The organism is Pseudomonas saponiphila, assembly GCF_900105185.1.
Lineage (GTDB): Bacteria > Pseudomonadota > Gammaproteobacteria > Pseudomonadales > Pseudomonadaceae > Aquipseudomonas > Aquipseudomonas saponiphila.
In genome coordinates this window covers 4,586,153-4,642,900 of sequence record NZ_FNTJ01000001.1, presented here as the reverse complement: position 1 = coordinate 4,642,900, position 56,748 = coordinate 4,586,153, and the positions used below count along the sequence as shown (strand labels likewise).

The window sequence follows — 56,748 nt, the reverse complement described above, 5'->3', positions numbered from 1 at the left end:
GAACAAGCAAAGTGCGACCCAGGCCACGGATCTGGCCCAGGCCGTATTCAGCAAATCGCGAGTCTGGGTGGTGGGATGATCGTGGTCGCGGCCCTGGTGACCATTGGCCTGGCCTTGTTGTTGACCCGCAGCATCGTCCTGCCCCTGGCAGTCCTTGCGCGTGGCCGAGGTGGTGGCCGGCGGCGACCTGACCGGGGACATCACGGTGATCGGCAAGGACGAGCCGGCGCGCCTGTTGCTGGCGCTCAAGGCCATGCAGCACAGCTTGCGCGAGACGATCCGGCGCATTTCCGACTCCTCCAGCCAACTTGCCTCGGCTTCCGAGGAACTCAGTTGCGTCACCGAGGATGCGACCCGGGGCCTGCACCAGCAGAGCCAGGAGATCGAGCAGGCAGCCACGGCAGTGAATCAGATGACCGCCGCGGTGGAGGAGGTGGCGAGCAACGCGGTGGCCACTTCCGAAGCGTCCGCGAATCAGATCGAATCGCCCAGCACGGGCGTGAACAGGTGCATCAGACTGTGCTGTCCATCGAGTCGCTGGCCGAGGATGTGACAGCCAATGCCAGTCAGGTGGAACAGCTGGCGCAGAAGGTCTACGGCATCAGCAAGGTGCTGGAGGTGATTCGCGCCATCGCCGAGCAGACCAACCTGTTGGCCCTGAACGCGGCCATCGAGGCGGCGCGGGCCGGGGATGCCGGGCGCGGCTTTGCGGTGGTGGCCGATGAAGTGCGGGCCCTGGCCCATCGGACTCAGCAATCGACCCAGGAAATCGAGCAGATGATCGGCGGTATCCAGCAGGGCACCGATCAGGCGGTCAGCTCCATGCAGCACAGCAACAGCCGCGCCCGCTCGACCCTGGAAGTGGCCAAGGTGCGGATTTCGGAGCACCGTGACCGGCCGTTTCGGTTGATCGTGACCGGTCATTTCGCTAACGCGTGACCGCTCATTTCGGTAGCAACGTGACCGATTTTCCGCCTGTTCCGAAACAGGTGGTCACGGCTTACCGAAATCGCGGTCACGACTTAGCGAAAGCCTTCCCCTTCGTTGCGCATGACCTGATGCGCCGCCATCCTCGACCGATTTCGGGAGAGGAAGATGGCGGCGCCGCGAGTAGCCATGCGAAACATCAAAGAATGTCTGCGCCTCAAGTTTGAGGCCGGCTTGTCCCACGAGAAGATTGCCCGTGCCTTGCAGCTGTCCAAGGGCGTGGTTAGCAAGTACATCGCGGCGGCGCGGGTGGCCGGCTGGACTGGCCGGCGCTGGTGGCCATGGACGAGGCCGCGCTGGCGGCCGCCTTGTTTGCACCGACGTCGACGAACAAGCCGCGCGGTTGAGCGAGTGCTGCCCGATGTGCTGAGCATCCACCGCGAGTTGCGACGCAAGGGCGTGACCTTGCAGCTGCTGTGGGAGGAATATCTCGCCGCGCATGCGGGCCAGCCGACCTACCGCTACACCCAGTTCGTCGAGCACTACCGGCGCTACGCCCAGACGCTCAAACGTTCGATGCGTCAGCTGCACCGTGCGGGCGAGAAGCTATTCATCGACTATGCCGGGCCGACGCTGCCGGTGGTCGACCCGGCCACCGGCGAAGTGCGCCGGGCGCACATCTTCGTCGCCGCCCTGGGCGCCTCGAATTACACCTATGCCTGCGCGACGCCAGGCGAAACCCAGGTGGACTGGCTGACCTCGCTGGGCCAGGCTCTGACCTACTTTGGCGGCGTGCCGGAAATGGTTGTGCCGGACAATCCGCGCGCCCTGGTCGCCCAGCCGGATCGCTACGAGCCGGGCCTGAACCGGGCCACGCTGGAGTGCGCGCGTCATTACCAGACGGTGATCCTGCCGCACGGCCACGCAAGGCCTCAGGACAAGGCCAAGGCCGAGGTGGCGGTGCAGGTGGTCGAGCGCTGGATCATGGCGCGGCTGCGCCATCGGCAGTTCTTCAGCCTGCATGCGCTTAACCAGGCCATCGCCGAGCTGCTGGAGGATCTGAATCGGCGCCCGTTCAAGCGGCTCGATGGCTGCCGGCGCGACTGGTTCGAGCGCCTGGATCGCCCGGCCTTGCGAGCGCTGCCGGTGCATCCCTACGAGGTCGCCACCTTCAAGCGCTGCAAGGTCAGCATCGACTACCACATCGAGGTCAATGGCAGCTTCTACAGCGTGCCCTCCGCCCTGGCCCGGCAGAACGTGGACGTGCGACTGACGGCACACACCCTGGAAGTGCTGCATGGCAACCGGCGGGTGGCCAGCCACCTGCTGCTGGGGCGACGCGGCGCTTACAGTACCCAGCGCGAGCACATGCCCGCGGCGCACCAGGCGCATCGCGAATGGACGCCACAACGCCTGCTCGACTGGGGCGCGCGGATCGGCCCCTACACGCGCCAACTGATCGATCACCAACTGACCCACAAGCCGCACCCGGAGATGGGCTACCGCGCCTGCCTCGGCCTGCTCTCGCTGGCCCGGCGCTATGGCAATGCACGCCTGGAAGCCGCTGCCGAACGTGCCGTACACCTGCGCGCCTTCACCGGGCGCAGCGTGCGCAACCTGCTCCAGCAAGGCCTGGATCAACAGCCGCTGCCCCAGCGTGCCGCCGAAACGACCTTACCCGGCGACCACGAGAACGTCCGTGGCGCCGACTACTACCAACCCCCGCAACAGGAGCTGTTCGATGATGCCGCAACACACCCTGAATCAACTGCACCAGCTACGCCTGGACGGCATGGCCCGCGCCCTGGAAGAGCAATGGACGCTGCCGGCCAGCCACAGCCTGAGCTTCGATGAACGCCTCGGCCTACTGCTCGACCGCGAACTGGCCTGGCGTGACAACCAGCGCCTGGTACGGCTGCGCAAGAAGGCCAAGCTCAAGTACGCCAACGCCTGCCTGGAAGATCTCGACCGCCGCACCGGACGCGCCCTGGACGAGCGTCTGATCGCCACCCTGGCCAGTGGCGACTGGATCCGCCAGCAGCACAACCTGCTGCTGACCGGCCCGACCGGTGCCGGCAAAACCTGGCTGGCCTGCGCCCTGGGCAACCAGGCCTGCCGCCAGGGCTATAGCACCCTGTACCTGCGCACCCCGCGCCTGCTGGAACAACTGCGCATCGCTCATGGCGACGGCAGCTTCGGCCGTACCCTGCAACAGCTGGCAAAGGTCGACGTCCTGGTGCTGGACGACTGGGCGCTAGCCCCGCTGGAGGAAGGAGCCCGGCATGACCTGCTGGAGGTGATCGACGACCGCGCTGGCAGCCGCTCCACCATCCTGACGAGCCAACTGCCCATCGAGCACTGGCACGGCTGGATCAACGACCCGACCCTGGCCGATGCCATCCTCGACCGCCTGGTGCACAACGCCTACCGACTGACGATGAAAGGCGAGTCGCTGCGCCGAAAAAAAGCCGAGGAACAAGCCGCATCGTGACCGATGCGATTACAATCCAGAACCCGCGCAACCGGGGTGGAAGCACCGGTCACGTATTAGCGAAACGCTCGGTCACGTTCACCGAAATCCGCACATCCGCCAGGCGTCCGCTGATGGGGGCGGCGATGGCACCGATGGCGCCCACCAGGGCGAAGATCGCGATCTGGCTCTGCGACAGGCCGTGCTGCCGTGCCAGCTCCAGGGGAGCCGCGGTCCAGAACAGGCTGAAGCTGGCGAACATGCAGCCCTGGTAGAAGGCCCGCTGGCGCAAGACCGGTTGCCGGCGCAGCAGGCCCCCCAGTGAGCGCAGCAGTTGGCCGTAGGTGGCGCTATGGGCCGGTTGGCGCTGGGGCATGGTCAGCATCAGGACCAGGCTGATGGCCGCCATCAGCACGGCGGCGGCAATGAACATCGCGCGCCAGCCAAACAGATCGGCCACCACGCTGGACACCGGACGGGCCAGGAGAATCCCCAGCAGCAGGCCGCCCATGATCCCGCCCACCACACGGCCGCGGGACTCTTCCGGGGCCAGGTGCGCAGCCAGGGGAATGAGGATCTGCACCGACACCGAGCTGAAGCCGATCAGCAGCGACACCAGGAGAAAGACGTTGGGCTGCTGGGTCCAGGCCGCTCCCAGCAGGCTGGCGATGGCTACCAGGGTGGTGATCACCATCAGACGGCGGTTTTCCAGCAAGTCTCCCAGGGGCACCAGGAAGAACAGGCCCAGGGCATAGCCGATCTGGGTCAGGGACACGATCAGGCTGGCCAGGGAGCTGGACAGGCCGAGGTCCGGGGCGATCAGCTCGATGATGGGTTGTGCGTAGTAGATGTTGGCGACGATGGCGCCGCAGCAGAAGGCGAACAGCAGCACCATGCCTCGGGTCATTGTCACGCTGCGCAGGGGCAGCGCCTGGGTCGTTGAGCTCATCGCAATTCTCTTGGCGGCGAAAAGATGGGGCAAGGTTAAGAGGCGGCGCGGTAACGCAGTAGAGAGGGTGGGGCAATAGCATTCATTCCTGAGGGGAATAAATGACCGATTCAGGGCGTTGCGCTGCCAGCCGGGACGGATGCCGCTGACGAGGGTTGATGATACATTTACTTACATCTTGTTCGATAGCATGCTCATGTTCGCCATTTGCCCCGCAGTGGCCCGAGCCCCCTTTTCAATCGAGGAAATCCATCCCATGAATCGGTCTTTGCGTGGTTGGTTGTGCGCCGCTCAGGGCGTTGTTCTGGCGTTCACCCTGGTGGGCGTTGAGGCCCGCGCCCAGGAGGCTCCGGGCATGCGCATGGGGGTGCGCGGCGAGATCACCGGGATCAGCGGCGACCTGGTGCGGGTGCATGTCAACAGCGGTGAAAGCGTCAGCGTCGAGCTGACGCCACAGACCCAGGTGCGCGGGGTGACCCTGGCCAACATCGAGGACATCAAGCCCGGCAGCTACATCGGGTCTGCGGCGATGCCCATGGCCGACGGTACGCTCAAGGCCCTGGAGGTGCATGTCTTTCCCGCGCAGATGGCCGGCACCGGGGATGGTCATCGGCCCTTCGACCTGGCCAAGGGCAGCAGCATGACCAACGGCAGCGTCGGGGATCTGGTGGTGAGCAACGGCCGCACCCTGACCGTCAATTACAAGGGCGGGCAGCAGAGGATCCTGGTGCCGGACGATGTTCCCATCGTCAATCTCACCCCCGGAGATCGCAGCCTGCTCAAGGCTGGGGTCAAGGTGGTGATGTTCGTCACCCAGAGCGCCGACGGCAAACTCACCGCGCAGTCGATTTCCGCCGGCAAGGATGGGGTGGCTCCGCCCATGTAAGGCCGTTGTCTGCGGCGTGGAAGATTCCGCTCCGGCGCTGCGCTGCCCAGGCTTGCATTGCCAAATGTTGCAGCACGCGGGTTGCAGTGGAAGTCGCCAAAGCCTTGGTTTACGGTTTCTGGTCGTTCAATGCGCCGGGAGCACCTTATGGAAAAGTCGACGTTCAACCCAGCCAGTGTGTTCAATTCGCTGCAATACGGTTTCAGCCAGGCGGTGGAAGTGCGGGGCGGCCGACGCCTGCTGCTGTCCGGTCAGGTGGGGGTGGATGAGCAGGAGCGGACGGTCGGTCCCGGCCTGCGGGAGCAGACCGAGCAGGCCTTCGACAATATCGCAAGCGTCCTGGCCGCGGCGGGCGGCCAGATGGCGGATGTGGTGATGCTGCGGATCTACATCGCCGAAGCCGCCCGTGACCAGCAGGAACATATCAGCGCGGTGCTGCTGGAGCGCTTTGCCAGCCAGCCGCCGGCGTCTTCGTGGATAATCGTCAGCGGCTTGTCCTTGCCCGAGTGGCTGATCGAAGTCGAGGCCGAGGCGGTGCTGGAGGAGCAGCATCAAGTGGCCACGGCGGCGTTGTTCAACTCGGCCCGCGCGCTTTGAACGGACTGGAAGGGCATAAAAAAAGCGACCGCCAGGGTCGCTTTTTTCATTCACCCGCGAGGGGTCATTTGGCGTTGGTGTAGATCTGGTCGAAGATCCCGCCGTCGTTGAAGTGGGTCTTCTGCACGCTGCGCCAGTCGCCGAAGGTCTTCTCCACCGAGAGGAAGTCGACTTTCGGGAAGCGGTCGGTGTACTTGGCCAGCACCTTCGGGTCCCGTGGGCGCAGGTAGTTGTTGGCGGCGATTTCCTGGCCTTCCGGCGACCACAGGTACTTCAGGTATTCCTCGGCTGCGGCGCGGCTGCCTTTCTTTTCCACCACCTTGTCCACCACCGATACCGGCGGCTCGGCTTCGGCGGACACGCTTGGGTAGATCACCTCGAACTGATCGCGGCCGAATTCGCGGGCAATCATTTCCGCTTCGTTCTCGAAAGTCACCAGCACGTCGCCGATCTGGTTGGTCATGAAGGTGGTGGTGGCGGCGCGGCCACCGGTGTCGAGCACTGGCGCCTGCTTGAACAGCTTGCCGACGAAGTCCTTGGCCTTGTTCTCGTCGCCGCCGTTCTTCAGCACATAACCCCAGGCCGAGAGGTAGGTGTAGCGGCCGTTACCCGAGGTCTTGGGGTTGGGCACTATCACTTGCACGCCATCCTTGAGCAGGTCCGGCCAGTCTTTCAGGGCCTTGGGGTTGCCCTTGCGTACGATGAACACGGTGGCCGAGGTGAAGGGCGCGCTGTTGTTCGGCAGGCGGGTCACCCAGTTGTCCGGCACCAGCTGGCCGTTGTCCGCCAGGGCGTTGATGTCGGTGGCCATGTTCATGGTGATGACATCCGCCGGCAGGCCGTCGATCACCGAGCGCGCCTGTTTGCTGGAGCCGCCGAAGGACATCTGCAGGGTGATGTTTTCGTTGTGCTCGGCTTTCCAGTGTTTCTGGAAGGCGGCGTTGTAGTCCTTGTAGAAGTCGCGCATCACGTCGTAGGACACGTTGAGCAGGGTGGGTGCGGCCTGGGCGGCGCTGCCCAGGGCCAGGCCGGCCGCCAGAAGCGAAGCGCTGAAGAATTTTTTCACTGCACATTCCTTTTGTTCGAGAGTGAAGGCAATTTGCCGCCGACTATAGCCGGGGCGCTATATCTCTTTAAAGATTAAAAAGAACTTTGCTTATTCCAGTTTCCTGAACAGCGCGTTACCGCAGCGCGAGCAGAAGGCCGCCGACGGTTCATGGCTGTTCTTGCGGCACACCGGGCAGTCATGCTTGAGCTGTTCGCCACGCATGGCGCTGGCCAGTTCCGCGGTGAAGATCCCGGTGGGCACGGCGATGATCGAGTAACCGGTGATCATCACCATCGACGAGATCATCTGGCCGATCACGGTCTTGGGCACGATATCGCCATAACCCACGGTGGTCAGGGTGACGATGGCCCAGTAGATGCCCTTGGGGATACTGGTGAAGCCATGCTCCGGGCCTTCGACCACGTACATCAGGGTGCCGAATACCGTGACCAGGGTGCAGACGCTGAGCAGGAACACCAGGATCTTCTGTTTGCTGCCGCGCAGGGCGTCCAGCAGGTAGTGGGCCTGTTTCAGGTAGGGCGCCAGCTTGAGCACGCGGAAGATCCGCAGCATGCGGATGATACGGATGATCAGCAGGTACTGGGCGTCGCTGTAGTACAGGGCGAGGATGCCGGGGACGATCGCCAGCAGGTCCACCAGGCCATAGAAGCTGAAGGCGTAGCGCAGCGGCTTGGGCGAGCAGTACAGGCGCAGCCCGTACTCGATGGCGAAGATCAGGGTGAAGCCCCATTCGATGTAGGCCAGGACGTTGGCGTAGTTGCTGTGGACCTCGTCGATGCTGTCGAGGATCACGATCACCAGGCTGGCGAGGATGATCAGCAGCAGGGTGGTGTCGAAGCGTCTTCCGGCCACCGTATCGGTCTGGAAGATCATCACGTAGAGGCGCTGGCGCCAGTTGTCGCGGTTACCCATGGAAGTCGCCTGAATCGAAGATCAGCGCAGCCTAGGGGGAGAGGCCGGGGGAGCGCAAGGTGTGTTGTCCCGGGGCGTGCGATCCAGAATCCGGGTTGCGGCATGCACCAGCCAGCAGGCGATGACGAAGGGCGCGGTGAGTGGCGCAAGGCCCAGGCTGACGATCCCGGGGGTGATCAGCAGGGCCAGGAAGATCCCCGCCAGGGGGCGCCACGGAGCACGGGCCTGCTGACCCAGGGCCAGGGCCGCCAGGGCACTGTTGTAGCCGCCCAGGCCCAACAGCGCCTGCCCCTGTTGCTGTTGCCACAGTGCCAGGGCCAGGCCGCAGGCCGAGCCGATCAGGGCCCAGGTCGCCGCTCGGCGGTTGGCCAGCAGCAGTCCGAGGAAAATCAGCAGCCCGGCCAGCGGCTGGCCGAGAAACATGATCTGGCCCAGGCCCTGGAGCAGGCCGCCCAGCAGGCTCGGCAGCGACAGCTCGGGCGCCGCCGGGAGCAGGGGCACCTGGGGTTGCATCAGGCTCAGCAACAGCCAGCCAAGGCCGACGAAGGGCGCGGTGTAGGCCGGCAGGCTGTGCGGCTGGCGAGCGCGCTTGAGCCATTGCTGGGTGAGGATCGCGCTGAGGCCGGCGGCAGCGATGATCAGCGGCGGTAGCAGCGCCGACCAGGGCAGGTACAGGCTCAGCAGCAAGCCCAGGAGCACACCGTTGTAGCTGAAGAGCCCGGCTTGCCGGTCGGCCTTGGCGTAGCCCCGGCGTTGTGCCGTGAGCAGTCCGGCCAGGGCGCCAAGCAGGGCACCCCCGAGTTGGGCCGGGGCGCCGATCAGGATCGCCAGCAGGCACAACAGGCCGCACAGCGGATGGCGCTGCAGGAAAATCTGACTGAAGCCGTTAAGCAGGGCAGTGGCCCAGTCGGGGCAGAAAGCGTTGAAGGACTGTGCAGGCATGGTGGAAATCGATGGATGCGGCAACTGCCGCGTGCAGCGTTCGCTCCGCTTGGCCACCTCTGCGGGCGGCTTCTTGCAGGTCGCGTGCGCTGCGGCGGCAGTGGCGGCGGGTCAGAGAAGGGTTTCGACACGCAGGGAGTTGGTGGTTCCCGGCTGGCCGAACGGCACGCCGGTGGTGATCACGACCGTATCGCCGCGCTTGGCCAGGCCCTGAGCCTGGGCGATTTCCAGGGCCGTGGCGCACACCTCGTCCACTTGGCGCAGGCGGTCATTGACCACCGAGTGCACGCCCCAGGTCAGGGTCAGGCGGCGCGCGGTGGCCAGGTTCGGCGTCAGGTTGAGGATCGGCACCGATGGCCGTTCCCGGGCGGCACGCAGGGTCGAGCTGCCCGATTCGCTGTAGTTCACCAGCACCGCCACCGGCAGGATGCTGCACACCCGGCGGATCGCGCAGCTGATGGCGTCGGACACCGTCGCCTCGGCCTGGGGCCGGCTGACATCCAGTTGGGTCTGGTAGTCGGGACCGCTCTCCACCTGGCGAATGATCTTGCTCATCATCTGCACTGCTTCCAGCGGGTACTCGCCGGAGGCGGTTTCCGCCGACAGCATCACCGCATCGGCGCCCTCGGCCACGGCGTTGGCCACGTCGGTGACCTCGGCCCGGGTCGGCGCGGGCGAAAAGCGCATCGATTCCAGCATCTGGGTGGCCACCACCACGGGTTTGCCCAGCTGGCGGCAGGTGCCGATGATGGTTTTCTGGATTTGCGGCACGCTTTCCGCCGGCACCTCCACCCCCAGGTCGCCCCTGGCCACCATGATCGCGTCGCTCAGCTCGGCGATTTCCCGTAGTTGGGTCACCGCTGAAGGTTTTTCGATCTTGGCCATCAGGTAGGCCTTGTCGCCGATCAGCGTGCGCGCTTCGCGGATGTCTTCCGGGCGTTGCACGAAGGACAGCGCCACCCAGTCCACCCCCAGCTCCAGGCCGAAGCTCAGGTCGCTGCGATCCTTGGCGGTCAGCGGGCTGAGGTCGAGTACGGCCTGGGGCACGTTGACGCCCTTGCGGTCCGACAGCTCGCCGCCATTGAGCACGGTGGTCTCGATGGCGTCGGCGTGCTTGGCGATGACCCGCAGGCGCAGCTTGCCGTCGTCCAGCAGCAGGTCCATGCCCGGCTCCAGCGCGGTGATGATTTCCGGGTGCGGCAGGTTCACCCGTTCGGCGTTGCCCGGGGTCGGGTCGAGGTCCAGGCGCAGCGCCTGCCCCCGCACCAGTTGTACCTTGCCTGCGGCGAAGGTGCCGACCCGCAGTTTCGGTCCCTGCAGGTCCATGAGGATGCCCAGGGGATAGTTCAGTTCGCTTTCGATCTGGCGGATCCACTCATAGCGTTGAGCATGGTCGGCGTGGCTGCCGTGGCTGAAGTTGAGCCGGAAGATGTTGACTCCGGCCTGCACCAGCTCACGGATGTCCTCGATGCCGTCGATGGCCGGACCCAGGGTGGCGAGGATTTTGACCTTCTTGTCAGGCGTCATGTTTGGGGCTCTCGAGAATCAGGATGGCGCGGAAGTCGTTGACGTTGGTGCGGGTCGGCTCGGTGACGATCAGGTCGCCCAGCGCGGCGAAGTAGCCGTAGCCATTGTTGTTGTCCAGCTCGTCGCTGGCGCTCAGGCCCAGGGCTGCGGCGCGGGCGTAGCTGTCCGGGGTCATGATGGCCCCGGCGTTGTCTTCGGAACCGTCGATGCCGTCGGTATCGCCGGCCAGGGCGTAGATGCCCGGGTAGCCCTTGAGGCTGTCGGTGAGGCTCAGGAGGAACTCGGCGTTGCGTCCGCCACGGCCATTGCCGCGCACGGTGACCGTGGTTTCGCCGCCGGACAGGATCACGCAGGGCGCCGCCAGCGGCTGGCCGTGCAAGGCCACCTGGCGGGCGATGCCGGCGTGAACCTTGGCCACTTCGCGGGATTCGCCTTCCAGATCGCCGAGGATCAGCGGGCTGTAGCCGGCCTGCCGGGCTTTCACCGCGGCGGCTTCCAGGGATTGCTGGGGCCGGGCGATCAGTTGGAAATGACTGCGCTCCAGGCACGGGTCGCCGGGCTTGACGGTTTCCGACTCTGGGCTCTGCAACCAGCTGCGCACGGCCGTCGGGACGTCGATGGCGTAGCGCTTGAGAATCGCCAGGGCCTCGGCCGAGGTGCTTGGGTCGGCCACGGTGGGGCCGGAGGCGATGACGGTCGCCAGATCGCCGGGTACGTCGGATATCGCGTAGGTGTAGACCGTGGCCGGCCAGCAGGCCTTGGCCAGGCGGCCGCCCTTGATCGCCGAGAGGTGTTTGCGCACGCAGTTCATCTCGCCGATGCTGGCGCCGGATTTGAGCAGGGCCTTGTTGATGGCTTGCTTGTCGGCCAGGGTGATGCCGACGGCGGGCAGGGCCAGCAAGGCCGAGCCGCCGCCGGACAGCAGGAAAATCACCCGGTCCTGTTCCGACAGGTTGCTGACCAGCTCCAGCACTCGCTTGGCCACGGCCAGGCCGGCGGCGTCGGGCACCGGGTGGGCGGCCTCGACCACCTCGATCCTGGTGCAGGGGGCGCCGTGGCCGTAGCGGGTGACCACCAGCCCGCTGACTTCGCCCTGCCAGTTGCGTTCCACCACCTGGGCCATGGCCGCCGCGGCCTTGCCGGCACCGATGACGATCACTCGACCGCTGCGGTCGCTGGGGAGATGGGCTTGCAGTACCTGTTGCGGATGGGCGGCGTCGATGGCTGTGGCGAACAGCTCACGGAGGAATTGTTGCGGATCGACCGACATGGCGGACTCCCGGATTTCTTGTTATGGGGGGCTTGAAGCGGGTGTAGCCGCCACCTCAGGCGGCGACAAGGTCGGCAGGGCCGGTCCCTGGCCCGCCGTGAGGCGTTTCCTGCGAACCTTGGTACAGCCTGAGGCAGCGGCTACATAGGGGGGTTATTGGTTCTCGCGGATCGAGAAGTTGGCCATGTGTTCCAGGCCCTTGATCAGCGCCGAGTGGTCCCAGTTGGCGCCACCGATGGCGCTGCAGGTGCTGAACACTTGCTGGGTGCTGGCGGTGTTGGGCAGGTTGATGCCCAGCTCGCGGGCGCCGCTGAGGGCCAGGTTCAGGTCCTTCTGGTGCAGGTTGATGCGGAAGCCCGGATCGAAGGTGCCCTTGATCATCCGCTCGCCGTGCACTTCGAGGATCTTCGAGGAGGCGAAGCCGCCCATCAGCGCTTCACGCACCTTGGCCGGGTCGGCCCCGTTCTTCGCGGCGAACAGCAGGGCTTCGGCCACGGCCTGGATGTTCAGGGCGACGATGATCTGGTTGGCCACCTTGGCGGTCTGGCCGTCACCGTTGCCGCCCACCAGGGTGATGTTCTTGCCCATGCTCTGGAACAGCGGCAGGGCGCGTTCGAAGGCCTGGCTGTCGCCGCCGACCATGATGCTCAGGGTCGCGGCCTTGGCCCCGACTTCGCCGCCGGACACCGGGGCGTCCAGGTACTGTGCGCCTTTCTCGTTGATCTTGGCGGCGAAGGCCTTGGTCGCGGTGGGGGAGATGGAGCTCATGTCGATGACGATCTTGCCCTTGCCGATCCCGGCGGCAACGCCGTCGGCGCGCAGCAGCACGTCTTCGACCTGGGGGGTGTCGGGCACCATGATGATGACGAATTCGGCTTCCTGGGCCACCTCTTTGGGCGAGGCCAGGGCCACGGCGCCGGCGGCGATCAGGTCGGCCGGGGCCTTGCCGTGGTGTTCCGAGAGCAGCAGCGAGTGACCGGCTTTCTGCAGGTTGGCGGCCATGGGGTGGCCCATGATGCCGGTGCCGATAAATCCGATTTTAGCCATGATGAAAATCCTCTATTCAACGGGGCCTTGCAGGAGCTGGCTGGCCAGCGAAGGCGCTTTTCAGGGGCGTGCAGTGCTTGCCGACGCGTTCGCCGGCAAGCCAGCTCCTACAGGCGTGCGGGTTCAGATTGCGTTGTGGGTTTTCAGCCAGCCAAGGCCAGCCTCGGTGGTGGTCAGCGGCTTGTACTCGCAGCCGACCCAGCCCTGGTAGCCGATGCGGTCCAGGTGCTCGAAAAGGAAGCGGTAGTTGATCTCGCCGGTGCCCGGCTCATTGCGCCCGGGGTTGTCCGCCAGCTGAATGTGGTTGATCTGGCCCAGGTGGTTGGCCATGGTCCGGGCCAGATCTCCCTCCATGATTTGCATGTGGTAGATGTCGTACTGCAGGTACAGGTTGGCGCTGCCCACCTGCTCGCGGATCGACAGCGCCTGGGCGGTGTTGTTGAGGTAGAAGCCGGGAATGTCGCGGGTGTTGATGGCCTCCATCACCAGCTTGATGCCCACCGCCTGCAGCTTGTCGGCGGCGTACTTGAGGTTGGCGACCAGGGTCTTTTCCAGCAGGGCTTCATCGGTGCCTTGTGGGCGGATGCCCGCCAGGCAGTTGACCTGGGTGTTGCCCAGGACCTGGGCGTAGGCGATGGCCAGATCGACGCCGGCACGGAACTCCTCGACCCGATCGGGCAGGCAGGCGATACCGCGCTCACCCTTGGCCCAGTCCCCGGCCGGCAGGTTGAACAGCACCTGGGTCAGGCCGTGGGCATCGAGTTGCGCCTTGATCTCGGCGGAGCTGAATTCGTAGGGAAACAGGTATTCGACGCCACTGAAGCCGGCATCGGCGGCGGCCTTGAAGCGGGCGAGGAAGTCCTGTTCGGTGAACAGCATGGACAGGTTGGCGGCAAAACGCGGCATGGTGGTCTCCTGTGAAGCAGTGAAGCCTGTGGCGGGCGCCAAGGTGGCAGTCGGGCTACCCCGGCGACCTCTCTGGACAAGAGGGCGTGCGGGGCAATCCCGGCAGGGTTCGGTGAACCCGATGACAGCCTGTGGCAGCGGCTCCAGGGGTTAGTCGAGCAGGGAAATCGCGGTCGGGGCGTCGTTGCCCACCAGCGCCAGGTCTTCGAACTCGTTGACCGCGTTGATCTCGGTGCCCATGGAAATGTTGGTTACCCGCTCCAGGATGATCTCCACCACCACCGGCACCTTGTAGGTCTGGAGCATTTCCTGGGCCTGGCGCAGGGCCGGCTGGATGTCCTTGGGTTCGAACACCCGCAGGGCCTTGCAACCCAGGCCTTCGGCGACCGCCACGTGGTCGACGCCGTAGCCGTTGAGTTCCGGCGCGTTGAGGTTGTCGAAGGACAGCTGCACGCAGTAGTCCATGTCGAAGCCGCGCTGGGCCTGACGGATCAGCCCCAGGTAGGAGTTGTTCACCACCACATGGATGTAGGGCAGGTTGAACTGGGCGCCCACGGCCAGCTCTTCGATCATGAACTGGAAGTCGTAGTCGCCGGACAGCGCCACCACCTGGCGCTGCGGATCGGCCTTGACCACGCCCAGGGCTGCGGGAATGGTCCAGCCCAGCGGGCCGGCCTGGCCGCAGTTGATCCAGTGGCGCGGCTTGTAGACATGGAGGAACTGCGCCCCGGCAATCTGCGACAGGCCGATGGTGCTGACGTAGCAGGTGTCCTTGCCGAACACCTGGTTCATCTCTTCGTACACGCGCTGCGGCTTGACCGGCACATTGTCGAAGTGGGTCTTGCGGTGCAGGCTGGCCTTGCGCTGCTGGCAGTCGTGCAGCCATGTGCTGCGGTCCTTGAGCTTGCCGGCGGTCTGCCATTCGCGGGCCACTTCCAGGAGCACGGTCAGGGCGCTGCCGGCGTCGGAGACGATGCCCAGGTCCGGGGTGAATACCCGGCCGATCTGGGTCGGTTCGATGTCCACGTGGATGAACTTGCGGCCTTCGGTATAGACGTCCACCGAGCCGGTGTGGCGGTTGGCCCAGCGGTTGCCAATGCCCAGTACGGCGTCGGACTTGAGCAGGGTGGCGTTGCCATAGCGATGGGAGGTCTGCAGGCCGACCATGCCCACCATCTGCGGGTGATCGTCGGGGATGCTGCCCCAGCCCATCAGGGTTGGGATCACCGGAATGCCGGTCAGCTCGGCGAACTCCACCAGCAGCTCGCTGGCATCGGCGTTGATCACGCCACCGCCGGCCACCAGCAACGGACGCTCGGCCTGGTCCAGCAGGGCCAGGGCTTTCTCGGCCTGGATCCGGGTCGCGCTGGGCTTGGCCAGGGGCAGGGGCTGGTAGGCGTCGATGTCGAACTCGATTTCCGCCATCTGCACATCGAACGGCAGGTCGATCAGTACCGGACCGGGGCGGCCGGAACGCATTTCGTAGAAGGCTTTCTGGAAGGCGTAGGGCACCTGGCCCGGCTCCAGCACGGTGGTGGCCCACTTGGTCACCGGCTTGACGATGCTGGTGATGTCCACCGCCTGGAAGTCTTCCTTGTGCAGGCGGGCCCGGGGTGCCTGGCCGGTGATGCAGAGAATCGGGATCGAGTCGGCCGAGGCGCTGTACAGGCCGGTGACCATGTCGGTGCCGGCCGGGCCCGAAGTACCGATGCACACGCCGATGTTGCCGGCCTTGGTGCGGGTATAGCCCTCGGCCATGTGCGAGGCGCCTTCAACGTGGCGGGCGAGGACGTGATCGATGCCGCCGACCTTCTGCAGCGCGGAATACAGCGGGTTGATGGCGGCACCCGGGATGCCAAAAGCGGTATCGACCCCTTCGCGGCGCATCACCAGAACGGCGGCTTCGATTGCTCTCATTTTGCTCATTGTTTTGTGCCTCTTACGTTTTGTAATTGTATACAAGTGGCTTTTCGCAAAGTGTATTCACGGCGAGCGACGCAGGTCAATGGATTTTCTTGAGCTACAGTTGCTTTTGCGCAAGCCCCGATAAACCGGCGTCCATTTGTCGCACGTAGCGATTTTTGCGATTTATTGTATACAAAATACAAATTCATTGTGTTCTATTTGTCGTATCGGACTTCTCCTACAAGAAGCTTCCCTCGGGCTTTCTCAATAACAAGATAAGGACGGCACCCATGAGCGCTTTAACCTTGAAAGTCGCAGTCAACCTGGCCAATCAGGCCATCAGTGCGGGGCGCCAGATCAGTGCGGCGCCCTTGACCATCGCCGTGCTGGACGCCGGTGGACATCTGGTGACCCTGCAACGAGAGGACGGCGCCAGCCTGCTGCGTCCGCAGATCGCCATCGGCAAGGCCTGGGGCGCAATTGCCCTGGGCAAGGGATCGCGCCTGCTGGCCCTGGACGCGCAGCAGCGCCCGGCGTTCATCGGTGCGTTGAATGGCCTGGGGCAGGGCAGCGTGGTGCCGGCGCCGGGCGGGGTGCTGATTCGGGATCAGGCGGGGGCAGTGATTGGGGCGATCGGCATCAGTGGCGATACCTCGGACATCGACGAGCAATGCGCTATCAGCGCCATCGAAGCTCAGGGCCTGGCGGCGGACGCCGGCGTCAGCGCCTAGTCCTCAATCTTGCGGGCCCGGCCCTGGCCGCTGCCGAGCCCGTGGCGCCGCGAAAAGAAAGGTTCGCGGGAACTTGTCTGGCGGCTTGCGGTGCCTGCGCCCCCGTTTGCCACCCGCAGCCAGCAGGAGGGGCGACGCAGCGCCATCAACGGTCTGCTTCGCAGCCTTTGAGCACCAGGCGGATGATGGTCTGCGCCGCGGCTTCGTAGTCCTCTTCATCCAGCTTGGTCTTGCCGGTGACCACCGAGATCTGCCAGTCGAAGTCGGCGTAGGTCTGGGTTGCGGCCCAGATGCTGAACATCAGGTGGTTGGGGTCGAGCGGGGCGATCAGGCCGCGATCGATCCAGGTCTGGATGCATTCGATGTTGTGCCTGGCCTGGGCGTTGAGCTGTTCCACCTGCTCCGGGCTCAGGTGCGGCGCGCCATGCATGATTTCGCTGGCGAACACTTTGGAGGCGAATGGCAGGTCGCGGGAGATGCGGATTTTCGAGCGGATGTAGCCGCTGAGCACTTCGCTGGGCACACCGTCGGCATTGAATGGAGTGGAAGCCTGGAGAATCGGTTCGATGATGCTTTCCAGCACCTCGCGATAGAGGTTTTCCTTGGACTTGAAGTAGTAGTAGACGTTGGGTTTGGGTAATCCGGCCTTGGCGGCGATGTCGCTGGTCTTGGTCGCAGCAAAGCCCTTGTCGGCAAACTCTTCGCTGGCGGCCCGCAGGATCAGTTCTTTATTGCGCTCGCGGATGGTGCTCATAAACCGGGGGATTCCTTGCCTGTACGGGCGGTTGCGCATGGTAGCACCGGCTTTGCGAGAGGCTCAAGAATGCCGGGCAGGGCCTGCTTTCCCTGCTTGTGCGCGCTCGCTGCGCGGTTGCTGGCACGGTATGCTGCGCGCCTTGTTTTTTCATCTAGGGAAGCCTGGTCCATGGCTGGAAGCAGTTTGCTGGTATTGATCGACGACATCGCCGTGGTACTTGATGACGTGGCCTTGATGACCAAGATGGCGGCGAAGAAAACCGCCGGGGTATTGGGCGACGATCTGGCGCTCAACGCTCAGCAGGTTTCCGGGGTGCGCGCCGAGCGGGAACTCCCTGTGGTCTGGGCGGTGGCCAAGGGCTCGTTTCGCAACAAGCTGATCCTGGTGCCGGCGGCCCTGGCCATCAGTGCCCTGGCGCCCTGGCTGGTCACGCCGTTGCTGATGGTCGGTGGTGCCTATCTGTGTTTCGAAGGCTTCGAGAAGCTGGCGCACAGATACCTGCCGCATGCCGATGATGCGGTCGAGCATGAGCGGAGCCTGCACGCCCTGGCCGATCCCCAGGTGGATCTGGTGGCCTTTGAAAAGGACAAGATCAAGGGCGCGATCCGTACCGATTTCATCCTTTCCGCAGAAATCATCGCCATCACCCTGGGCACGGTGGCGGGTGCTTCCCTGAGCCAGCAGGTGGTGGTGCTGTCGGGGATTGCGATCGTCATGACCATCGGTGTCTATGGCCTGGTGGGCGGCATCGTCAAGCTGGACGACCTGGGACTGTGGTTGGCGCAGAAGCCGGGTGCCCTGGCCAGGCGCGTCGGCGGCGCCATTTTGCGGGCAGCACCATGGATGATGAAGAGCCTGTCGGTGATCGGCACGGCGGCGATGTTCATGGTCGGCGGCGGCATCCTCACCCATGGCGTGCCTGCCGTGCATCATCTGATCGAGGGGCTGGCACAGCGCAGCGCCGGGATCATCGGAGGCGCCTCGGTGATCATGCCGACCTTGCTCAATGCCGGAGCCGGAATCATCGCTGGCGCCTTGGTACTGCTGGTGGTGAGTGCGCTCGGCAAGGGCTGGCGTGCGCTGCGTGGCTGAGGTCCGAGTCAGCCGGTTGCCGCCGTTGCGGCCGACAACCGGCGCAGGAGGTTACTCGGCGATCTGCAGTTTGCGTGACTCGGTGTACACGTAGCGCACCTTTTCGTATTCGAACGGCGAGTTCAGCTGGCCATAGCGGAAGCTGGTCTGGTAGCGCTTGTCGATCCCGCGCAGGGCCCAGATTTCCGGGTGATTGCTGCTGACTTCCGAGACGTTGAGAAAGTTGATCGCCGATTCGGCGGTGTAGTCCACCGCCAGCCCCGCGGTGTCCCGCAGGTTCGATGGGCCAAGGATCGGCAGCACCAGATAGGCTCCGGCGGGCACGCCATAGAAGCCCAGGGTCTGGCCGAAATCTTCGGTTTTTCGCGGCAGGCCCATCTTGGTCGCCGGGTCCCACAGCCCGGCAACGCCGATGGTGGTGTTGAGCAGCAGGCGCGCGGTGGTTTCCATCGAGCGCTGGCCCTTGAACTGCAACAGGCTGTTGACCAGGTTCGGCACGTCACCGAGGTTGTTGAAGAAGTTGCTCACTCCGCTGCGCAGGAAGCCCGGTGTCACGTAGCGGTAGCCGTCCACCACCGGCAGGAATACCCACTGGTCGAAGCGGTAGTTGAAGTGGTAGACCCGACGGTTCCAGGACTCCAGTGGGTCATAGATGTTCAGGGCGTTGAGGGTCGAGCGCTCGAACTCGCGCTGGTCCAGCCCGGGGTTGAACTTGAGTTTCTTCAGCGGCTCGGTGAAGCCGTCCGGATCGGGCGTGACCGGGGTGTTGGCCTTGCTGTTGTCGGCTTGGGCATAGCCTGTGCAGAGCAACGCAGCGATAAGCAGGAGATGTTTAGCCACGGAAGAACTCCAGCATGGCGTCGCTGTTGACGCGGTAGTTGAGGTTGCCGCAGTGGCCGCCATGGGGGTAGACGGTCAGGCGGTCGCCAAAGGTCTTGCGCAGGAAGCCCAGGTCGCCAGGGCCGAGGATCACGTCGTCGGCGTTGTGCATCACGGCAATCTTCGGGCTGGCCTTGAGGTAGTCCTGCAGGGCGTAGAGGCTCACCTGGTCGATCAGTTGCAGCAGGCTGCCGCCGTCGGTACGGGCGCGCCACATGGGGATCACTTGTTCGGTCAGGTAGCAGTCGAAGTCGCACTGCAGGGCGCGCTTGAGAAACGGCGTGAGGCTGGTGCCTTCGCGGATCGGGTACTTGGGCGGGGTGATCAGGCCGCGGCGGTTGATCAGGTCCGAGGTGAAGGCGATGTCCGCCGCCGAGAAGCGGAAGGAGGTGCCGATCAGCATCGCCATCTGCTCGTTGCTCAGGTGCTGCTTGGACTGCTGGAAGTCATAGAGCAGGGCGTCGTTGAGGTCGATATAGCCTTTCTGCTGGAAATAGCGGGTCAGCTTGCCCAGCACCAGTTCATAGAAGGTGGTGCTGTTGTTGATGCCCTTGACCTCGGTCTGCACCAGCTTGTCGAGGTTGGTGATCGAGGTGTAGAGGTTGACCGGCGGGTTGAGCAGCAGGACTTTCTTGAAGTTGAAGCTGCGCCGAGTCTCGTCCAGCTTGCTGACGAACGCCGCGTCCAGGGCGCCGAGGCTGTAGCCGGTGAGGTAGAACTCGCTGATCGGCAGCTTGGGGTGCTGGGCGCGCACGGCCTGCATGACCCGGTACATGTCTTCGGCATCTTCCTGGGTCACCCCGGGGTGGCGAAGCGCGAGGCAGCGCTGATGAAGTCGAAACTGGTGGGCGAGGACAACTGCACCACGTGGTAGCCGGCCTTGTAGTAGAGCTTCTTCAGGTATTCGTTGAGGCTGCTGTCATAGCGCGCCCCGGTGCCGGCGATCAGGAAGATCAGCGGGGCGGCGTGATCCTGGGTGGCGATGCGGTAGGTGAGTTTCTTCACCGCCCAGAAGTTGTCCGGGAGGATGAACTCGCGTTCCGGGCGCAGGGTCAGGCTGTGGTCCGACTGATGGATGTCGTCGCTTGCGGGCAGCTCCGGGCGCAACTCCGGCGGAGTGGTGGCGATGGTGGCTTCGAACGGGTTGGTCAGCGGGTAGCCATAGCTGGCCGGGTCGACATCGACCGCCAGCGCGGACGCACTCAGGATAAGGCCGCCAAGCAGGGCAGCGAAGCGCAAGGAACGAAGCATGACTGTATCCCTAGAAGGAAGGTACCGAATGAGGTTTGCAGGCTATGACCACCGCGCTGCTGCCGAAGTGCCATGGGGTGGCACAAATATCCCCTGCCGCAGGCGTGTCGAAGGTTGCTGGTAGGCGGACGATACACGTTGCCAGCATTTGCTGAACAGTTATCTGTGCGTCGCCCTTGTCAAGCGTTGGTGGAGGATTATGCTGGGCGCCGTTTTGATTGTTCGGAGTGTTCCATGTCTCGTCGCTTGCCCGTGATTGTGCTGCTCATCGTCCTGCCGTTGTGGCTGGCCGCCAGTTATGGCTTGCGCTACGGCTTTATGGAGGATGCGAGCTGGGTGGGTGCCTGTGTCGATGAGGCTGGGCGCTGGGAATGTTCGCTGCGTTCCAGCCTGGGCTGGATGATCCACTTCAAGGTGCTGGGCTGGAGCGCCGTGGGCACCGCGCTACTGGCCTTTGTGCTGCCAGGGCGCAGCGGCTGGTGGCTGGCGGTGCTGGCCTTGCTGGCCGGCATTCCGGCATTGGCGTTGTACAACACCACCCTGGCGGTGTTCGCGGTGGTGATTGGCGCTTTGCGTCTGGTGCGGGCTGCGCGCCCCTGAAGTAGCGGCCGCGGGCGCAATCCAGGTCGCCCGCGGCACGGTTCAAGGGTCAGGCGAGACGGGCCCTGAGGCTGCGCCACAGCGCGGCCACCATCAGCAGGCTGACCAGGGCCCAGCCCCAGGCCTGCTGGTTGGCCAAGCCTTCCTGGTACAGCTGGGGAGCGATGCCGGCACCCAGGATGAAGGTCAGCAGGGCAATCTCGCGGCGCGCTACGCGGACTGGGCGGCACAGGTAGACCAGCGCCGGCAGCACCAGGGCCGCGCTGGGGAAGCTGCGGTAGCGAGGGTCGAACACCAGTTCCAGCATCATCACCGCAGCGGCGAAGCCCGCTGCCGCCAGGAGCCAGCCGGCGCGTTGTTCCAGGGCGTTGAAGGCTCGTTGGCGCCAGCCTTGGCGAGGGCTCAGCGTCAGTGCCGCGTGGCTCAGAACCAGCAGGTTCAGGCCCAGCAGCAGGGCGGCCCACAGCCATTCACCGGTGAAGCGGCTGGTGACTCGGGCCAGCTCGGCCCAGGTGCCGATGGCGCAGGCCGCCAGCGCCCCCAGTAGCGGCAGCAGCAGGGCCGCGCGCCGGGTCCGGACCGGTCCGCCCAGCACCAGGGTGCCGAGGAAGATCACAGCGCCCACGCCCAGCCACAGCGGCCAGTAAGGCAGGTTGGAAACCGGGCCGGCGAGGATGCCCTTGTCCTGGCGATCGGCGTCGAACAGTCCCCAGTAGCCGCCCACCGCACCTTCGCTGGCGCGTTTCCAGGGTTGGTCGAAGGCTTCGATCAGGTTGTAGTGCCAGCCATTGTGTTCTGCCAGGGCGACGAAGCCGCGAATGAACTTGGCTTCGTTGACCCGGCTCGGCAATGCGGTTTCGCGCTGGCGGCCTTCGCTGGGCCATCCGGTTTCACCGATCAGCACGTCCTTGGGGGCGAAACGGTTGCCGAACACCTGGCGCACTTCGGCCACGTGGTTGAGGGCGGCGTCGATGTTCGACGGATCGTCTTCCCAATAGGGCAGCAGATGGATGGTGAGGAAGTCCACCGCCGGGGCGATTTCCGGGTGCTTGAGCCAGAACTCCCAGACATCGGCGTAGGTCACCGGCTGCTTGACCCCAGCCTTGACCTTGAGAATCAGCCGCGCCAGTTGTGCGCCGGTGACTTCCTTGCGCAGCAGGGCTTCGTTGCCGACGATCACCGCGCTGACCACATCCGGGTTGGCGTTGGCCGAGGCGATCAGCAGGTCGACTTCTTTTTCGGTGTCCACCGGGTTGCTGTTGACCCAGGCGCCGATCATCAGCTTCAGGCCGTGCTTGCGCGCCAGTTCCGGCAGGGCCTCGAGGCCGGTCATGGAGTAGGTGCGGATGCATTCGAACCGTGTGGCCAGCAGCGCCAGGTCGGCATCCATGCGCTCGGGGCGCAGTGCGAACGGCTGGTCGAAGGGCGACTGATCCTTGTCGAACGGCGTGTAGGACGCACATTGCAGTTTGTGGCTGGCGCTGGCGACGTCGGGCAGGTGGACTGGCTGGCCGAGGCCGTACCAGTAGCCACAAAGGGCCAGCAGGCCGATCAGGCAGGCAAACAGATAAGCAGGGACGGGGAGGCGGGCGGAGGCGGGCATGGTCAGGCCGTAGCAGAACAAAGCCCGGCATCTTACCCGTATTTGTCCGGGGCTTGGTGGTCGGCATGCGCTTGCCATGCAAAGTTCGGGCGGGCCCGTGGCATGGGATCGGCGGTGGGCTGGTTAATGGCTATCTGATGTCGTTGCTGGTTGCCTTGAGGTCGCAGACAGAGCAGGTCGCGGGCCAGGGCGGGTTGATGATCGAAGCATCAGTACTCCGCTGATGATCGAACGCGTTCGCGGTGAGGCGTGATGGGGGCGCTGTGCACCATAACCATACGTTGACGTGCCCGGCAGCCGCCTGGCACTGCACTATTCGGGGAAGTAACGATGAAGATGCGACGACTCTTAGGCGCAGGTGCCGCACTGGTACTTGCCATCAGCTCCACTTTCGCCAGTGCCGACAGCAAGACCCTGAGCATCGGCTATGTCGACGGCTGGTCCGACAGCGTGGCGACCACCTATGTGGCTGCGGAGGTGATCAGGCAGAAGCTCGGTTATGACGTCAAGCTGCAAGCGGTGGCGACCGGGATCATGTGGCAGGGCGTTGCCACCGGCAAGCTCGACGCCATGCTCTCGGCCTGGTTGCCGGTGACTCACGGCGAGTACTGGAGCAAGAACAAGGACAAGGTGGTGGACTATGGCCCCAACTTCAAGGACGCCAAGATCGGTCTGATCGTGCCCGAGTACGTCAAGGCCAAGACCATCGACGACCTCAAGACCGACACCAGCTTCAAGAACAAGATCGTTGGCATCGACGCCGGGTCCGGGGTGATGCTCAAGACTGATCAGGCAATCAAGGATTACGGCCTGGACTACAAGCTGCAGGCCAGTTCCGGTGCGGCGATGATCGCCGAGCTGACCCGGGCCGAGGAAAAGCAGGAGTCGATCGCCGTGACGGGCTGGGTGCCGCATTGGATGTTCGCCAAGTGGAAGCTGCGTTTCCTCGAGGACCCGAAAGGCGTTTACGGTGCTGCTGAAACCGTCAACAGCATCGGCAGCAAGGGCCTGGAGAAGAAGGCGCCGGAAGTGGCGGCGTTCCTGAAGAAATTCCAGTGGGCGTCCAAGGACGAAATCGGTGAGGTCATGTTGGCCATTCAGGACGGTGCAAAACCGGATGTAGCGGCCAAGGACTGGGTTGGCAAGCACCCGGAACGGGTTGCCGAGTGGACGGCTAAATAGTTTCCAGGCGTCTAGATCGAGGGTCCCGGGGCCGCCCGCTGTTATCAGCGGGCGGCCCTTGTTTTTTTCGCGGGGAAAGTTGGCGAGCTGGCTAATGTCGTTCTAATACTAAGGTCGTCTGGAACCTGCCTCATAGCCGCATAGAGTGGATTGGGTTCTACCTAAAATCTGTGCTGCGAGGATAAAAACAATGAACGACAGCATTTACCTCTCGATTCAAAACAGCCCGCGTTTCAAGGAGCTGGTCAGCAAGCGAGAGCGGTTCGCCTGGATTCTCTCGGCGATCATGCTTGGGCTTTACTCGGGCTTCATCCTGTTGATCGCCTACGGGCCCCAGGTCCTGGGCGCCAAACTCAGCCCAACGTCATCCATCACCTGGGGGATTCCCATTGGTGTCGGCTTGATTGTCTCGGCCTTCGTCCTGACGGCCATCTATGTGCGACGCGCCAACGGTGAGTTCGACGAGCTGAACAACGCGATCCTGAAGGAGGCTCAGCAATGATCCGACGTCTATTCGCAGCACTCGGTCTTGCCGCTTTCGCTCCCGCCCTCTGGGCTGCAGACGCTTTGACAGGCGAAGTCCACAAGCAACCCCTCAACATCTCGGCGATCGCGATGTTCGTGATCTTCGTCGGCGCCACGCTGTGCATCACTTACTGGGCCTCCAAGCGCAACAAGTCGGCTGCCGACTATTACGCCGCCGGCGGCAAGATAACCGGCTTCCAGAACGGCCTGGCGATTGCCGGTGACTACATGTCCGCGGCGTCCTTCCTGGGGATTTCCGCCCTGGTGTTCACTTCCGGCTATGACGGCCTGATCTACTCCATCGGCTTCCTGGTGGGCTGGCCGATCATTCTGTTCCTGATCGCCGAGCGCCTGCGCAACCTGGGCAAGTACACCTTTGCCGACGTGGCGTCCTATCGTCTTGGGCAGACCCAGATCCGAACCCTGTCGGCCTGCGGCTCGCTGGTGGTGGTGGCGTTCTACCTGATTGCGCAGATGGTCGGTGCCGGCAAGCTGATCCAGCTGCTGTTCGGCCTCGATTACCACGTGGCGGTGATCCTGGTGGGGATCCTGATGTGCCTGTATGTGCTGTTCGGCGGCATGCTGGCCACTACTTGGGTGCAGATCATCAAGGCCGTGCTGCTGCTGTCCGGCGCGTCCTTCATGGCGCTGATGGTGATGAAGCACGTCAACTTCGACTTCAACACTCTGTTCTCCGAGGCGGTCAAGGTTCACCCCAAAGGTGAGGCGATCATGAGCCCTGGCGGACTGGTGAAGGATCCGATCTCGGCGTTCTCCCTGGGCCTGGCGCTGATGTTCGGTACCGCCGGCCTGCCACACATCCTGATGCGCTTCTTCACCGTCAGCGATGCCAAGGAAGCGCGCAAGAGCGTGCTCTACGCCACCGGCTTCATCGGCTACTTCTACATCCTGACCTTCATCATCGGTTTTGGCGCGATCTTGCTGGTGAGCACCAATCCGGCTTTCAAGGATGCGGCTGGAGCCTTGCTCGGCGGTAACAACATGGCGGCGGTGCACCTGGCCAATGCGGTGGGTGGCAGTGTGTTCCTCGGCTTTATCTCGGCAGTGGCCTTCGCCACCATCCTGGCGGTTGTGGCAGGTCTGACCCTGGCCGGTGCCTCGGCGGTGTCCCACGACCTGTATGCCAGCGTGATCAAGAAGGGCAAGGCCAACGAGAAGGATGAGATCCGCGTTTCCAAGATCACTACCGTGGCCTTGGGCGTGCTGGCCATCGGTCTGGGTATTCTTTTTGAAAGCCAGAACATTGCGTTCATGGTGGGCCTGGCGTTCTCCATTGCTGCCAGTTGCAACTTCCCGGTGCTGCTGCTTTCCATGTACTGGAAGAAACTCACCACCCGCGGCGCCATGGTTGGCGGCTGGCTGGGCCTGGTCAGTGCGGTGGCGCTGATGGTCCTTGGGCCAACCATCTGGGTGCAGATCCTGCATCACGAGAAGGCGATCTTCCCGTATGAGTACCCGGCGCTGTTCTCGATGATCATCGCCTTCATCGGTATCTGGTTCTTCTCCATCACTGACAAATCGGCTTCGGCGGCCAATGAGCGGGCGCTGTTCTTCCCGCAGTTCGTGCGTTCGCAGACCGGTCTGGGTGCCAGTGGGGCGGTGTCGCACTAAGCCAGCGGGTTGTATCGGCTTCTATATAGAGGCTGCGTAATAGCGAAATGCCTCGATCGAGATATCGGGGCATTTTTGTGTCCGCTCGCTCTGCCCGGATCCCCCGACTGCAGGCGCAGGGACGTAGGGCCTGGCTTGCCAGCGAAAGTGCATTTGAGGCGCGGGGCTTTGCCGGCAGGTCGGCGCTTGCGGGAGGAGGAGGGCAGAAACAAATACGACCTCTGTTAGAGGCCGTATCCGGTGCAGCTAAGACGTGTGCGCAAGGCGGGTCGGTCTTATTTGCGGTCTTCCAGTTTGGTGATGTCGCGCGACTCGTAGCCGGTGTACAGCTGGCGTGGACGGCCGATTTTGTATGGGCTGGAGAGCATTTCCTTCCAGTGGGAGATCCAGCCGACGGTCCGCGCCAGGGCGAAGATCACGGTGAACATGCTGGTTGGAATGCCGATCGCCTTGAGGATGATCCCCGAGTAGAAGTCGACGTTCGGGTACAGCGAGCGTTCGATGAAGTACGGATCGGTCAGGGCGATCTCTTCCAGGCGCATGGCCAGTTCGAGCTGCGGATCGTTGTTGATGCCCAGTTCCTTGAGAACTTCGTCGCAGGTCTGCTTCATCACGGTGGCGCGCGGGTCGCGGTTTTTATACACGCGGTGACCGAAGCCCATGAGCTTGAACGGATCGTTCTTGTCCTTGGCCTTGGCGATGAACTTGTCGATGTTCGAGACATCGCCAATTTCGTCGAGCATGGTCAGCACGGCTTCGTTGGCGCCGCCGTGGGCAGGGCCCCAGAGCGCAGCGATACCGGCAGCGATACAGGCGAACGGGTTGGCGCCCGAAGAGCCCGCCAGGCGCACGGTGGAGGTCGAGGCGTTCTGTTCGTGGTCGGCGTGGAGGATGAAGATCCGGTCCATTGCCTTGGCCAGTACCGGGCTGATCGGTTTGATCTCGCACGGTGTGTTGAACATCATGTGCAGGAAGTTTTCCGCGTACGACAGGTCGTTGCGCGGGTACATCATCGGCTGGCCCATGGAGTACTTGTAAACCATCGCTGCCAGGGTCGGCATCTTGGCCACCAGGCGCACGGCGGAGATCTCGCGGTGCTGCGGGTTATTGATGTCCAGGGAGTCGTGGTAGAACGCCGACAGGGCGCCGACTACGCCGCACATCACCGCCATTGGGTGAGCGTCGCGACGGAAGCCGTTGAAGAAGCTCTTCAGCTGTTCGTGAACCATGGTGTGGTTCTTCACGGTGCTGACGAACTGTGCCTTCTGCTCGGCATTCGGCAGTTCGCCGTTGAGCAGCAGGTAGCAGGTTTCCAGGTAGTCCGACTTTTCAGCCAGTTGTTCGATCGGGTAGCCGCGATGCAGCAGGATACCCTGGTCGCCGTCGATATAGGTGATCTTCGATTCGCAGGATGCGGTCGACATGAAACCCGGGTCAAAAGTGAAGCGGCCCGTGGCTGTCAGACCCCGAACATCGATTACATCGGGACCAACGGTGCCGGTTAAAATGGGCAGCTCGACGGGGGCTGCGCCCTCGATGATCAACTGCGCTTTTTTGTCAGCCATGTGGCCTCCTATTTATGCTTGAAATCATCAGACAGACCCCCCACGCAGGGCCCGCACCACTATAGTGAGATAAATCTGAATGTCAATTTGCCTAAAGTCTTGTCCCAGAAGGCTTTGGGGCCGATTTTTTAGCGAAATTCAGCGCCATTTACGCCTTTTATATAGCTAACGCAATCAGCTATTAGGGGAAGGCGTTTGCGTTGTCATTAGTAGCCTAACTGTCTATACTCGGCCACCGACCTCCGTAGGCTTCCGGGCCCGCTTTATTGGGGGTCGCACTCCCTGGGTAGTGGTTACCTGACCAGTGCACTCCCCAACAACTTTGCCCTGATTGTTAGGGGCTCTTCAGTGTGAAAAAAGCCGTGAATAGCCAACGACCTGTAAACCTAGACCTAAGGACCATCAAACTCCCCATCACCGGCGTTACGTCGTTTCTTCACCGTGTTTCCGGCATCATCCTCTTCCTGGGCATCGGCATCATGCTTTATGCATTGAGCAAATCCCTGGGTTCCGAGGAAGGCTATGCCGAGGTGAAGGCGTGCTTGACCAGTCCGCTGGCCAAATTCGTTGCATGGGGCCTCCTGTCCGCCTTGCTGTATCACTTGGTGGCCGGTGTACGCCATCTGATCATGGACATGGGCATCGGTGAGACGCTGGAAGGCGGCAAGCTGGGCTCGAAAATCGTTATCGCCGTATCCGTGGTGGTAATCGTTCTGGCGGGAGTTTGGATATGGTAACCAGCGTTACGAACCTGTCGCGTTCGGGCCTTTATGACTGGATGGCACAGCGTGTGTCTGCGGTCGTTCTCGCGGCTTATTTCATTTTCCTGATCGGATACCTCGTAGCGAATCCGGGCATTGACTACACCCAGTGGCATGGCCTGTTCGCAAACAACTGGATGCGTATCTTCAGTCTGCTGGCCATGGTGGCCCTGGGCGCTCACGCCTGGGTCGGCATGTGGACCATCTCGACTGACTACCTGACGCCGATGGCGCTGGGCAAGTCGGCGACAGCAGTGCGTTTCCTTTTCCAGGCAGTATGCGGCGTCGCGATGTTCGCTTACTTCGTCTGGGGTGTGCAGATTCTCTGGGGTATCTGATTCATGGCTAACATTCCAACCATTTCTTTCGACGCCATCATCATTGGCGGCGGCGGCGCCGGCATGCGTGCCGCACTGCAGCTGGCCCAGGGTGGCCACAAGACTGCCGTGATCACCAAGGTGTTCCCGACCCGTTCGCACACTGTGTCTGCCCAGGGCGGCATCACCTGTGCGATCGCCTCGGCGGACCCGAACGATGACTGGCGCTGGCACATGTACGATACCGTCAAGGGTTCCGACTACATCGGTGACCAGGACGCTATCGAATACATGTGTCAGGAAGGCCCGGCTGCGGTCTTCGAACTGGACCACATGGGTCTGCCGTTCTCCCGGACCGAAACCGGTCGTATCTACCAGCGTCCTTTCGGCGGTCAGTCCAAGGACTACGGCAAGGGCGGCCAGGCGGCTCGTACCTGCGCTGCTTCCGACCGTACCGGTCACGCGCTGCTGCACACCCTTTATCAGGGCAACCTGAAAGCCGGTACCACCTTCCTCAACGAGTGGTACGCAGTCGATCTGGTGAAGAACCAGGATGGCGCCTTTGTCGGCGTGATCGCTATCTGCATCGAAACCGGCGAAACCACCTATATCCGCTCCAAGGCCACCGTCCTGGCTACCGGCGGTGCAGGTCGTATCTACGCTTCCACCACCAACGCCCTGATCAACACCGGTGACGGTGTCGGCATGGCGCTGCGTGCCGGCGTTCCGGTGCAAGACATCGAAATGTGGCAGTTCCACCCCACCGGCATTGCCGGCGCCGGTGTGCTGGTCACCGAAGGTTGCCGCGGTGAAGGTGGTTACCTGATCAACAAGCACGGCGAGCGTTTCATGGAGCGTTATGCTCCGAACGCCAAAGACCTGGCTGGCCGCGACGTTGTAGCGCGTTCCATGGTCAAGGAAATCATCGCCGGCAACGGCTGTGGCCCGAATGGCGACCACGTGATGCTCAAGCTCGATCACCTGGGCGAAGAAGTGCTGCACAGCCGTCTGCCTGGTATCTGCGAGCTGTCCAAGACCTTCGCCCACGTTGATCCGGTGGTTGCTCCGGTGCCAGTGGTTCCAACCTGCCACTACATGATGGGCGGCGTTGCCACCAACATTCATGGTCAGGCGATCACTCAGAACGCTGCTGGCGAAGACACCATCATCCCTGGCCTGTTCGCAGTGGGTGAAGTGGCTTGCGTATCGGTACACGGTGCCAACCGTCTGGGCGGCAACTCGCTGCTGGACCTGGTGGTTTTCGGTCGTGCGGCCGGCCTGCACCTGGAAAAAGCGCTGACCGACGGTATCGAATACCGCGATGCCAGCGACACCGACGTCGACGTGGCCCTGAACCGTCTGGCCAAGCTCAACGAGCGCACCACCGGTGAAGACGTTGCAACCCTGCGTCGCGAGCTGCAGAGCTGCATGCAGAACTACTTCGGTGTATTCCGTACTGGCGAATACATGCAGAAGGGTATCGCCCAGCTGGCCGATCTGCGCGAGCGTATCGCCAACGTCAAGATCAACGACAAGTCTCAGGCTTTCAACACTGCACGTATCGAAGCACTTGAGCTGCAGAACCTGCTGGAAGTGGCTGAAGCCACCGCCATCGCTGCCGAAGTGCGCAAAGAGTCCCGCGGCGCTCACGCCCGTGAAGACTTTGAAGACCGTGACGACGAAAACTGGCTGTGCCACACCCTGTACTTCCCGGGTGAGAAGCGCGTTGCCAAGCGTGCGGTCAACTTCTCGCCGAAGACTGTTCCGACTTTTGAACCAAAAGTCCGGACTTACTAAAGGGTGATCGATATGTTGCAAGTTGAAGTTTATCGTTACAACCCAGACACCGACTCGGCTCCGAAAACCCAGGTTTTCCAAGTCGACACCGGTGGCAAGGACCTGATGGTGCTGGACGTGCTGGCGCTGATCAAAGAGCAGGACGAGGGTTTCTCCTACCGTCGTTCCTGCCGTGAAGGCGTTTGCGGTTCCGATGGCATGAACATCAACGGCAAGAACGGCCTGGCGTGCATCACGCCGCTGTCTGCCGTGGTCAAGAAGAACAAGCTGGTCATTCGTCCTCTGCCAGGTTTGCCGGTTATCCGTGACCTGGTTGTCGATATGAGCATCTTCTACAAGCAATACGAGAAGGTGAAACCATTCCTGCAGAACGATACGCCGGCTCCGGCCATCGAGCGTCTGCAGTCCCCGGAAGAGCGCGAGAAGCTCGACGGTCTGTACGAGTGCATCCTGTGCGCTTGCTGCTCGACCTCTTGCCCGTCCTTCTGGTGGAACCCGGACAAGTTCCTGGGTCCAGCTGCACTGCTGCAAGCCTACCGCTTCCTGGCAGACAGCCGTGACACCAAGACGTCCGAGCGTCTGGCTTCCCTGGATGACCCGTTCAGCGTATTCCGCTGCCGGGGGATCATGAACTGCGTCAACGTATGTCCCAAAGGCCTGAACCCGACTAAGGCCATCGGTCACATTCGTAACATGCTGCTGCAGAGCGGCGTGTGATTCAGCTGTTGTACCCGTAGGACCGCTGTACCCGTAAAAGCCAAGGCGCGGGCTTCAACCCGCGTCATGGCTCTAACCTGAGCAGCAGCTCACAAAGTGGCTGCTCTTATTTTTGAAGAAATGAGACAAGCAGGGGCATCCGGGCTGGTACCCGGACTATCAGCGTGATCCTAAGTGGCTTGTTTTGGTCGCTGCATTCGGACTTCTGCAAGCTTGCTCGGTGTCTTCGCCGATGGTGTTCCCCTAACCGAGGGTGACCAAGCATGCAAGAAAGCGTGATGCAGCGCATGTGGAACAGCGCCTACCTATCCGGTAGTAACGCTGCCTATGTGGAAGAGCTCTACGAGCTCTACCTGCACGACCCTAACGCTGTGCCAGAAGAGTGGCGCACTTACTTTCAGAAGTTGCCTGCCGACGGCAGCACTGCCATCGATGTTTCGCACTCGACAATCCGCGATCATTTCGTCTTGCTGGCAAAGAACCAGCGCCGCGCCCAACCGGTATCCGCCGGCAGCGTGAGCAGTGAGCACGAGAAGAAGCAAGTTGAAGTGCTGCGATTGATCCAGGCCTATCGGATGCGTGGCCACCAGGCAGCCCAGCTCGACCCGCTGGGACTGTGGCAGCGTCCTGCACCTGCAGACCTGTCGATCAATCATTACGGCTTGACCAATGCCGATCTTGATACGACCTTCCGTGCCGGCGACCTGTTCATCGGCAAAGAGGAAGCGAGCCTACGCGAAATTCACGAAGCGTTGCAGCAGACATATTGCCGCACCATCGGCGCTGAATTCACGCACATCACCGATTCCGAGCAGCGCCAGTGGTTCCAGCAGCGTCTGGAAAGCGTGCGCGGTCGTCCGACCTATTCCGCCGACATCAAGAGCCACTTGCTCGAGCGCGTCACCGCTGGTGAAGGCCTGGAAAAATACCTGGGTACCAAATACCCGGGCACCAAGCGTTTCGGTCTGGAAGGCGGCGAGAGCCTGATTCCGATGCTCGACGAGTTGATCCAGCGTTCCGGTTCCTACGGCACCAAGGAAGTCGTGATCGGCATGGCCCACCGTGGTCGCCTCAACGTGCTGGTCAACACCTTCGGCAAGAACCCGCGCGAGCTGTTCGACGAGTTCGAAGGCAAGAAGAAGGTCGAGCTGGGTTCCGGTGACGTTAAATACCACCAGGGCTTCTCGTCCAACGTCATGACCACAGGTGGCGAAGTCCACCTGGCCATGGCGTTCAACCCGTCCCACCTGGAAATCGTTTCTCCAGTGGTCGAAGGTTCGGTGCGCGCCCGTCAGGATCGTCGCAACGACCAGACCGGTGACAAGGTTCTGCCGATTTCGATCCACGGTGACGCGGCATTCGCCGGTCAGGGCGTGGTGATGGAAACCTTCCAGATGTCCCAGACCCGCGGTTTCCGTACCGGCGGCACTGTGCACATCGTGATCAACAACCAGGTTGGTTTCACCATCAGCAACCCGCTGGACTCGCGTTCCACCGAGTACGCCACCGACGTTGCGAAGATGATCCAGGCGCCGATCCTCCATGTGAATGGTGACGATCCGGAAGCCGTGTTGTTCGTGACCCAGCTGGCCATCGACTACCGCATGCAGTACAAGCGCGACGTGGTGATCGACCTGGTCTGCTACCGCCGTCGCGGCCACAACGAGGCCGACGAGCCAAGCGGCACCCAGCCACTGATGTATCAGCAGATCACCAAGCAGCGCACCACTCGCGAGCTGTATGCCGATCGCCTGATCCAGAGCGGTGTCCTTGATGCAGAGCGTGTTCAGGCGAAGGTCGATGAGTACCGCAATGCCCTGGACAACGGTCTGCACGTAGTGAAGAGCCTGGTCAAGGAACCGAACAAAGAGCTGTTCGTGGACTGGCGCCCGTATTTGGGCCACACCTGGACCGCGCGTCACGACACCACCTTCGATCTCAAGACCCTGCAGGAACTGTCCGCCAAGCTGCTGGAATTGCCAGAAGGCTTCGTGGTTCAGCGTCAGGTCGCGAAGATCTACGAAGACCGTCAGAAGATGCAAGCCGGCGGCCTGCCGATCAACTGGGGTTACGCTGAAACCATGGCGTACGCGACCCTGGCATTCGAAGGTCACCCGATCCGCATGACCGGCCAGGACATCGGCCGCGGCACCTTCTCGCACCGCCACGCTGTTCTGCACAACCAGAAAGATGCCAGCACTTACGTGCCGCTCAAGCATCTGTTCGAAGGCCAGCCGCGCTTTGATCTGTATGACTCGTTCCTGTCGGAAGAGGCAGTACTGGCATTCGAATACGGCTACTCGACCACCACGCCGAACGCGCTGGTGATCTGGGAAGCCCAGTTCGGCGACTTCGCCAACGGTGCGCAAGTGGTGATCGACCAGTTCATCACCAGCGGTGAGCACAAGTGGGGCCGTCTCTGCGGTCTGACCATGCTGCTGCCTCACGGTTACGAAGGTCAGGGCCCTGAGCACTCCTCGGCGCGCCTGGAGCGTTACCTGCAGCTGTGCGCCGAGCACAACATTCAGGTGTGCATGCCGACCACGCCAGCACAGATCTACCACTTGCTGCGTCGCCAGGTGATCCGCCCTCTGCGCAAGCCGCTGGTGGTACTGACTCCGAAGTCGCTGCTGCGTCACAAGCTGGCCATCTCGACTCTGGAAGATCTGGCCGAAGGTTCGTTCCAGACCGTTATTCCGGAAATCGACGCACTGGACCCGAAAAAGGTCGAGCGCCTGATTCTGTGCAGCGGCAAGGTCTACTACGACCTGTTGGAAAAACGCCGTGCCGAAGGTCGTGAAGACATCGCCATCGTGCGCATCGAGCAGTTGTACCCGTTCCCTGAGGACGACCTGAACGAAGTCCTGGCTCCGTACACCAACCTCAAGCACGTGGTCTGGTGTCAGGAAGAGCCGATGAACCAGGGCGCCTGGTACTGCAGCCAGCACCACATGCGTCGCATCGTGGGCAATCACGACAAGTCGCTCGTACTCGAGTACGCCGGCCGTGACGCCTCTGCTGCGCCTGCTTGTGGCTACGCGTCGATGCACGCCGAGCAGCAGGAAAAACTGCTGCAAGATGCCTTCACTGTTTAACGCCTTCGCGCACCTGAAACCGAATTTAAGGAACCACAGATAATGGCTATCGAGATCAAAGCCCCCACTTTCCCGGAATCGGTTGCCGATGGCACCGTTGCCACCTGGCACAAGCAACCGGGCGAAGCCGTCAAGCGCGACGAGCTGATCGTCGACATCGAGACCGACAAGGTTGTGCTGGAAGTCCTGGCTACCGCTGACGGCGTGCTGGGCGCTATCGTCAAGAACGAAGGCGACACCGTTCTGTCCGACGAAGTTCTGGGCTCTATCGTTGAAGGCGGCGCCGCTGCCGCTGCTCCTGCTGCTGCCGCTGCTCCGGCCGCTGCTGCCCCGGCTGCCGCCGATGGCGAAGACGATCCAATCGCCGCTCCTGCCGCGCGCAAGCTGGCTGAAGAAAATGGCATCAACATCGCTTCCGTTGCCGGTACTGGCAAAGGTGGTCGTGTGACCAAGGAAGACGTAGTGGCTGCCATTGCTGCCAAGAAAGCCGCTCCGGCTGCCGCGCCAGCCAAGGCCCCGGCTCCGGCCGCTGCTGCTCCGGTGTTCGCTGCCGGCGACCGTGTCGAGAAGCGCGTACCTATGACCCGTCTGCGGGCCAAGGTTGCCGAGCGTCTGGTTGAAGCCCAGTCGAACATGGCCATGCTGACCACCTTCAACGAAGTCGACATGACTGAAGTCATGGCTCTGCGTTCGAAGTACAAGGACCTGTTCGAGAAGTCCCACAACGGCGTACGCCTGGGCTTCATGTCGTTCTTCGTCAAGGCTGCCACCGAAGCGCTGAAGCGTTTCCCTGCGGTCAACGCCTCGATCGACGGTTCCGACATCGTCTACCACGGCTACGCCGACATCGGTGTCGCGGTATCCAGCGACCGTGGCCTGGTGGTTCCGGTTCTGCGTAACGCCGAGCTGATGAGCCTGGCCGAAATCGAAGGCGGCATCGCCACCTTCGGCAAGAAGGCCCGCGACGGCAAGCTGTCGATGGAAGAGATGACCGGTGGTACTTTCACCATCACCAACGGTGGTACCTTCGGCTCGATGATGTCGACCCCGATCGTCAACCCACCGCAAGCCGCTATCCTGGGCATGCACAACATCCTGCAACGTCCTATGGCGATCAACGGTCAGGTAGTAATCCGTCCGATGATGTACCTGGCGCTGTCCTACGATCACCGTCTGATCGACGGTAAAGAAGCCGTGACGTTCCTGGTGACCATCAAGAACCTGCTGGAAGACCCGGCGCGTCTGCTCCTGGACATCTAAAAAGCAGCTGCGAGCTGCAAGCGAAAAGCTCCAAGCCCCCAGGGCTAGGGGCTTCAAGCTTGCAGCTTGCGGCTTCTAGCTTGCCGCTAAAAGGAACCTTTTTATGACTCAGAAATTCGACGTAGTAGTGATTGGCGCGGGCCCAGGCGGTTATGTAGCTGCGATTAAGGCTGCACAGCTGGGCTTCACCACCGCTTGCATCGAGAAGTACACCGACAAAGAGGGCAAGCTGGCCCTCGGCGGTACTTGCCTGAACGTCGGTTGCATTCCTTCCAAGGCGCTGCTGGACAGCTCCTGGAAATTCCACGAAGCCCAGGATGGTTTCGCCATCCACGGCATCAGCCACGCTGGCGTGACCATGGACGTACCGGCCATGGTCGGTCGCAAGGCCAACATCGTCAAAGGCCTGACCAGCGGTGTTGCCACCCTGTTCAAGGCCAACGGCGTCACTTCGATCCAGGGCCACGGCAAACTGCTGGCCGGCAAGAAAGTCGAAGTCACCAAGCCTGACGGTTCGGTTGAAGTGATCGAAGCCGAAAACGTGATCCTGGCTCCAGGTTCGCGTCCGATCGATATTCCACCGGCTCCGGTTGATCAGAATGTCATCGTCGACTCCACCGGCGCCCTGGAATTCCAATCCGTACCAAAACGCCTGGGCGTGATCGGCGCTGGCGTCATCGGTCTGGAGCTGGGTTCGGTCTGGTCGCGTCTGGGCGCGCAAGTGACTGTCCTCGAAGCACTGGACACCTTCTTGATGGCAGCTGACACCGCTGTTTCCAAGGAAGCGCTGAAAACCCTGACCAAGCAAGGTCTGGACATCAAGCTGGGCGCTCGCGTGACCGGCTCCAAGGTCAATGGCGAAGAAGTCGTGGTGACCTACACCGACGCCAACGGCGAGCAGACCATCACTTTCGACAAGCTGATCGTTGCCGTTGGTCGCCGTCCGGTGACCACTGATCTGTTGGCTGCCGATTGCGGCGTGACCCTCGACGAGCGCGGTTTCGTGCACGTTGACGATCACTGCGCCACCACCGTGCCGGGCGTTTACGCCATCGGCGACGTGGTCCGCGGCATGATGCTGGCTCACAAGGCTTCGGAAGAGGGCATCATGGTCGTCGAGCGCATCAAGGGCCACAAAGCCCAGATGAACTATGACCTGATCCCATCGGTTATTTATACTCACCCGGAAATTGCATGGGTTGGCAAAACCGAGCAGGCCTTGAAAGCTGAAGGCGTTGAAGTTAACGTCGGCACCTTCCCGTTTGCCGCCAGCGGCCGTGCCATGGCAGCCAACGACACCGGCGGTTTCGTCAAGGTCATCGCCGATGCCAAGACTGATCGCGTATTGGGCGTCCACGTGATTGGCCCAAGCGCTGCGGAACTGGTTCAGCAAGGTGCAATCGGCATGGAATTCGGCACCAGCGCCGAAGACCTGGGCATGATGGTCTTCTCCCATCCGACCCTGTCCGAAGCCCTGCACGAAGCAGCACTGGCAGTGAATGGCGGTGCCATTCACATCGCCAACCGCAAGAAGCGTTAAGACAATAAGAAACCACGGCGGATTGCCCGTCGTGAGCCTTGCGAGCAAGACTCACCGCGGAATCTCCGCTGGACTCGACCTCTTGAGGTAGCGCCACACGCTGGACCCGGGCCCAGGCTCGGGATTCAGGTGTGGCGCTGGTTCGAGAGTAGCGGTCACAGGTGGTGCGGCACTCAATCTTGAGCGCAGCGCCGAATGCGCAGTACCTAACGAAGACGGTAAAAAGCATGAATCTTCACGAGTATCAGGGTAAGCAGCTGTTCGCTGAATACGGCCTGCCAGTATCCAAAGGCTACGCGGTAGACACCCCGGAAGAAGCAGCAGAAGCTTGCGACAAAATCGGCGGCTCCGAGTGGGTTGTCAAAGCCCAGGTTCACGCCGGTGGTCGCGGTAAAGCGGGCGGCGTTAAGCTGGTTCGCAGCAAAGAAGACGCTAAGGCATTCGCTCAGCAGTGGTTGGGCAAGCGTCTGGTGACCTATCAGACTGACGCCAATGGCCAGCCTGTCACCAAGATCCTGGTTGAATCGTGCACTGATATCGCTAAAGAGCTGTACCTGGGCGCTGTCGTTGACCGTTCGAGCCGTCGCATCGTGTTCATGGCTTCCACCGAAGGTGGCGTGGACATCGAGAAGATCGCTCACGACACTCCAGAAAAAATTCTCAAAGCCACTATCGATCCACTGGTTGGCGCTCAGCCATTCCAGGGCCGCGAGCTGGCTTTCCAACTGGGTCTGGAAGGCAAGCAAGTTGCCCAGTTCGCCAAGATCTTCGTAGGTCTGGCCAAACTGTTCCAGGATCACGATCTGGCCCTGCTGGAAGTGAACCCGCTGGTGATCAAGGCTGACGGCGATCTGCACTGCCTGGACGCCAAGATCAACATCGACGCCAACGCCATGTACCGTCAGCCTAAGCTGAAGACTTTCCACGATCCGTCGCAGGACGATCCGCGCGAAGCGCACGCTGCCAAGTTCGAACTGAACTACGTAGCCCTGGAAGGCAACATCGGCTGCATGGTCAACGGTGCCGGCCTGGCCATGGGCACCATGGACATCGTCAACCTGCACGGCGGCAAGCCAGCCAACTTCCTCGACGTAGGTGGTGGTGCTACCAAAGAGCGCGTGACCGAAGCCTTCAAGATCATCCTGTCCGACACCAACGTCGCTGCAGTACTGGTCAACATCTTCGGCGGCATCGTTCGCTGCGACATGATTGCCGAAGGCATCATCGGCGCCGTGAAAGAAGTCGGCGTGAAAATCCCGGTTGTTGTTCGCCTTGAAGGCAACAACGCTGAACTGGGCGCTAAAGTACTGGCAGAAAGCGGCTTGAACATCATCGCTGCTACCAGCCTGACCGACGCTGCTCAACAAGTTGTCAAAGCTGCGGAGGGCAAATAATGAGCGTCCTGATCAATAAAGACACCAAAGTTATCTGCCAGGGCATTACCGGTTCGCAAGGTAGTTTCCACACCCAGCAAGCCATCGAATACGGCACCAAGATGGTTGGCGGCGTAACTCCAGGCAAAGGCGGCACCGAGCACCTGGGCCTGCCAGTGTTCAACACCGTGAAAGACGCTGTAGCTGCCACTGGCGCCACCGCCAGCGTGATCTACGTTCCAGCTCCTTTCTGCAAGGACTCGATCCTGGAAGCAGCTTTCGGCGGCATCAAGCTGATCGTCTGCATCACCGAAGGCATTCCAACCCTGGACATGCTGGACGCCAAGGTTAAGTGCGACGAGCTGGGCGTGACCCTGATCGGCCCTAACTGCCCAGGCGTGATCACTCCAGGCGAATGCAAGATCGGCATCATGCCAGGTCACATTCACTTGCCAGGCAAGGTCGGTATCGTTTCCCGTTCCGGCACCCTGACTTACGAAGCCGTTAAGCAGACCACTGACGCCGGTTTCGGCCAGTCCACCTGCGTCGGCATCGGTGGTGACCCGATCCCGGGCTCCAACTTCATCGACATCCTGAAGCTGTTCCAGGAAGACCCGAAGACCGAAGCGATCGTGATGATCGGCGAGATCGGCGGTTCGGCTGAAGAAGAAGCGGCTGCCTACATCAAGGCTCACGTGACCAAGCCGGTTGTTTCCTACATCGCTGGTGTGACTGCTCCTCCGGGCAAGCGCATGGGCCATGCTGGCGCAATCATCTCTGGCGGCAAAGGCACTGCAGACGAGAAATTCGCTGCTCTGCAAGACGCAGGCGTAAAAACCGTGCGTTCGCTGGCAGACATCGGCAAGGCCCTGGCCGAGCTGACCGGTTGGGCGGTCAAGTAAGCTTCGCGCTTAGCTTGTAGCTCTTCCAGCAAAGGCCACCTTCGGGTGGCCTTTGTGCTTTCTGGCGCAGGAGCCGGTTTGCCGGCGAGGGGGCCTGAGCCGCGTGTGGTTCTTGTCGCGGTTTTCGCTGGCGAGCCAGCTCCTACACGAGCCAGCTCCAACATGAGTCGGCGCCTGGGCGAACGAGGCTCTGTGCAGGGGGATTCATTCCGGTGGAAAAATAGTTTCAAAAAGGCGACATCCCGATGTCGCATATCAGAAAATTCTCATTGTGCCGGTGCGTTCGTCTTACAGATTCGGTAGGCTAGCCGCCTCTTTATGCGTCTGCTACCCACAAGGTATCGGCGCGCTAAACGGGTCAGTCTTATACGGACTGACAGCATTTCCCTCACCCATAAGGGAAATCCCTCTCTAAATTCCGATTCAGTAGTGTGGTATTTCCTTAATGAAAGTGTTGAAAGGCCAGGACATTCTGGCGCTCGGCTTCATGACTTTTGCCCTGTTCGTCGGGGCTGGCAACATCATTTTCCCACCCATCGTCGGCTTGCAGTCCGGACCCCATGTCTGGATGGCGGCGCTGGGCTTCCTGATCACTGCGGTGGGCCTGCCGGTGATCACCGTGGTCGCCCTGGCCAAGGTCGGTGGCGCCATGGATGCGTTGAGCAGCCCCATCGGTAAAGTCGCTGGCGGTCTGCTGGCGGCTGTCTGCTACCTGGCGGTTGGCCCGCTGTTCGCCACGCCGCGCACGGCCACTGTGTCCTTTGAAGTGGGTCTGGCGCCACTGACTGGTGAAAGCCCGCTGGCACTGTTCCTCTACAGTTCGGCGTATTTCCTGTTGGTGTTCTTCATCTCCTTGTATCCAGGCCGCCTGCTGGATACCGTTGGCCGTTTCCTGGCGCCGCTGAAGATCATCGCCCTGGCGGTGCTGGGGATCGCAGCTTGCGCCCTGCCGGCCGGTAGCGTTGGCGAGGCGACGCCCGAGTATGTCGCCGCGCCATTCTCCCAGGGGTTCATCAATGGTTACCTGACCATGGATACCTTGGGCGCCCTGGTGTTCGGCATCGTCATCGTCAATGCCATTCGCTCGCGCGGTGTCGAGTCGCCTCGACTGATCACCCGCTATGCGGTGATCGCCGGCCTGATCGCCGGGGTTGGCCTGGCGCTGGTGTACGTCAGTCTGTTCCGCCTCGGTTCGGGCAGCCATGAAGTGGCAGCCGGCGCCACCAACGGCGCAGCGGTACTGCATGCCTACGTGCAGCACACCTTCGGCTCCCTGGGCAGCGGTTTCCTCGCGGTGCTGATCTCCCTGGCTTGCCTGGTGACCGCCGTGGGCCTGACTTGCGCCTGTGCCGAGTACTTCAGCCGCGTAACCCCTTTGTCCTACAAGACTCTGGTTGTGATCCTCGCGGTTTTCTCGCTGTTGGTATCGAACCTTGGCCTGACCAAGCTCATCGCCTTCTCGATTCCGGTACTGACCGCCATCTACCCGCCTTGCATTGCCCTGGTGGCCCTGAGCTTCTGCAAGGAGTTCTGGCAGGACCAGCGCCGCATCGTCGGTCCGGTGATGCTGGTGTCCTTTGTCTTCGGCCTGATCGATGCGCTTAAAGGCGCGGGCCTGGCCGATGGCCTGCCGAGCCAGCTGTCTCATCTGCCGTTGAGTGAGCAAGGCCTGGCCTGGCTGGTGCCTTCGGTGATCATCCTGGCGGTCGCCGTGATCTTCGACCGTATCCTGGGCAAGCCGGCCGAAGCGCTGGCTTGACCTGTCGGCAAGGGCTCGGGGTCGCCACAAGCGGCTCATGAGCATCCAGAACAATGCCCCGTATCGATCGATACGGGGCATTTTTTATGGGGCTCGGGCAGTGCCTTTTTCCTCGGCGTGGCGTCGAAGCTGTGTCCTCTGCCACGCCCTACAGGAATTTGCATGTCGTTCGTCCAAGCCAACCTGATCCATTTACTGGCCGCCTTGTGGTTCGTCATCTGCTGGGGCGGCTATACCCGTTATGCCACCTGGAAGGGGCGGGACACCGCCTGCCTGGCCAGTGTCCTGCACCTGTATCGCGAAGACTGGATGCGCCGCATGCTGTTGCGTGACAACCGCATCGCCGACGCCAGCGTGATCGGCAACCTGGAACGCAACGCTTCGTTCTTCGCCTCCAGCACCCTGATCATCCTGGCGGGCATTCTTACCGTGCTCGGCGCATCGGAACGCGCGGTGTCGCTGCTGGCGGACATTCCCATGGTCCAGCAGGCGTCCCAGGGCATGTCGGAGATCAAGCTGCTGTGCCTGGCGCTGGTGTTCGTCTACGCCTTCTTCACCTTCAGCTGGTGCATGCGCCAGTACAACTTCGCCGCCATTCTGGTGGGCTCGGCGCCGATGATCGGTGAGCGCCAGGTGTCCGAGCAGGAGCGCAAGGCTTTCGCTTCCCGGGCGGCACGGGTGATTTCCATGGCTGCCAACCAGTTCAACTTCGGCCTGCGCTCCTATTACTTCGGCATGAGCATGCTGGCCTGGTTTGTCAGCCCCTGGTTGTTCATGGTGATGAGCGCGGGGGTGGTGCTGGTGCTTTATCGTCGCGAGTTCCATTCCGACGTACTGGATGTGATGGTCTATACCCCTACGGAGGCGCCATTGCCCGAGACAAACAAGGAGATAGGCTGATGAGTATTGCGTTCTGGTGCGTGTTTATCAGCGCATTGCTGATTTTCATTGCGCGCATTCCGGTGGCCAAGGCCATGAAAGAGCAGGGCGGTTACAACAACCATCTGCCGCGTCAGCAACAGGCCCAGCTGACCGGGCGGGGCGCGCGGGCCCTGGCGGCGCATCAGAACAGTTTCGAGGCCTTCATGCTGTTTGCGGTCGGGGTGCTGATGGCACATGTCACCCAGACCCAAGGCTGGTTGATCGACGTCCTGGCCATCACCTTTGTGATTGCCCGGGTCTTCTATCTGGTGTGCTATCTGGCGGACCTGACCTGGCAGCGAAGTCTGCTCTGGGCAGTGGGACTCTTGTGTTCCTTGTTGTTGATGCTTAGTCCAACTTTTCGCTGGTTGCTGATGTAGTCATTTCTTCCACAAACAATAAAGCCCGCACTTGGCGGGCTTTATTCATATCTTGCGCTAAAACCGAATTAGTTGGTTTTAGGGGCTGCTTCCTTGGCGCTTTCTTCGGCTGCGGCCTTGTTGGATTCAGCCTGGTCTTTGGCAGCTTCGGCGTTTTCCTTGGCAGCTTCGTTCACTTTATCCTGGGCTTCGTTCATTTTTTGTTGAGCTTGCTCAGCGTGTTGGTTTGCATCTTGAGCTTTGTCCTCGGATTTCTTGTCACAGGCAGCCAGACCGAGGGAAGCGGTCAGCATCAGGGCAATAGCTAAAGTCTTACGCATGGGGTGTTTCTCCTTAGTGAAGATATCTACTGGCCTTTCGATCGTGGTCTTGTGATTTAAGTTCCTTGGGGGTCCTAGATATATTAAGTATTTGTTCTACGGAACTTTTATCGTCCTGGCCAACCGCTGATTCCTGACACTAACAATAGAGATAACCCATGGCGCAGAATCCTGTTTTCGAGCGTGCGATGCGCTTTCTTTCCGCCTTGCGACACTGCCAGGTGCTGGGCATCAGCGTGCATAGCGCATCACCGGAGGGCATGACCCTGACCTTGCCCTACAGCCCGCAGATCGTCGGCGATCCCCACACTGGAATCATCCACGGTGGCGCCCTGACCACCCTCATGGATACGGCTTGTGGCATGGCCACGCTGTGCGTGCTGCCGGAGTTCGAGGTCTGTCCGACCCTGGACCTGCGTATCGACTACATGCACCCGGCGGTGCCTCATCACGACGTGCATGGTTTTGCCCAGTGCTACCGGGTCACTACCGATGTGATCTTTACCCGCGGTTTTGCCTATCAGGACGATCCGCAGCGCCCGGTGGCCCATGTGGTCGGGACTTTCATGCGCATGGGCAAGGGCCTCAAGGGCACCCCGGGGTTTGCCACGGCCCTCAAGGGAGCACGTCCATGAGCGAAGATCTCAAGCTGTTGCTGGAGCAGGCTCACCAACAGGGCGACTACGGTCCCTTGCTGCAGAAGATTCCCTACGCCGCCCTGATCGGCATCGAATGCTCGCGGCTGGGGGACGAGTTGTTGTTTCGCTTGCCGGCCAACAAGGACAACATCGGCAATCCCCTGCTGCCGGCGCTGCACGGCGGTGTGATCGCCGGTTTCATGGAATTGGCGGCGGCTGTGCATCTGTTGATCTTTACCGGCTCTCCCGGGGTGCCGAAGATCATCGATTTTTCCCTGGACTACCTGCGTGCCGGGCAGTTTCGCGACACCTTCGCCCGCTGCCAGGTCTGGCGTCAGGGGCGGCGCGTGGCCAACGTGGCGATCACCGCCTGGCAGAGCACCGCCGATGAGCCGATTGCCACCGCCCGTGCACATTTCAAGATCGAAGAGACACCCACCCCTTGAAATCCGGCGAGCTACCCCCACTTCCATGTCATCCCGCCGCTCTCCGCTTCCGGAGCGCGACCACAGCCATCTGATTGGAGTTTGATGACCATGAGTGTGGAAACTCAAAAGGAAACCCTGGGCTTCCAGACCGAGGTGAAGCAACTGCTGCACCTCATGATCCATTCGTTGTATTCCAATAAGGAAATCTTCCTTCGCGAATTGATCTCGAACGCCTCTGACGCCGTCGACAAATTGCGTTTCGAAGCCCTGTCCAAGCCCGAGTTGCTGGAAGGTGGCGCCGAACTGAAAATCCGTGTGAGCTTCGACAAGGACGCCAAGACCGTCACCCTCGAAGACAACGGTATCGGCATGAGCCGTGAAGATGTCATCACCCACCTGGGGACCATCGCCAAGTCCGGCACCGCCGACTTCATGAAAAACCTCACCGGCGACCAGAAGAAGGACTCGCACCTGATCGGTCAGTTCGGCGTGGGCTTCTACTCCGCATTCATCGTTGCCGACCAGGTCGAAGTGTTCAGCCGCCGTGCCGGCTTGCCGGCCAGTGAGGGCGTGCACTGGTCGTCCAAGGGCGAAGGCGAGTTCGAGGTGGCGACCATCGACAAGGCCGAACGCGGCACCCGCATTGTCCTGCACCTGAAGTCCGGTGAAGACGAGTTCGCCGATGGCTGGCGCCTGCGCAACATCATCAAGAAGTACTCCGACCACATCGCCCTGCCGATCGAGCTGCCGAAAGAGGCCGCTGCCGCCGAAGGCGAAGAGAAACCGGCGTTGGAATGGGAAACCGTCAACCGCGCCAGTGCCCTGTGGACCCGTCCGCGTACCGAGATCAAGGACGAGGAATACCAGGAGTTCTACAAGCACATCGCCCATGACTTCGAGAACCCGCTGAGCTGGAGCCACAACAAGGTTGAAGGCAAGCTGGAATACAGCTCGCTGCTCTACGTGCCGGCTCGTGCGCCGTTCGACCTGTACCAGCGTGAAGCGCCGAAGGGCCTCAAGCTCTACGTGCAGCGCGTGTTCGTCATGGATCAGGCTGAATCCTTCCTGCCGCTGTACCTGCGCTTCATCAAGGGCGTGGTGGACTCCAACGACCTGTCGCTGAACGTCTCGCGGGAAATCCTGCAGAAAGACCCGATCATCGATTCGATGAAGTCGGCGCTGACCAAGCGCGTGCTGGACATGCTGGAAAAACTGGCGAAGAACGAGCCTGAGCAATACAAGGGCTTCTGGAAGAACTTTGGCCAGGTGATGAAGGAAGGCCCGGCCGAAGACTTCGCCAACAAGGAAAAGATCGCCGGCCTGCTGCGCTTCGCTTCCACCCAAGGCGACGACGGCGAGCAGACCGTGTCCCTGGCCGACTACCTGGCTCGCGCCAAGGAAGGTCAGGACAAGATCTACTTCCTCACCGGCGAATCCTACGCCCAGGTGAAGAACAGCCCGCACCTGGAAGTCTTCCGCAAGAAAGGCATCGAAGTGCTGCTGCTCACCGACCGCATCGACGAGTGGCTGATGAGCTACCTCAACGAGTTCGACGGCAAGAGCTTTGTCGACGTGGCGCGTGGCGACCTGGACCTGGGCAACCTGGACTCGGAAGAGGACAAGAAGGCCGCCGAGGAAGTCGCCAAGACCAAGGAAGGCCTGGTTGAGCGGATCAAGACCGCTCTGGGCGAGAGCGTCAGCGAAGTGCGGGTTTCCCACCGCCTGACCGACTCCCCGGCGATCCTGGCCATCGGCGAGCAGGACCTGGGGCTGCAAATGCGTCAGATCCTCGAAGCCAGTGGGCAGAAGGTTCCGGATTCCAAGCCGATCTTCGAATTCAACCCGACTCACCCGCTGATCGAGAAACTCGACGGCGAGCAGAGCGAAGAGCGCTTTGGCGACCTGTCGCACATCCTCTTCGATCAAGCGGCCCTGGCGGCCGGCGACAGCTTGAAAGACCCGGCGGCCTATGTGCGCCGACTGAACAAGCTGCTGGTCGAGCTGTCGGTTTAACCACAAAGCAAGAAAAACCCGCTTCGGCGGGTTTTTTCATTCTGGTATCCCCCTGCTGGAGAAGATGAGTCATGAGTCAAATCACAGTGCGTTCCGTGGTCTATCAGATCGATGGCCAGCCCTATGAAGGGCGTCTGGCCTTCGATGCCGCCCATAAAGGGGCCCGTCCAGGGCTGCTGATGGCGCCGAACTGGATGGGTGTCAGCGCCGGAGCGGAAAAGATCGCCGAGGCGGTGGCGGCCAAGGGCTATGTGGTGTTGGTCGCCGACCTGTATGGCCAGTCGGTGCGCCCCAGCGACGCCGATCAGGCCGGCGCGGCAATGATGCCGCTCAAGGATGACCGGGCGCTGTTGCGCAAGCGCATGCAGGCGGCCTTCAGCGCCCTGCAGAGCCAGACCGAGGCCGCGGTGGACCTCTCCAGGCTGGCCACCTTCGGTTTCTGCTTTGGCGGCTGCTGCGCGCTGGAGCTGGCCCGCAGTGGGGCGCCAGTCAAGGCCGCGGCGTCCTTCCATGGCACCCTGGATACGCCCGATCCCGCGGATGCGCAGAACATCAAGGGCTCGGTGCTGGTGCTGCACGGTGCGGCCGATCCGATGGTGGCCAAGGAACAACTGCCGGCCTTTGAAGCGGAGATGAATGCGGCTGGCGTTGACTGGCAACTGGTCAGTTATGGCGGCGTGGTGCATTCCTTCACCGATCCCCAGGCCAATGTCCCGGGCAAGATGATGTATGACGCCAAGACCTCGGCCCGAGCCTTCGCCACCTTCCATTACCTGCTGGACGAAGTGTTCCAGGGCTGAGTAGGAGCCGGCTTGCCGGCGAAGATGGTCTGCGGGCCTGTTCGCCGACAAGCCGGCTCCTGCCGGATCAGCGGCGGGAGCCGGGCAGTTCGATGCGCTCGCTTTCTCCCGGCACTTGCGGCCAGTCCCCGGCTGCCCAGCGTCTGCGTGCTGCATCGATCAACAGCGGGTCGCTGGCGACAAAGTTCCAGTTGACCCGTCGCGGCCCGTCCAGAGGCGCACCGCCAAGCAGTACCGCATGGCAGTCGCTCTCGGCGAACAGCGTGGCGTTTTCTCCCTCCGGCAATACCACCAGCGAGTGCAGGGGCAATGGCTCGCCGTCCAGCTGTGCCTCGCCGTCCAGCACATACAGCGCGCGTTGCTGATGCTCGGTGGGAATCAACAGGCTGGTGGCGGTCTGCAGGTGCAGTTCGGCATACAGGGTCGGGGAGAGCACTGGCACCGGCGACTCCAGGCAGAAGCCGCTGCCGGCGATCATGCGGATCGTGACCCCGAGGTTGTCACTCACCGGCAGTGTGGCCGCGGGGTGATGGCTGTAGTGCCCGGGCCCCTGCTCATGTTCCTTGGGCGAGGCCAGCCAGACCTGCAACCCATGCAGGGTGAAAGCCTGGCTCAGCTGGGCCTCGGGCGTGCGCTCGACGTGAGCGATGGCACTGCCTGCGGTCATCCAGCTGACGTCCCCGGCCAGGACGATCTGGTCCGAGCCGAGGCTGTCCTTGTGGCGGATCTGTCCTGCGAACAGGTAGGTCAGCGTGGACAGGCCGATATGCGGGTGTTGGCGGATGTTCATGCCTTTGCCGGCAGGGTAGGAGGTGCTCAGCATGTGGTCGAAGAATACGAAGGGGCCGACGCTGCGGCACTGCGCCGAAGGCAGGGGGCGGAGGATAGGCTGGCCTTCGACGTCCTCGACGCGAGGGCGGATCACTAGGGGCGAATTCATGGCGGATTCCAGGCTGCTCGGGGGGATGCCCGCAAGCATAACCCCCGGCTGCCAGCCTTGCCGCTACTGGCTGAAGGCGCCTTCGGACAGGTGCGTCTCGATGCTGACTTCACTGCTGGTCATCAGCTTGTGGATCGGGCAGCGATCGGCTACCCGGTGCAGCTCTTCACGCTGGGCGTCGGTGAGCACGCCCTTGAGGGTCAGCTTCACGTGCAGGGCGTATTTGCCTTGCTGTTCCTGACTGTTGTCGTGCTTGAGCTCCACCGTGACGCCGGTGAGCGGGATGCTTTTCTTCTGTGCGTAGAGCTTGAGGGTCAGGGCCTTGCAGGCCCCCAGGGCGGTATCGAAATAATCGTGGGGCTCGGGCGCGGTGCCTTCGCCGCCGGCGTACCGGGGCAGGTCGGTGAACAGCTGATGGTCGTCGACCTGGATGCTGTGGCGGAAACCTTCGCTGGACTCGGTATTGACGGTAATGGTCATGGCAAACCTCAGGCAGTGATGAATGTCGGATCGGCTGGTAAAGGTGCTGAAGTTATAGAGCATTGGCCAGCGCAGGCGTTCACGTTTTTGCTTGTGGTAGTTGCTGGCCCGGCGTTGCGTCGATGAATGTGCAAGCTGCGGTTTTGCGCTACCAGATACGCTGCTTGATTGGAAAATACCGATTTTCTGTGAGCTGAATCGTTTTACTTTCAGGTATCGAAGTCATAGGGCGTTTTGATATCACGTTTTTGTCTTACGCAAATTTCCGCCGGCCCGATACCGTCTAAGAGCACCCTGCTGCAAGCTTTTGCAGCGCTCTAGGAAGGAGCCAAAGGAATGAGTCTCAGAAGCCTCAACATTGCCCCCCGCGCCAGCCTGGGTTTTGGCTTGCTGGCGCTGATGGTGTTTGTCCTCGGCGCATTTGCCCTGATGCAGATGGCCAACATGCGCCAGCAGTCCGATGAAGTGGAGAGCAACTGGTTGCCCAGCGTCATGTCGGTGGGCGACATGAGCCAGGACCTGCTGCGTCTTCGCGCCCTGACCCTGCGTCTGCTGATCAATCGCGACCCCCAGGCCCTGGCCCAGAACGAAGCCAAGATCAATGACATCAAGAGTGGCCTGGGCGTTGCTCAGGGGCGCTATGAGTCGCTGATCGTGCTGCCCCAGGAGCGGGTCTTGTTCGATCGCTTCAAGGACGTGGAGAAGCAGTACCTGCAGCGGCAGGCCCAGGTCATGGCCTTCTCCAGCCAGAATCAGCTGGAGCAGGCGGTCAAGGTGGTCAACGGCGAAATGAACCAGTTGGCCGATGAAATGGCCGCGACACTGCATGACCTGATCGACTTGAACAAGCAAAGTGCGACCCAGGCCACGGATCTGGCCCAGGCCGTATTCAGCAAATCGCGAGTCTGGGTGGTGGGGATGATCGTGGTCGCGGCCCTGGTGACCATTGGCCTGGCCTTGTTGTTGACCCGCAGCATCGTCCTGCCCCTGGCGCAGTCCTTGCGCGTGGCCGAGGTGGTGGCCGGCGGCGACCTGACCGGGGACATCACGGTGATCGGCAAGGACGAGCCGGCGCGCCTGTTGCTGGCGCTCAAGGCCATGCAGCACAGCTTGCGCGAGACGATCCGGCGCATTTCCGACTCCTCCAGCCAACTTGCCTCGGCTTCCGAGGAACTCAGTTGCGTCACCGAGGATGCGACCCGGGGCCTGCACCAGCAGAGCCAGGAGATCGAGCAGGCAGCCACGGCAGTGAATCAGATGACCGCCGCGGTGGAGGAGGTGGCGAGCAACGCGGTGGCCACTTCCGAAGCGTCCCGCGAATCAGATCGAATCGCCCAGCACGGGCGTGAACAGGTGCATCAGACTGTGCTGTCCATCGAGTCGCTGGCCGAGGATGTGACAGCCAATGCCAGTCAGGTGGAACAGCTGGCGCAGAAGGTCTACGGCATCAGCAAGGTGCTGGAGGTGATTCGCGCCATCGCCGAGCAGACCAACCTGTTGGCCCTGAACGCGGCCATCGAGGCGGCGCGGGCCGGGGATGCCGGGCGCGGCTTTGCGGTGGTGGCCGATGAAGTGCGGGCCCTGGCCCATCGGACTCAGCAATCGACCCAGGAAATCGAGCAGATGATCGGCGGTATCCAGCAGGGCACCGATCAGGCGGTCAGCTCCATGCAGCACAGCAACAGCCGCGCCCGCTCGACCCTGGAAGTGGCCAAGGTGCGGATTTCGGAGCACCGTGACCGGCCGTTTCGGTTGATCGTGACCGGTCATTTCGCTAACGCGTGACCGCTCATTTCGGTAGCAACGTGACCGATTTTCCGCCTGTTCCGAAACAGGTGGTCACGGCTTACCGAAATCGCCGGTCACGACTTAGCGAAAGCCTTCCCCTTCGTTGCGCATGACCTGATGCGCCGCCATCCTCGACCGATTTCGGGAGAGGAAGATGGCGGCGCCGCGAGTAGCCATGCGAAACATCAAAGAATGTCTGCGCCTCAAGTTTGAGGCCGGCTTGTCCCACGAGAAGATTGCCCGTGCCTTGCAGCTGTCCAAGGGCGTGGTTAGCAAGTACATCGCGGCGGCGCGGGTGGCCGGGCTGGACTGGCCGGCGCTGGTGGCCATGGACGAGGCCGCGCTGGCGGCCGCCTTGTTTGCACCGACGTCGACGAACAAGCCGCGCGGTGAGCGAGTGCTGCCCGATGTGCTGAGCATCCACCGCGAGTTGCGACGCAAGGGCGTGACCTTGCAGCTGCTGTGGGAGGAATATCTCGCCGCGCATGCGGGCCAGCCGACCTACCGCTACACCCAGTTCGTCGAGCACTACCGGCGCTACGCCCAGACGCTCAAACGTTCGATGCGTCAGCTGCACCGTGCGGGCGAGAAGCTATTCATCGACTATGCCGGGCCGACGCTGCCGGTGGTCGACCCGGCCACCGGCGAAGTGCGCCGGGCGCACATCTTCGTCGCCGCCCTGGGCGCCTCGAATTACACCTATGCCTGCGCGACGCCAGGCGAAACCCAGGTGGACTGGCTGACCTCGCTGGGCCAGGCTCTGACCTACTTTGGCGGCGTGCCGGAAATGGTTGTGCCGGACAATCCGCGCGCCCTGGTCGCCCAGCCGGATCGCTACGAGCCGGGCCTGAACCGGGCCACGCTGGAGTGCGCGCGTCATTACCAGACGGTGATCCTGCCGGCACGGCCACGCAAGCCTCAGGACAAGGCCAAGGCCGAGGTGGCGGTGCAGGTGGTCGAGCGCTGGATCATGGCGCGGCTGCGCCATCGGCAGTTCTTCAGCCTGCATGCGCTTAACCAGGCCATCGCCGAGCTGCTGGAGGATCTGAATCGGCGCCCGTTCAAGCGGCTCGATGGCTGCCGGCGCGACTGGTTCGAGCGCCTGGATCGCCCGGCCTTGCGAGCGCTGCCGGTGCATCCCTACGAGGTCGCCACCTTCAAGCGCTGCAAGGTCAGCATCGACTACCACATCGAGGTCAATGGCAGCTTCTACAGCGTGCCCTCCGCCCTGGCCCGGCAGAACGTGGACGTGCGACTGACGGCACACACCCTGGAAGTGCTGCATGGCAACCGGCGGGTGGCCAGCCACCTGCTGCTGGGGCGACGCGGCGCTTACAGTACCCAGCGCGAGCACATGCCCGCGGCGCACCAGGCGCATCGCGAATGGACGCCACAACGCCTGCTCGACTGGGGCGCGCGGATCGGCCCCTACACGCGCCAACTGATCGATCACCAACTGACCCACAAGCCGCACCCGGAGATGGGCTACCGCGCCTGCCTCGGCCTGCTCTCGCTGGCCCGGCGCTATGGCAATGCACGCCTGGAAGCCGCTGCCGAACGTGCCGTACACCTGCGCGCCTTCACCGGGCGCAGCGTGCGCAACCTGCTCCAGCAAGGCCTGGATCAACAGCCGCTGCCCCAGCGTGCCGCCGAAACGACCTTACCCGGCGACCACGAGAACGTCCGTGGCGCCGACTACTACCAACCCCCGCAACAGGAGCTGTTCGATGATGCCGCAACACACCCTGAATCAACTGCACCAGCTACGCCTGGACGGCATGGCCCGCGCCCTGGAAGAGCAATGGACGCTGCCGGCCAGCCACAGCCTGAGCTTCGATGAACGCCTCGGCCTACTGCTCGACCGCGAACTGGCCTGGCGTGACAACCAGCGCCTGGTACGGCTGCGCAAGAAGGCCAAGCTCAAGTACGCCAACGCCTGCCTGGAAGATCTCGACCGCCGCACCGGACGCGCCCTGGACGAGCGTCTGATCGCCACCCTGGCCAGTGGCGACTGGATCCGCCAGCAGCACAACCTGCTGCTGACCGGCCCGACCGGTGCCGGCAAAACCTGGCTGGCCTGCGCCCTGGGCAACCAGGCCTGCCGCCAGGGCTATAGCACCCTGTACCTGCGCACCCCGCGCCTGCTGGAACAACTGCGCATCGCTCATGGCGACGGCAGCTTCGGCCGTACCCTGCAACAGCTGGCAAAGGTCGACGTCCTGGTGCTGGACGACTGGGCGCTAGCCCCGCTGGAGGAAGGAGCCCGGCATGACCTGCTGGAGGTGATCGACGACCGCGCTGGCAGCCGCTCCACCATCCTGACGAGCCAACTGCCCATCGAGCACTGGCACGGCTGGATCAACGACCCGACCCTGGCCGATGCCATCCTCGACCGCCTGGTGCACAACGCCTACCGACTGACGATGAAAGGCGAGTCGCTGCGCCGAAAAAAAGCCGAGGAACAAGCCGCATCGTGACCGATGCGATTACAATCCAGAACCCGCGCAACCGGGGTGGAAGCACCGGTCACGTATTAGCGAAACGCTCGGTCACGTTCACCGAAATCCGCACCAAGGCGGCGGGGCAGGCGCTGGAGGAAATCGCTTCGGCCTTCACCCTGATCAACGAGCGCAACATCGTGATTGCCAGTGCCTCGGAGCAACAGGCGGCGGTGGCGCGGGAAGTGGACCGCAACCTGATGAACATCCGCAACCTGGCGTTGCAGACCTCGGCGGGGGCCAATCAGACCAGCGCGGCCAGCCAGGAGCTGTCGCGGCTGGCGGTGGACCTGAACAGCATGGTGGCGCGTTTTTCCGTCTGAGCCACTGGCCCGGAACATCGCAGGCAAAAAAAAGCCCCGAACCGGTCGGGGCTTTTTCATTCAGCGAAGCGGCGAGGCTTACTTGCCCTGCCAGCGCTTGAGCACCAGGGTGGCGTTGGTGCCACCGAAGCCGAAGCTGTTGCTCATCACGGTGTTGATGGTGGCGTCTTCGCGAGTCTTGGTCAGGATCGGCATGTCGGCCACTTCCGGATCCAGCTCGTCGATGTTGGCCGAACCGGCCATGAAGTTGCCTTCCATCATCAGCATGCAGTAGATCGCTTCGTGAACGCCGGCGGCGCCCAGGGAGTGACCCGACAGGCTCTTGGTGGAGCTGATGGCTGGAGCCTTGTCGCCGAACACTTCACGCACGCCTTTCATTTCCGCGACGTCGCCGACCGGAGTCGAGGTGCCGTGGGTGTTCAGGTAGTCGATCGGGGTGTCGACGGTGGACATGGCCATCTGCATGCAGCGGATCGCGCCTTCGCCGCTTGGGGCAACCATGTCGTAACCGTCGGAAGTCGCGCCGTAGCCAACGATTTCCGCGTAGATCTTGGCGCCACGGGCCAGAGCGTGTTCCAGCTCCTCGACCACCACCATGCCGCCACCGCCGGCGATGACGAAACCGTCACGCTTGGCGTCGTAGGCGCGAGAGGCCTTTTCCGGGGTTTCGTTGTACTGGGTGGACAGGGCGCCCATGGCGTCGAACAGGAACGACTGGGTCCAGTGCTCTTCTTCACCGCCGCCGGCGAAGACGATGTCCTGCTTGCCCATCTGGATCTGTTCCATCGCGGTACCGATGCAGTGAGCACTGGTGGCGCAGGCAGAAGCGATGGAGTAGTTCAGTCCCTTGATCTTGAACGGTGTGGCCAGGCAGGCGGAAACGGTGCTGCTCATGGTCCGCGTGACGCGGTATGGGCCAACGCGCTTGACGCCTTTCTCGCGCAGGATGTCCAGCGCTTCCATCTGGTTCAGGGTCGAGGCACCACCGGAACCGGCGATCAGGCCGGTACGCGGGTTGGAGACTTGTTCTTCGCTCAGGCCGGAGTCGGCGATGGCGTCTTTCATGGCCAGGTAGGCGTAGGCCGCCGCATGGCCGACGAAGCGGTAGATCTTGCGATCGATCAGTTCTTCGAGGTTCAGGTCAATGGAGCCGGAAACCTGGCTACGCAGACCCATTTCGGCATATTCCGGGTTGAAGCGGATGCCAGGGCGACTTGCACGCAGGTTAGCGGAGACGGTCTCTTTGTCATTGCCCAGGCACGAAACGATGCCAAGACCTGTGATAACGACGCGGCGCATGCGGATAACCCTTAGAAGTTGTCAGTTGAAGTAAACACGCCGACCCGGAGGCCTTCGGCGGTATAGATTTCGCGGCCGTCAACGCTGACCGAGCCATCGGCGATGGCCATGTTCAGCTTGCCCTTGAGCACGCGCTTGATATGAATGTTATAGGTGACCTTTTTCGCCGTCGGCAGAACCTGGCCGAAGAACTTCACTTCTCCCGAACCCAGTGCGCGACCGCGGCCCGGCAGGCCTTGCCAGCCGAGGAAGAAACCGACCAGTTGCCACATGGCATCCAGGCCCAGGCAGCCCGGCATCACCGGATCGCCTTCGAAGTGGCAAGCGAAGAACCACAGGTCTGGAGTGATATCCAGCTCAGCGACCAATTCACCTTTACCGTACTTGCCACCCTCTTCGCTGATATGGGTGATGCGATCCACCATCAGCATGTTGGGGGCGGGCAGTTGCGCGTTACCTGGGCCGAACAGCTCACCGCGACTGCAGCGCAGCAGGTCTTCCCGAGTAAAGGCGTTTTGTTTGGTCATGCGAGCTCCTCAATAGTCCCGTGCGGCAGGGTTGGGCAATCTTCCCGGCCGATCGAAGCGTTCATGCCTCGAGCCGGCAGCCTACTCATAGACTATTGCGTTGTAGTGAAAGTCACAGCGCCAAGGGCATGAAAGTACACTTGTTCACTGAAATTTTTTTTGAGGGCCTTTTCAGGGCCCCGTCGGGTGCCTAAGACTGCCGCACTTTCGCCCATGACGCCAGTCGCGGATGTTCGAAAATAGCCTGTTACTGCACCCAACGTTGGAGAATTTGCTGCAGATCCGCGCGCTTGAAAGGCTTTGCCAGGTAGTCGTTCATGCCCGCTGCCAGGCAGGCTTCACGGTCGCCCTGCAAGGCGTTGGCAGTCAGGGCGATGATCGGCAGATCGGCGCAGCCGGGCAGTTGGCGGATCTGCCGGGTGGCTTCGTAGCCGTCGACCAGCGGCAGCCGGCAATCCATCAGGATCGCTTCGAAAATCAGGCTTTCGGCGCTGCGCACCGCCTGGGCACCGTCGGTGACGATGCTCACGGTGAAGCCCAGGCTGCGCAGCATGGCCTGGATCACGGTCTGGTTCACCGGGTTGTCCTCCACCAGCAGCACATTGCGGCCTTCGCCTTGTTGAGCGGCGGTGCTGACTCGCGGCGCCAGCACCGGCAGGCTTTGCTGGAACAGCGCCAGGGGGATCTCCAGGGTGAACACCGAGCCGCGGCCTTCCTCGCTCTGGGCCCGCAGGGTGCCGCCCATGCGTTCGGCCAGGGTACGGGCAATGGGCAGGCCCAGGCCGGTGCCGCCATACCGCCGAGAAATGCTGCTGTCGGCCTGCTGGAAGGCATCGAACATCAGTTCCAGGCTGGCGGGGCTGATACCGATTCCGCTGTCGCGCACCGCACAGGTGAACCACAGGATCTCGTGATCCAGGGCCTGCCACTGCGCTTCGATGATCACGCTGCCTTGTTCGGTGAACTTCATGGCATTGCCGATCAGGTTGACCAGAATCTGCCGGATCCGCGTCGGGTCGCCCTTGACCTGCAGCGACTCCATGCCCGGTGGCAGGCGCAGTTGCAGGTCCAGGCCGCGCTGCAGGGCGCTGTGCTGGAAGGCCTGGGCCGAGCTGCCGATCAGTTCGGCGAGGTTGAACGGGATGTGTTCCAGCTCCAGGGCCGAGCGTTCGATGCGCGAGAAATCGAGGATGTCGTTGATCACCTTCAGCAGGTGTTCGGTGGACTCCGAAGCCAGCGCCGCGTACTCGCTCTGCTCCTGGGTCATCTCGGTGGTTTCCAGTAGCTGCAGCATGCCCAGCACGCCGTTCATCGGGGTACGCAGCTCGTGGCTCATCATCGCCAGGAAATCCGATTTCGCCTTGTTCGCCCGTTCCGCTTCTTCCCGGGTCTGGATCAGTTGCGACATGGCTTGTTGCTGCTCGCGGCTGGCCAGCTCCAGGCCGGCGGCGAGGTTGTTGATGTGGCGTGCCAGATTGCCCAGCTCACCGTCGTCGACAATTGGCAGTGGCGCCTTGAAGTCGCCTTCCTGGATCGCCTTGACCGCGTGGCCCATGGCGCTGATGGGCTGCGCCAGGCCGGCAGCCAGGCGCCGGGCCAGGAGGAAGGTGAAGAGCAGGGCGAACAGGGCGAGGATCGCGGCCTTGAGGAGAATTTCCTGCTGGCGCTGGCTGAAGGCGTCGTTGGACATGCCGACAATGACCCGCCCCAGATAACCGTCGCCCTGGGGCCCCAGGCTGGTCGGGTCATCTTCAAGGAAGTCGTTGTGCACCTGGATACGCTGCAAGCGCACCGGCGCCTGGAACACCTTGATCTGTTGTGCCTGTTTATGAGTGGCGGACGCCTGCTCGACATACACCAGGATGTTGTTGGCGCTGTCCTGGACCTCCAGAAAGTGCACGTGGGGCGTGGCCAGGGTGGCCTGCAACAGGCTTTCCAGGCCTTCGTTGTTGCCGGAGATCACGCCGTACTCAGTGGCTGGCGCCAGTTGGTTGGCAATCAGTTGGCCGGTGTGGTTGAGCTCCTGGCGCAGGTCCTGAATGCGCACGAAGGTGAAGAAGCTGATCAGCAACAGGGTCAGGAGCAAGGCCGGGCCGAGGCTGATGAGCTGCGTGCGGGTGTGGATGTCCCATCGGCGACGCAATTTCATGGGCGTTGCTCTCCTTCACTCAGTTGGCGCGCGACGGCTTGCGGGTCGATTTCCTCGATGCCCAGGGAGCGTGCCACCTGTGGATTGCTCAGTACTTTGAAGGCCGTCGGGTACAGTGCCCGGGGCCAGCGATTCGGCGCCTGCTCAAGCAGGCTGTCCAGGGTCTGCAGCCAGTCCTGCTGGTCGCTGTAGGTGCTGGCCAGGCTGCCGGCCCTGACGAAGCCGGCATTGGGGCCGATCAGCGCCCGTTGCTGGGCGTAGCTGCTGAGCAGCAGGTTTTTCACGGTTTTCGGGTTGTACAGCTTGGGGTCGTCCAGGCCCAGCAGCACGTCGCTGTTGCGCAGCAGGTTTTGCAGTGGGCGGCTGTCGTGGGTGCTGTCCCAGGGTTCGGCGACGATTTCCAGCCCCAGGGATTGCGCGGCGGCGCGCAGCTCCTTGAGCAGGAACTGGCTGTCCTCGCTGTACAGCACGCCAACCCGGCGCACCTGGGGCAGGACCT

49 protein-coding genes and 5 pseudogenes (2 of these 54 only partly in view) are annotated in these 56,748 nt (G+C 62.3%); 33 read left to right on the top strand and 21 right to left on the bottom strand.

What is annotated here, in order from left to right:
* From BLV47_RS37135 to istB (BLV47_RS21815), 4 genes and pseudogenes are all read left to right on the top strand, one after another.
* Positions 1–79, top strand: partial view of an MCP four helix bundle domain-containing protein gene (locus BLV47_RS37135; RefSeq protein ID WP_425272164.1) — the 3' portion only. It extends 455 nt beyond the left edge of the window; 79 of the gene's 534 nt are visible here — the last part of the coding sequence; the start codon falls outside the window, past its left edge; it ends in the stop codon at positions 77–79.
* Entirely contained in the window at positions 76–939 is an 864-nt protein-coding gene (locus BLV47_RS37130) for a methyl-accepting chemotaxis protein (protein WP_425272163.1), read from the top strand. Before BLV47_RS37135 ends, BLV47_RS37130 begins: the two co-directional genes overlap by 4 nt.
* Before the next feature lie 156 nt (positions 940–1,095).
* A pseudogene (istA, locus tag BLV47_RS21820) lies at positions 1,096–2,643 on the top strand (IS21 family transposase); the annotation flags it as partial.
* A 25-nt stretch (positions 2,644–2,668) separates the two neighbouring features.
* Complete coding sequence (istB, locus tag BLV47_RS21815; protein WP_062838242.1) at positions 2,669–3,418, top strand: IS21-like element IS1474 family helper ATPase IstB; 750 nt, start codon at positions 2,669–2,671, stop codon at positions 3,416–3,418.
* A gap of 94 nt (positions 3,419–3,512) precedes the next feature.
* On the opposite strand, the pseudogene BLV47_RS21810 reads toward istB (BLV47_RS21815), so the two are convergent.
* Positions 3,513–4,346: pseudogene (locus BLV47_RS21810) on the bottom strand (MFS transporter); the annotation flags it as partial.
* Between the two features lie 256 nt (positions 4,347–4,602).
* Here BLV47_RS21810 and BLV47_RS21805 point away from each other — a divergent pair.
* Positions 4,603–5,232: a DUF5666 domain-containing protein gene (locus BLV47_RS21805; RefSeq protein WP_092316997.1), complete on the top strand. Its 630-nt coding sequence runs from the start codon at positions 4,603–4,605 to the stop codon at positions 5,230–5,232.
* Between the two features lie 147 nt (positions 5,233–5,379).
* On the top strand, positions 5,380–5,829 hold the full coding sequence (locus BLV47_RS21800) for a RidA family protein (RefSeq protein ID WP_092316994.1): 450 nt from the start codon (positions 5,380–5,382) through the stop codon (positions 5,827–5,829).
* A 64-nt stretch (positions 5,830–5,893) separates the two neighbouring features.
* On the opposite strand, the gene BLV47_RS21795 is transcribed toward BLV47_RS21800, so the two are convergent.
* From BLV47_RS21795 to gcl, 8 genes are all read right to left on the bottom strand, one after another.
* The gene (locus tag BLV47_RS21795; protein ID WP_092316991.1) at positions 5,894–6,895 is read right to left on the bottom strand and encodes a sulfate ABC transporter substrate-binding protein; all 1,002 of its coding nucleotides are present in this window, start codon (positions 6,893–6,895) and stop codon (positions 5,894–5,896) included.
* A gap of 90 nt (positions 6,896–6,985) precedes the next feature.
* Positions 6,986–7,810, bottom strand: a complete 825-nt coding sequence (locus BLV47_RS21790) for an ion transporter (protein WP_092316989.1) — start codon at positions 7,808–7,810, stop codon at positions 6,986–6,988.
* Positions 7,811–7,831: 21 nt separating this feature from the next.
* Complete coding sequence (locus tag BLV47_RS21785; protein WP_092317360.1) at positions 7,832–8,752, bottom strand: urea transporter; 921 nt, start codon at positions 8,750–8,752, stop codon at positions 7,832–7,834.
* Positions 8,753–8,863: 111 nt separating this feature from the next.
* Positions 8,864–10,279, bottom strand: a complete 1,416-nt coding sequence (pyk, locus tag BLV47_RS21780; RefSeq protein ID WP_092316986.1) for a pyruvate kinase — start codon at positions 10,277–10,279, stop codon at positions 8,864–8,866.
* The gene (locus BLV47_RS21775) at positions 10,269–11,549 is read right to left on the bottom strand and encodes a glycerate kinase type-2 family protein (protein WP_092316983.1); all 1,281 of its coding nucleotides are present in this window, start codon (positions 11,547–11,549) and stop codon (positions 10,269–10,271) included. Before BLV47_RS21775 ends, pyk begins: the two co-directional genes overlap by 11 nt.
* Positions 11,550–11,702: 153 nt before the next feature.
* Positions 11,703–12,596: a 2-hydroxy-3-oxopropionate reductase gene (locus BLV47_RS21770; protein ID WP_092316980.1), complete on the bottom strand. Its 894-nt coding sequence runs from the start codon at positions 12,594–12,596 to the stop codon at positions 11,703–11,705.
* Between the two features lie 123 nt (positions 12,597–12,719).
* Positions 12,720–13,502 carry a hydroxypyruvate isomerase gene (gene hyi, locus BLV47_RS21765; RefSeq protein WP_092316977.1) on the bottom strand — a complete coding sequence of 261 codons (783 nt, stop codon included), beginning with the start codon at positions 13,500–13,502 and terminating at the stop codon, positions 12,720–12,722.
* A gap of 150 nt (positions 13,503–13,652) precedes the next feature.
* Entirely contained in the window at positions 13,653–15,428 is a 1,776-nt protein-coding gene (gcl, locus tag BLV47_RS21760; protein WP_092316974.1) for a glyoxylate carboligase, read from the bottom strand.
* 269 nt (positions 15,429–15,697) lie between these two features.
* On the opposite strand from gcl, the gene BLV47_RS21755 reads away from it, so the two are divergent.
* Complete coding sequence (locus BLV47_RS21755) at positions 15,698–16,138, top strand: GlcG/HbpS family heme-binding protein (protein ID WP_016968076.1); 441 nt, start codon at positions 15,698–15,700, stop codon at positions 16,136–16,138.
* A gap of 145 nt (positions 16,139–16,283) precedes the next feature.
* Here BLV47_RS21755 and BLV47_RS21750 read toward each other — a convergent pair whose 3' ends face one another.
* The gene (locus tag BLV47_RS21750; protein WP_092316971.1) at positions 16,284–16,892 is read right to left on the bottom strand and encodes a TetR/AcrR family transcriptional regulator; all 609 of its coding nucleotides are present in this window, start codon (positions 16,890–16,892) and stop codon (positions 16,284–16,286) included.
* Between the two features lie 171 nt (positions 16,893–17,063).
* Between BLV47_RS21750 and BLV47_RS21745 the strand changes: the two genes are divergently transcribed.
* The gene (locus BLV47_RS21745; RefSeq protein WP_092316968.1) at positions 17,064–17,987 is read left to right on the top strand and encodes a DUF808 domain-containing protein; all 924 of its coding nucleotides are present in this window, start codon (positions 17,064–17,066) and stop codon (positions 17,985–17,987) included.
* A gap of 51 nt (positions 17,988–18,038) precedes the next feature.
* On the opposite strand, the gene BLV47_RS21740 is transcribed toward BLV47_RS21745, so the two are convergent.
* Both BLV47_RS21740 and BLV47_RS21735 read right to left on the bottom strand, forming a co-directional pair.
* Entirely contained in the window at positions 18,039–18,827 is a 789-nt protein-coding gene (locus BLV47_RS21740; RefSeq protein WP_092316965.1) for an MlaA family lipoprotein, read from the bottom strand.
* Positions 18,820–20,117 (bottom strand): annotated as a pseudogene (locus tag BLV47_RS21735) (serine/threonine protein kinase). Before BLV47_RS21735 ends, BLV47_RS21740 begins: the two are co-directional and overlap by 8 nt.
* Positions 20,118–20,351: 234 nt before the next feature.
* On the opposite strand from BLV47_RS21735, the gene BLV47_RS21730 reads away from it, so the two are divergent.
* Positions 20,352–20,717, top strand: coding sequence for a hypothetical protein (locus BLV47_RS21730; RefSeq protein WP_092316962.1), 366 nt, complete (start codon positions 20,352–20,354; stop codon positions 20,715–20,717).
* 49 nt (positions 20,718–20,766) lie between these two features.
* Here BLV47_RS21730 and BLV47_RS21725 read toward each other — a convergent pair whose 3' ends face one another.
* Complete coding sequence (locus BLV47_RS21725; protein WP_092317357.1) at positions 20,767–22,320, bottom strand: glycoside hydrolase family 17 protein; 1,554 nt, start codon at positions 22,318–22,320, stop codon at positions 20,767–20,769.
* Between the two features lie 330 nt (positions 22,321–22,650).
* On the opposite strand from BLV47_RS21725, the gene BLV47_RS21720 reads away from it, so the two are divergent.
* From BLV47_RS21720 to BLV47_RS21710, 3 genes are all read left to right on the top strand, one after another.
* Entirely contained in the window at positions 22,651–23,502 is an 852-nt protein-coding gene (locus tag BLV47_RS21720; RefSeq protein ID WP_092316959.1) for a glycine betaine ABC transporter substrate-binding protein, read from the top strand.
* A gap of 190 nt (positions 23,503–23,692) precedes the next feature.
* Positions 23,693–24,004, top strand: a complete 312-nt coding sequence (locus BLV47_RS21715) for a DUF485 domain-containing protein (protein ID WP_092316957.1) — start codon at positions 23,693–23,695, stop codon at positions 24,002–24,004.
* Positions 24,001–25,659: a cation acetate symporter gene (locus BLV47_RS21710; protein ID WP_092316954.1), complete on the top strand. Its 1,659-nt coding sequence runs from the start codon at positions 24,001–24,003 to the stop codon at positions 25,657–25,659. Before BLV47_RS21715 ends, BLV47_RS21710 begins: the two co-directional genes overlap by 4 nt.
* 275 nt (positions 25,660–25,934) lie before the next feature.
* On the opposite strand, the gene gltA is transcribed toward BLV47_RS21710, so the two are convergent.
* Positions 25,935–27,224 carry a citrate synthase gene (gltA, locus tag BLV47_RS21705; protein WP_022643101.1) on the bottom strand — a complete coding sequence of 430 codons (1,290 nt, stop codon included), beginning with the start codon at positions 27,222–27,224 and terminating at the stop codon, positions 25,935–25,937.
* 350 nt (positions 27,225–27,574) lie between these two features.
* On the opposite strand from gltA, the gene sdhC reads away from it, so the two are divergent.
* From sdhC to BLV47_RS21645, 12 genes are all read left to right on the top strand, one after another.
* Complete coding sequence (gene sdhC / locus BLV47_RS21700; protein ID WP_015634665.1) at positions 27,575–27,961, top strand: succinate dehydrogenase, cytochrome b556 subunit; 387 nt, start codon at positions 27,575–27,577, stop codon at positions 27,959–27,961.
* On the top strand, positions 27,955–28,323 hold the full coding sequence (sdhD, locus tag BLV47_RS21695) for a succinate dehydrogenase, hydrophobic membrane anchor protein (protein ID WP_011060049.1): 369 nt from the start codon (positions 27,955–27,957) through the stop codon (positions 28,321–28,323). Before sdhC ends, sdhD begins: the two co-directional genes overlap by 7 nt.
* 3 nt (positions 28,324–28,326) lie before the next feature.
* Entirely contained in the window at positions 28,327–30,099 is a 1,773-nt protein-coding gene (gene sdhA / locus BLV47_RS21690; RefSeq protein WP_016968086.1) for a succinate dehydrogenase flavoprotein subunit, read from the top strand.
* Between the two features lie 12 nt (positions 30,100–30,111).
* Positions 30,112–30,816, top strand: coding sequence for a succinate dehydrogenase iron-sulfur subunit (locus tag BLV47_RS21685; protein ID WP_022643104.1), 705 nt, complete (start codon positions 30,112–30,114; stop codon positions 30,814–30,816).
* Positions 30,817–31,079: 263 nt separating this feature from the next.
* The gene (locus tag BLV47_RS21680; RefSeq protein WP_092316951.1) at positions 31,080–33,911 is read left to right on the top strand and encodes a 2-oxoglutarate dehydrogenase E1 component; all 2,832 of its coding nucleotides are present in this window, start codon (positions 31,080–31,082) and stop codon (positions 33,909–33,911) included.
* Between the two features lie 42 nt (positions 33,912–33,953).
* Entirely contained in the window at positions 33,954–35,171 is a 1,218-nt protein-coding gene (gene odhB / locus BLV47_RS21675) for a 2-oxoglutarate dehydrogenase complex dihydrolipoyllysine-residue succinyltransferase (RefSeq protein ID WP_092316948.1), read from the top strand.
* A gap of 103 nt (positions 35,172–35,274) precedes the next feature.
* Positions 35,275–36,711 (top strand): dihydrolipoyl dehydrogenase, encoded by a 1,437-nt coding sequence (gene lpdA, locus BLV47_RS21670; RefSeq protein WP_092316945.1) that lies wholly within the window; start codon positions 35,275–35,277, stop codon positions 36,709–36,711.
* A 227-nt stretch (positions 36,712–36,938) separates the two neighbouring features.
* Positions 36,939–38,105, top strand: coding sequence for an ADP-forming succinate--CoA ligase subunit beta (gene sucC, locus BLV47_RS21665; protein WP_009047768.1), 1,167 nt, complete (start codon positions 36,939–36,941; stop codon positions 38,103–38,105).
* A complete protein-coding gene (gene sucD / locus BLV47_RS21660; protein ID WP_003223019.1) occupies positions 38,105–38,986 on the top strand; it encodes a succinate--CoA ligase subunit alpha in 882 nt (293 codons plus the stop codon). Before sucC ends, sucD begins: the two co-directional genes overlap by 1 nt.
* Positions 38,987–39,431: 445 nt before the next feature.
* Positions 39,432–40,745 (top strand): branched-chain amino acid transport system II carrier protein, encoded by a 1,314-nt coding sequence (brnQ, locus tag BLV47_RS21655; RefSeq protein WP_092316942.1) that lies wholly within the window; start codon positions 39,432–39,434, stop codon positions 40,743–40,745.
* A 162-nt stretch (positions 40,746–40,907) separates the two neighbouring features.
* Positions 40,908–41,645 carry a DUF599 domain-containing protein gene (locus BLV47_RS21650; protein WP_092316939.1) on the top strand — a complete coding sequence of 246 codons (738 nt, stop codon included), beginning with the start codon at positions 40,908–40,910 and terminating at the stop codon, positions 41,643–41,645.
* On the top strand, positions 41,645–42,046 hold the full coding sequence (locus tag BLV47_RS21645; RefSeq protein WP_092316936.1) for an MAPEG family protein: 402 nt from the start codon (positions 41,645–41,647) through the stop codon (positions 42,044–42,046). Before BLV47_RS21650 ends, BLV47_RS21645 begins: the two co-directional genes overlap by 1 nt.
* A gap of 68 nt (positions 42,047–42,114) precedes the next feature.
* Here the strand turns inward: BLV47_RS21645 and BLV47_RS21640 are convergent, their stop codons facing one another.
* Positions 42,115–42,366, bottom strand: coding sequence for a hypothetical protein (locus BLV47_RS21640; protein WP_016968094.1), 252 nt, complete (start codon positions 42,364–42,366; stop codon positions 42,115–42,117).
* A gap of 158 nt (positions 42,367–42,524) precedes the next feature.
* Between BLV47_RS21640 and BLV47_RS21635 the strand changes: the two genes are divergently transcribed.
* From BLV47_RS21635 to BLV47_RS21620, 4 genes are all read left to right on the top strand, one after another.
* Complete coding sequence (locus BLV47_RS21635; protein ID WP_092316933.1) at positions 42,525–43,001, top strand: PaaI family thioesterase; 477 nt, start codon at positions 42,525–42,527, stop codon at positions 42,999–43,001.
* Complete coding sequence (locus tag BLV47_RS21630; RefSeq protein WP_092316930.1) at positions 42,998–43,450, top strand: PaaI family thioesterase; 453 nt, start codon at positions 42,998–43,000, stop codon at positions 43,448–43,450. The genes BLV47_RS21635 and BLV47_RS21630 overlap by 4 nt, the downstream gene beginning before the upstream one ends.
* A gap of 90 nt (positions 43,451–43,540) precedes the next feature.
* Positions 43,541–45,445 carry a molecular chaperone HtpG gene (gene htpG, locus BLV47_RS21625; protein ID WP_092317354.1) on the top strand — a complete coding sequence of 635 codons (1,905 nt, stop codon included), beginning with the start codon at positions 43,541–43,543 and terminating at the stop codon, positions 45,443–45,445.
* 71 nt (positions 45,446–45,516) lie between these two features.
* Positions 45,517–46,245: a dienelactone hydrolase family protein gene (locus BLV47_RS21620; protein WP_092316927.1), complete on the top strand. Its 729-nt coding sequence runs from the start codon at positions 45,517–45,519 to the stop codon at positions 46,243–46,245.
* A 67-nt stretch (positions 46,246–46,312) separates the two neighbouring features.
* Here the strand turns inward: BLV47_RS21620 and BLV47_RS21615 are convergent, their stop codons facing one another.
* Together BLV47_RS21615 and BLV47_RS21610 are read right to left on the bottom strand one after the other, a co-directional pair.
* Entirely contained in the window at positions 46,313–47,185 is an 873-nt protein-coding gene (locus BLV47_RS21615) for a pirin family protein (RefSeq protein ID WP_092316924.1), read from the bottom strand.
* A 63-nt stretch (positions 47,186–47,248) separates the two neighbouring features.
* Positions 47,249–47,665 carry an OsmC family protein gene (locus BLV47_RS21610; protein ID WP_092316921.1) on the bottom strand — a complete coding sequence of 139 codons (417 nt, stop codon included), beginning with the start codon at positions 47,663–47,665 and terminating at the stop codon, positions 47,249–47,251.
* Between the two features lie 336 nt (positions 47,666–48,001).
* On the opposite strand from BLV47_RS21610, the pseudogene BLV47_RS37125 reads away from it, so the two are divergent.
* From BLV47_RS37125 to BLV47_RS21590, 5 genes and pseudogenes are all read left to right on the top strand, one after another.
* A pseudogene (locus BLV47_RS37125) lies at positions 48,002–48,772 on the top strand (MCP four helix bundle domain-containing protein); the annotation flags it as partial.
* Positions 48,764–49,450, top strand: a complete 687-nt coding sequence (locus tag BLV47_RS37120; RefSeq protein ID WP_425272181.1) for a methyl-accepting chemotaxis protein — start codon at positions 48,764–48,766, stop codon at positions 49,448–49,450. The pseudogene BLV47_RS37125 and the gene BLV47_RS37120, both read left to right, overlap by 9 nt.
* A gap of 157 nt (positions 49,451–49,607) precedes the next feature.
* A complete protein-coding gene (gene istA / locus BLV47_RS21600; RefSeq protein WP_062838241.1) occupies positions 49,608–51,293 on the top strand; it encodes an IS21 family transposase in 1,686 nt (561 codons plus the stop codon).
* The gene (istB, locus tag BLV47_RS21595; protein WP_062838242.1) at positions 51,181–51,930 is read left to right on the top strand and encodes an IS21-like element IS1474 family helper ATPase IstB; all 750 of its coding nucleotides are present in this window, start codon (positions 51,181–51,183) and stop codon (positions 51,928–51,930) included. The genes istA (BLV47_RS21600) and istB (BLV47_RS21595) overlap by 113 nt, the downstream gene beginning before the upstream one ends.
* A gap of 92 nt (positions 51,931–52,022) precedes the next feature.
* Positions 52,023–52,274: pseudogene (locus tag BLV47_RS21590) on the top strand (methyl-accepting chemotaxis protein); the annotation flags it as partial.
* A 78-nt stretch (positions 52,275–52,352) separates the two neighbouring features.
* On the opposite strand, the gene fabB reads toward BLV47_RS21590, so the two are convergent.
* From fabB to BLV47_RS21570, 4 genes are all read right to left on the bottom strand, one after another.
* Positions 52,353–53,573 carry a beta-ketoacyl-ACP synthase I gene (gene fabB / locus BLV47_RS21585; protein ID WP_016963486.1) on the bottom strand — a complete coding sequence of 407 codons (1,221 nt, stop codon included), beginning with the start codon at positions 53,571–53,573 and terminating at the stop codon, positions 52,353–52,355.
* 11 nt (positions 53,574–53,584) lie between these two features.
* On the bottom strand, positions 53,585–54,100 hold the full coding sequence (fabA, locus tag BLV47_RS21580; RefSeq protein WP_011060067.1) for a 3-hydroxyacyl-[acyl-carrier-protein] dehydratase FabA: 516 nt from the start codon (positions 54,098–54,100) through the stop codon (positions 53,585–53,587).
* Between the two features lie 247 nt (positions 54,101–54,347).
* Positions 54,348–56,249, bottom strand: a complete 1,902-nt coding sequence (locus BLV47_RS21575) for an ATP-binding protein (protein WP_092316918.1) — start codon at positions 56,247–56,249, stop codon at positions 54,348–54,350.
* Positions 56,246–56,748, bottom strand: partial view of an ABC transporter substrate-binding protein gene (locus BLV47_RS21570; protein WP_409259012.1) — the 3' portion only. The gene runs 394 nt beyond the window's last position; the window shows 503 of its 897 coding nt (coding positions 395–897); its start codon lies beyond the right edge, outside the window; the stop codon is at positions 56,246–56,248. Before BLV47_RS21570 ends, BLV47_RS21575 begins: the two co-directional genes overlap by 4 nt.

Bases quoted from the DNA above. Each gene is read 5' to 3' on its own strand.
- BLV47_RS21710 (WP_092316954.1), top strand. From the start codon at position 24,001: ATGATCCGACGTCTATTCGCAGCACTCGGTCTTGCCGCTTTCGCTCCC.
- sucD (WP_003223019.1), top strand. From the start codon at position 38,105: ATGAGCGTCCTGATCAATAAAGACACCAAAGTTATCTGCCAGGGCATT.
- BLV47_RS37130 (WP_425272163.1), top strand. From the start codon at position 76: ATGATCGTGGTCGCGGCCCTGGTGACCATTGGCCTGGCCTTGTTGTTG.
- htpG (WP_092317354.1), top strand. From the start codon at position 43,541: ATGAGTGTGGAAACTCAAAAGGAAACCCTGGGCTTCCAGACCGAGGTG.
- brnQ (WP_092316942.1), top strand. From the start codon at position 39,432: ATGAAAGTGTTGAAAGGCCAGGACATTCTGGCGCTCGGCTTCATGACT.
- BLV47_RS21615 (WP_092316924.1), bottom strand. From the start codon at position 47,185: ATGAATTCGCCCCTAGTGATCCGCCCTCGCGTCGAGGACGTCGAAGGC.
- istA (WP_062838241.1), top strand. From the start codon at position 49,608: ATGGCGGCGCCGCGAGTAGCCATGCGAAACATCAAAGAATGTCTGCGC.
- BLV47_RS21800 (WP_092316994.1), top strand. From the start codon at position 5,380: ATGGAAAAGTCGACGTTCAACCCAGCCAGTGTGTTCAATTCGCTGCAA.
- BLV47_RS21805 (WP_092316997.1), top strand. From the start codon at position 4,603: ATGAATCGGTCTTTGCGTGGTTGGTTGTGCGCCGCTCAGGGCGTTGTT.
- gcl (WP_092316974.1), bottom strand. From the start codon at position 15,428: ATGAGCAAAATGAGAGCAATCGAAGCCGCCGTTCTGGTGATGCGCCGC.
- pyk (WP_092316986.1), bottom strand. From the start codon at position 10,279: ATGACGCCTGACAAGAAGGTCAAAATCCTCGCCACCCTGGGTCCGGCC.
- hyi (WP_092316977.1), bottom strand. From the start codon at position 13,502: ATGCCGCGTTTTGCCGCCAACCTGTCCATGCTGTTCACCGAACAGGAC.
- sdhA (WP_016968086.1), top strand. From the start codon at position 28,327: ATGGCTAACATTCCAACCATTTCTTTCGACGCCATCATCATTGGCGGC.
- BLV47_RS21630 (WP_092316930.1), top strand. From the start codon at position 42,998: ATGAGCGAAGATCTCAAGCTGTTGCTGGAGCAGGCTCACCAACAGGGC.
- BLV47_RS21725 (WP_092317357.1), bottom strand. From the start codon at position 22,320: ATGCCCGCCTCCGCCCGCCTCCCCGTCCCTGCTTATCTGTTTGCCTGC.
- BLV47_RS21715 (WP_092316957.1), top strand. From the start codon at position 23,693: ATGAACGACAGCATTTACCTCTCGATTCAAAACAGCCCGCGTTTCAAG.
- istB (WP_062838242.1), top strand. From the start codon at position 51,181: ATGATGCCGCAACACACCCTGAATCAACTGCACCAGCTACGCCTGGAC.
- BLV47_RS21635 (WP_092316933.1), top strand. From the start codon at position 42,525: ATGGCGCAGAATCCTGTTTTCGAGCGTGCGATGCGCTTTCTTTCCGCC.
- sucC (WP_009047768.1), top strand. From the start codon at position 36,939: ATGAATCTTCACGAGTATCAGGGTAAGCAGCTGTTCGCTGAATACGGC.
- gltA (WP_022643101.1), bottom strand. From the start codon at position 27,224: ATGGCTGACAAAAAAGCGCAGTTGATCATCGAGGGCGCAGCCCCCGTC.
- BLV47_RS21680 (WP_092316951.1), top strand. From the start codon at position 31,080: ATGCAAGAAAGCGTGATGCAGCGCATGTGGAACAGCGCCTACCTATCC.
- odhB (WP_092316948.1), top strand. From the start codon at position 33,954: ATGGCTATCGAGATCAAAGCCCCCACTTTCCCGGAATCGGTTGCCGAT.
- BLV47_RS21745 (WP_092316968.1), top strand. From the start codon at position 17,064: ATGGCTGGAAGCAGTTTGCTGGTATTGATCGACGACATCGCCGTGGTA.
- BLV47_RS21640 (WP_016968094.1), bottom strand. From the start codon at position 42,366: ATGCGTAAGACTTTAGCTATTGCCCTGATGCTGACCGCTTCCCTCGGT.
- BLV47_RS21755 (WP_016968076.1), top strand. From the start codon at position 15,698: ATGAGCGCTTTAACCTTGAAAGTCGCAGTCAACCTGGCCAATCAGGCC.
- BLV47_RS21685 (WP_022643104.1), top strand. From the start codon at position 30,112: ATGTTGCAAGTTGAAGTTTATCGTTACAACCCAGACACCGACTCGGCT.
- BLV47_RS21775 (WP_092316983.1), bottom strand. From the start codon at position 11,549: ATGTCGGTCGATCCGCAACAATTCCTCCGTGAGCTGTTCGCCACAGCC.
- BLV47_RS21650 (WP_092316939.1), top strand. From the start codon at position 40,908: ATGTCGTTCGTCCAAGCCAACCTGATCCATTTACTGGCCGCCTTGTGG.
- fabA (WP_011060067.1), bottom strand. From the start codon at position 54,100: ATGACCAAACAAAACGCCTTTACTCGGGAAGACCTGCTGCGCTGCAGT.
- lpdA (WP_092316945.1), top strand. From the start codon at position 35,275: ATGACTCAGAAATTCGACGTAGTAGTGATTGGCGCGGGCCCAGGCGGT.
- BLV47_RS21720 (WP_092316959.1), top strand. From the start codon at position 22,651: ATGAAGATGCGACGACTCTTAGGCGCAGGTGCCGCACTGGTACTTGCC.
- BLV47_RS21785 (WP_092317360.1), bottom strand. From the start codon at position 8,752: ATGCCTGCACAGTCCTTCAACGCTTTCTGCCCCGACTGGGCCACTGCC.
- BLV47_RS21730 (WP_092316962.1), top strand. From the start codon at position 20,352: ATGTCTCGTCGCTTGCCCGTGATTGTGCTGCTCATCGTCCTGCCGTTG.
- fabB (WP_016963486.1), bottom strand. From the start codon at position 53,573: ATGCGCCGCGTCGTTATCACAGGTCTTGGCATCGTTTCGTGCCTGGGC.
- BLV47_RS21770 (WP_092316980.1), bottom strand. From the start codon at position 12,596: ATGGCTAAAATCGGATTTATCGGCACCGGCATCATGGGCCACCCCATG.
- BLV47_RS21610 (WP_092316921.1), bottom strand. From the start codon at position 47,665: ATGACCATTACCGTCAATACCGAGTCCAGCGAAGGTTTCCGCCACAGC.
- BLV47_RS21620 (WP_092316927.1), top strand. From the start codon at position 45,517: ATGAGTCAAATCACAGTGCGTTCCGTGGTCTATCAGATCGATGGCCAG.
- BLV47_RS21645 (WP_092316936.1), top strand. From the start codon at position 41,645: ATGAGTATTGCGTTCTGGTGCGTGTTTATCAGCGCATTGCTGATTTTC.
- BLV47_RS21790 (WP_092316989.1), bottom strand. From the start codon at position 7,810: ATGGGTAACCGCGACAACTGGCGCCAGCGCCTCTACGTGATGATCTTC.
- BLV47_RS21750 (WP_092316971.1), bottom strand. From the start codon at position 16,892: ATGAGCACCATCCGCGAGCGCAATAAAGAACTGATCCTGCGGGCCGCC.
- BLV47_RS37120 (WP_425272181.1), top strand. From the start codon at position 48,764: ATGCAGCACAGCTTGCGCGAGACGATCCGGCGCATTTCCGACTCCTCC.
- BLV47_RS21575 (WP_092316918.1), bottom strand. From the start codon at position 56,249: ATGAAATTGCGTCGCCGATGGGACATCCACACCCGCACGCAGCTCATC.
- istB (WP_062838242.1), top strand. From the start codon at position 2,669: ATGATGCCGCAACACACCCTGAATCAACTGCACCAGCTACGCCTGGAC.
- sdhD (WP_011060049.1), top strand. From the start codon at position 27,955: ATGGTAACCAGCGTTACGAACCTGTCGCGTTCGGGCCTTTATGACTGG.